Here is a 56,554-nt window from a genome sequence, read left to right as displayed (position 1 = left end):
CAACTGGTTCGTCAGGCACATACTCAAGCCGGGCTGGAACGCCTACGTAGGCGCCGAGATGTGGGGCTTGCAGAACCCCGGGATGAACCCCCTCGCCCCTCTCTTCAATCTGCCAGGAGCCGAAGACAAAGTCGCTGGTTGGGTAGGCGCGGACACTCACTCCAACTGGTACAAAGCGGGCAAACTTGCGCCAGAAATCGCCACCGCGGTGATCGGTGTCGCAGGCATGGCCAGGGCAGCGGTAAGGCTTGGGATCAGTGGCCTGACAAGGGTCCTGGCCGGAAGGGCTGCCGGCGCCGGGGAACGCGCGCTCGCCAAGGAAGTCGTGGAGAAATCGGCGACTTCCGCCGCGCCGAAGGTCGTCAGCCACGTACGGCCCTCGAAGGTTCCGTGGAATACGTGGCAGAGCTATCCCAAGGTAAGTAGGGGCGGCAAGGAATATGCGAAGGTGGGGGGACGTCTCTATTCGCGACATGCCGTAGATCGGATGCAGCCCAGCGGCATGCGGTACTCGCCTCGTCCTGGTCCGCATGAGGAAGGATTTACTGGAGGAAGGCCGCAAATACACCAGGCGGGCGGGGGGTATGACTACGGGCGGAGCGTTTCGCCTGCATACGTCGAAGACGCGATCGCGAGTACGATCGGTATCCGGCAACCGGCCAATGGGAATATCTCCTATATATCTGGAACTCTGCAGGTGATCACCAACGAGCAGGCGGCTGTTGTCACCATCATCACTCGATAAGGCGGCACGATTCCTTCCGCCTGACCTCATGGAAACGAAGGTGCGGGTGTGCGGAGAAGTGGGGTTCCGGTAAAGTAAACGGTTCCCCACGGTTTCAAGGATGACGCAAGAATAATCATATGCCGGAGAACGTCAGGTGGCGGTCGGCCTGGTACTTGACGAAAAGGCGCATGAGGCCTTGCATCTGGTAGCGGCCTGGTTCGGGGGAGTCCAGGAGGCGGATGTCGAGGAGCTTCTCCAGTAGCTTCTCGGCCTGATCGGGGGCTGTGCCGGCGACTCCGGCGGCGAGGGGGAGGGTGATGTGGGGGTGACGGGACGCGGCCAGGATGGAGAGAAGGCGAGTCAGGTCCCGCACACTGGGGTCGTTTTCCAGTTGCTGGAATGTGGCCGCAAGGGTGGATCTAATGGACAAATCATCTACTTTGAGCTCGTCGAGACGGCGCCGTTCGTTCTCCAATCTGTCCGCCAGCCAGCGCAGCGGCCAGCGGGGCCGTGAGGTCAGTCGGGCAGCGGCGATGCGTAAGGCGAGAGGGAGTCCTTCACAGTATCGGGCGATCCGCTGGGCCACGTCCGGCTCGGCGGCGACGCGATCCTCGCCCGCCAGGCTGCCGAGCATGGCCAGGGATTCCTGCTCGGACAGCGCGTTCAGGTGGTGGACCGCATAACCCAGGGTGGTCAGGGAACGCCGGCTGGTCACCAGAACCGAGCACCGCTCGCCTGGGAGCAATGGTCCGACCTGGGCACCGTCCACGGCGTTGTCGAGGAGCACGAGCATGTCACGATCCGTCGTAAGAGAACGGAAACGGGCGGCCGCCTCGGCCGTTTCCGCCGGCACATCCGTCGGCGCGATACCCAGGGCCCGCAACATGCGCCCCAGGGCTTCGGTGGATTGAAGGGGTTCCAGCGCTTCGCGGGATCCTTGCAGGTCGACGTAGAGGAACCCCCCGGGGAAGTGGTCACGCAGGCGATGGGCTAGGTGGATCGCCAAGGCCGATTTGCCCATGCCGCCGCTCCCGGTGATCACGACGGCGCTCGAACCACTGGGGCTGGTCATGAGTCGTTGTAAGGAGGCCAGGTCTTCCTGTCGGCCGCTGAATGCCGGGACGTCCCGGGGCAGCTCCAGGGGCGGCGATGCCGAGGCGGAGCCCTCCTGCGCGGCACTGGGGACGGCCACGAGGCGAGCGGATGTCCCCGGACCAGGCAAGGACCGGCCCTCGAGGATGGCACGGTGCAGCTCTCGCAAGTCAGGGCCGGGTTCGAGGCCGAGTTCCTCCACAAGCACCTGTCGCGCCCGCCGGTAGGAGTCCAGGGCGTCGGCGCGCCGGTCCGCCGCGTACAGCGCGCGCATGAGCTGCCCCCACAGCCCTTCCCGCAGCGGATGCTCACTCGTCAGGTTCTGGAGCTCGTGGATGAGCTCGGGCCCCCGGCCCAGCAGCAGGCCCGCCTCGACGCGGGCCTCGGTGGCGGTGAGCCGGCGCTCGTCCAGTCTGCTCACCTCAGCCGTCACCGCCGTGGTGGGCAGGGCGTCGGAGTACGGCTCCCCGCGCCACAGGGCAAGCGCCTGGGTGAGGAGCAGGTGGGCTTCCTCCGCGTCGCCCTTGGCCAGCGCCGCGCGGCCCCGCGCGGTCAGGGCGTCGAAGCGGGCGACGTCGGTCGCGTCGGCGGCGCAGCGCAACTCGTAGCCGGACGCCCGGGTGAGGACGGTCCCGCCGCCGAGGTCGCCGAGCGCCCGGCGCAGCTGCAGGATGTAGCCCCGGATCAGGGTCGCCGCCGTCGTCGGAGGTTTGGCGGGCCACAGCTCAGTGATCATGTGCGCTGTGGTGACCGGCCTTCCGACGCCCATCATGAGCAGGGCCAGCAGGGTCCGGGGGCGAGAGCCGGGGACCGAAACCCAGTCCGAGCCGGTCCAGAACCGTATCGGCCCGAGGACCTGCAGTCGCATGTACCACCCGCACATTCGTGGACCAGGACGAACGATTCGCCGGTGCCTGGCCAGGGTGCCGCAATGCGTCGGCATGTTCCAGACTTTGCGTCTGAGTGCAAAAGCACAGGTCCCAGGGCTTCTACCGGAAACGAGCTCAGAAGGGGCCGGTGAGCTCGCCCAGCTTGTCGGTCAGTTCCAGGTTCGCCGAGTAGTCGACCGGCACCGCGATCACCGACACCGCGTCGTCCGCCAGTGCCTTCCGCAGCGTCGGCAGCAGCTCGTCCGCGCTGGTGACCCGGTAGCCCCGTGCCCCGAAGCTCTCCGCGTACTTCACGAAGTCCGGGTTGCCGAACGCGACGTTGGAGGCACGCCCCAGCTCCAGGCCCATCTTCCACTCGATCAACCCGTACGCGTCGTCCACCCACACCAGCACCACGAACGGGATCCGCTCCCGCACGGCGGTCTCGAGCTCCTGCGAGTTCATCAGGAAGGCCCCGTCACCCGTCGCCGCCAGCACCTTGCGGTGCGGGAAGGCCAGCTTGGCCGCCAGTGCGCCCGGCACCGAGAAGCCCATCGACGACAGACCGTTGGAGACCAGCATCGTGTTCGGCTCGTACGTCGGGTACATGCGGGCCATCCACATCTTCACCGCCCCCGTGTCCGCCAGCACGATGTCCTCGCGCCCCATCGCCTCGCGGATGTCGGCCACCACCCGGCGTGGCGACAGCGGGAACCCGCTCTCCGAGCGCCCCTGCTCCAGCTCCTCCCGCACCATGCGGCGGATCTTCTCCCCGGTGCCGTTGATCTCGAAGCGCCGGTGCACGGCGTCGCCGAGCGCGTGCAGCGACCGCGAGATGTCCCCCTGGACGCCGACCGCCACCGGATAGTGGTCGTCCACCTCGGCCGGGAACTGGTGAATGTGGATGATCTTCTTGTCCCGCAGCGGGTTGATCTTGACCGGGTCGAACTCCTGCAGCTCGTACCCCACGCTGATCAGCACGTCCGCCTCGTCGAACCCGAAGTTCACGTAGTCGTGCCGCATGAACCCCACCGCGCCCAGCGCGTGCCGGTGGTCGTCGGGGAAGACGCCCTTGCCGTTGAACGTGGTCGCCACCGGCAGCCCGAGCCGCTCCGAGAAGCGCACCAGCGCCTGCGCGGCCCCGGCGCGCGTGGCGCCGTGCCCGGCCAGCACGATCGGGCGGCGCGCGGCGGCCAGCACGTCGGCCGCGCGGGCGATCTGGGCGGGCGAGGGGTCCTGGGGGCGTACCACGTTCAGGGGGAGCGGGCGCAGGCCGGCGGGCACCGGCGCCGACTCGACGTCCTCGGGGATGGCGAGGTAGACGGCACCGGGACGTTCGGTCTGGGCGGTCTTGAACGCCTTGCGGATCATCTCGGGCAGCGCCTGCGGCGACGGCGCGAGCTCCGCCCACTTGGTGATCGGCCGGAACAACGACACCAGGTCCACCACCTGGTGCGACTCCTTGTAGATGCGGTCGAGCCCGACCTGCGCGGTGATCGCCACCACCGGGGTGCTGTTGGTGGTGGCGTCGGCCACGCCCAGCTGGAGGTTGATCGCGCCTGGGCCGAGCGTGGCCGAGGCCACCCCCGCCTTGCCGGTCAGCCTGCCGTAGATCTCGGCCATGAACGCCGCGGCCTGCTCGTGGCGTACGAGCACGTAGCGGATGGAGGAGTCCTGGAGCGCGTCGACGAAGTGGATGTTCTCCTCACCGGGGATGCCGAAGACGTACTTGACGCCTTCCGCCTCCAGTGCCTGCACGATGAGCCGGGCCGCATCGGCCTGCGGGGACATGGGACACGCCTTCTTTCATGTACGACTTCATCCCTGCAAGCACCGGATGACCGCCGTTCATTCCGGCGGCGGCCATTACCGGCTCATGCCGGGCCCGGCAGGTATCGTGAGCACTGGCGCCCCAACCGTACGAGTCTGAGCCCGTACCACGAGGGGACCGGAAGATGGTGGAGAGCAGCCCGCGACCGCTCCGTCTCGCGCTTCTGGGGGGCTTCCGGCTGCTGGCCGGAGGCGAGCAGCTCACCGTCTCCAGCGGGTCCGAACGCCTGCTCGCGTTCCTCGCCATCAGCCGCAGGACGGTTCCCCGGAGCATGATGGCGACCACCCTCTGGCCCGACGCGCCGGAGAAGCGCGCGCAGGCCAACCTGCGTTCCGCGCTGGCCCGCCTCGACGGCGTCGGACGGCGGATGCTGGAGGTCGGAGCGACCGAGATAGGGCTGTGCCCGGAGACCGGCGTGGACTTCGACGAGGCCCGGTCGCTGGCGCGGCGCCTGCTCGACCCGGCCGCCGAGCTCGAGGAGGCCGAGGTCGGCGTGCAGTCCGTCGAGGTGCTGTCCGACGGCCTGCTGCCCGGCTGGTACGAGGAATGGGTCCTCGCCGCCGCGGACGAGTGGCATCAGTTGCGGCTGCACGCGCTGGAGGCGCTGTCGGCGATCTTCGTCCGGCAGGCGCGGTTCGCCGAGGCGGTGACGGCCGCGAGCGTGGCCGCGCACGCCGACCCCCTGCGGGAAAGCGCGTGCGCCGCGCTCATCGAAGCCCATCTCGCGGAGGGTAACCAGGCGGAGGCTCTGCGCCACTTCCAGCTGTACGAGCGAAACCTCCACAGCGAGCTCGAACTACAGCCGACTCCCCGATTGTGCGACCTGGTCGCGGGTCTGCGCTCGGTGCGCGACCGCTGAGCGGGGCCGGTGACGCGCCCGTCACGCCGCCGTCACGGCGTGGTGACACCGCCCCGGCCACGCTGTGTGGTGACAGGAAGGGAGACCAGGATGCCCATCAAGAAGAATCTGATCCTGGCTGTTCCAGCACTTCTCGCCGCTGTCACGCTCGGACCGGTCGCGGCCTCGGCGGCCTCGGCCACCCAGGCCCTCGCGGACACGACCGCGACGATCTCTCAGACGAGCACGCACGTCCAGCCGCCCAAGGAGAGGCAGAGGGAGAGGCAGATGTACAAGCGCGGCAGGACTGCCGGCTTCACCGAAGGGCGCGCTGACTGCAGGAGCAAGATGCCGTACGACCTCCGGTCCAAGAACATGGGCACCGGCGTCTACCAGCACGGTTTCTCGGAGGGTTACAACTCGGGGTGGAAGCACTGCACCCCGACCCGGTGACCTCCGGTCCTAGACGGGACCCCACCCCGCCGCCGCCGGGTGGGGTCCCCCCTTTTCTCATCCCAGGCGGGCCACCCCGTCGAGCAGCCGGTCCACGTCGGAGCGGTCGTTGTAGTGGACCAGGCCCGCGCGCACCGCCCCGCCCGAGTCGCGGATGCCGAGCGCGGCGGTCAGCTCCCAGGCGTAGCTGTGGCCGTTCCAGACGTTCACGCCGAGCCCGGCCAGGTGCTCGGCCACCTGGCGCGGGGTGTGCCCGGCCACGTTGAAGTAGGCCGTGGCGGTCCGCCTGGCCGGCTTGCCGTACACCGTGACGTGCGGCATCGTCTCCAGCCCTTCGAGCAGCACCGCGAACAGCCCCAGCTCGTGCTCCTCCGCCGCGGTCATCGAGGCCAGCAGGCGTTCGCGGCGGGTTCCCGTGCCGGGCACCATGGCGGCCAGGTGGTCCACGGCCGCCGTCACCCCGGCCAGGTCGGCGAAGGCCGCCGTCCCCGTCTCGAACCTGTTCGGCACCGTGTCAGACGATGACGCCAGCTTGTCCGGCCTGATCGTCTCCAGCAGGGCCGGGTCGGCGACGACCGCGCCGATGTGCGGCCCCGACCACTTGTACGCACTCGTGGCGTAGAAGTCGGCGCCGAGCGCGCGCATGTCCACCGGGCCGTGCGGGGTGGCGTGCACGCCGTCCACGTACATCAGCGCGCCCGCCCGGTGCGCCAGCTCGGCGATGGCGCTCACGTCGGGGCGGGTGCCGAGGATGTTGCTGGCCGCCGTCACCGCCACCAGCCTCGTGCGCTCGCCGATCAGCTCCGCGTACTGCTCGACCGGCAGCTCCCCGGTGACCGGGTCCACCTCCGCCCAGCGGACGGTGGCGCCGGTCTGGGTCCACGGGCGGACGTTCGCGTCGTGGTCGAGCCTGGAGACGACCACCTCGTCGCCCGGGCCCGCGATGGCCCTGGCCAGGCGGTAGGTCAGGGTGGTCATGTTCGGGCCGAGTATCACGCCGTCCGGGTGGCCGCCGACCAGGTCGGCCACGGCGGCGCGGCAGCCCGCCACGATGGCGTCGGAGCGGTGGCTGGCGGGGAAGGCGCCGCCGACGTTGCCGATGCCGGTCCGGTAGGCGGCGGAGATGGCGTCGATCACCGGCTGAGGGGTCTGCGTGCCGGCCGCGCCGTCGAGGTAGGCGAAGCCGTCGGCCAAGGCCGGATAGAGGGAACGTACCAATTCGATAGGGAAAGGCATGATAGGTAGATGCTCACCCTCAGGGACCTCAACCGGGCTACTTTGGCTCGCCAGCACCTTCTCGACCGGCACGAGGGCGGCGTGGCGGACATCGTGCACCGTCTGGTCGGACTGCAGGCGCAGGAGCCGCGGCCCCCGTACCTCGGCGTGTGGTCCAGGCTGGAGGGTTTCGCCCGTGACGACCTGCACGGGGCGCTGCACGCCCGCACGCTGGTGCGGGCCACGATGTGGCGAGCCACGCTGCACCTGGTGACGGCCGCCGACTTCGCCGCGTTCCGGCCGGTGCTGGAGCCCGTGCTGGCCGCCGCCGCGCGCCGCTTCGACGGGCTCGACTTCGACGCGGTGGTGGCCGCCGCCGACCGGCTGCTGGCCGCGGGGCCGATGACCTTCAACGAGCTGCGGCCCAGGCTGCTGGAGGAGTTCCCCGGCGAGTACGACCGGGCGCTCGGGTACGCCGTGCGCATGCTCACCCCGCTGATCATGGTGCCGACCGAGGACCGGTGGAGCTTCCCGCGCGAGTCCGCCTTCGGCCTGCCCGGCATCCCCCCTTCACCCGCCGGCGTGGAGACACTGATCGAGCGCTACCTCGCCGCGTTCGGCCCGGCCACGCCCGCCGACGTGCAGACCTGGTCCGGGCTGGGCGGCCTCAAGCGGATCATGTCCGGTATGGACCTGGAAAGGCTTGAGGACTTCGCGGGGAGGGAGCTGTACGACCTGCCGGACGCGCCCAGGCCGGACGGCGAGGTGCCCGCGCCTGTGCGGTTCCTGCCCGACTTCGACACGCTGATCCTGGGCCACGCCGACCGGACCCGCGTGCTCGCCGAGGAGTACAAGGGCCTGGTCGCCACCAAGAACCTCCGGGTCAAGGCGGTCTACCTGGTGGACGGCTTCGCGGCCGGGACATGGCAGATCAAGCGCACGGCCAAGCGGGCCAAGCTGCTCATCAGCCCGTTCACCTCGACCTCGCCGGACCCGCTCGAGGAGGAGGGGCTGCGGCTGCTGGCCTTCGCCGAGCCCGACGCGGCCCCGTCACTCGAAGTCGTGGACTGATCCCGGCTGAACTGTGCAACGCGGAAGGAACCTTGCCGCATTAGTTCGTACGCTCCTCGCATGATCCTCAACCGCCGGGTCCTCGCCCGCACCACGCTCCACCGCCAGCTCCTGCTCCGCCGATCGCCCCTTTCCCCGCTGGAGGCCATCGAGCGCCTGGTCGCGCTGCAGGGGCAGGAGATCGACGCGCCGTACATCGGGCTGTGGTCGCGCCTGGCCTCCTTCACCCAGCCGGACCTGGCTGCCCTGCTGTACGGGAAGCAGGTGGTGCGGGGGTCGTTGCTGCGCGGGACCCAGCATCTGGCGCTGGCCGGCGACTACCTGTGGATCCGGCCGCTGGTGCAGGTGGTGCTCTCGCGTAGCAGGCAGGCGGCGTTCGGGCGGGTGATGCGGGACGTCGATCTCGATGAGCTGGTCGGGCTCGCCCGCAAGCACCTGGCCGGGCGCACGCTCACCCGGCCGCAGCTGCGCGACCTGCTGCACGAGCGGTGGCCCTCGGTGGATCCGGCGGTGCTGGGGTGGTCGGCGCAGGCGCTGGTGCCGGTCGTGCACACCCCGCCGAACGGCATCTGGGGCACCGGAGGGGCCACGCCGTTCACGCTCGCGGAGGAGTGGCTCGGGCGGCCGCTGGAGGCGTCGCCGCCCGTGGAGCGGCTGGTGGTGCGGTATCTGGCGGCATTCGGGCCGGCGAGCGTCATGGATGTGCAGATGTGGTCGGGGTTGACGCGGCTGCGGTCGGTGATGGAAGAGATGCCGTTTTTACGGAAATTTCATGACATCGAGGGCCGCGTCCTTTATGACCTGCCTGATGCCCCGCGCGCCGCCGAGGACGTGCCCGCTCCCGTACGCTTCCTGCCCTGGTTCGACAACCTCATCGTCGCCTTCCACGACCGCACCCGCCTCATGACCCCCTCACAGCGCAAGGAGATCTGCGTGGGAGCGGTCATCTACCCGACCTTCCTCGTCGACGGAACTGTCGGTGGCATGTGGGACCTTAAGAACGGCGCGCTGACCATCGAGCCCTTCCACCCGCTGTCCGACGGCGTGATGGAGGAGCTGGCGGCGGAGGGGGCGCGCCTGATGGCGTTCGCGGGTGTCGAGGAAGGGAGCATCGCATGGCTACCGCCCAGGAGCTCTACGACGACCTGATCATGGAGCACCTCGCCCGGCCCGAGGTGAGCCTGGGACGCATGTTCCACGCCGAGGGCCTCAAGGTCAACGGCAAGGTCTATGCGTTCTTCTCCAAAACCAAGGGCGGGGTTGTGCTCAAGCTCCCGGCCGCGCGGGCGGGGGAGCTGGTGGGGGAGGGGACCGCCGAGGTGATGGTGATGGGGGCGCGCCGGATGCGGGAGTGGGTGGCACTGCGGGTGCCGGACGAGGACGTCTGGCGCCGCCTGCTGACGGAGGCCGCCGCGTACGTGGAGTCGTTACGCCGCTGACGTGCCCGTAGAGGCGTAGCGGGTCAGCGGTTGGCGTAATCGCCGATGGTGGGAATCACGACCCGGTCGAGGCCACGTTGTATGAACAGTTGGGTAGCGTGGTCAGAGACGGTCTCGCACGGTCTCCCGCTTTCTCGTCCCTCCAAACCCAAAGGTGGCGATGGCCAAGGCCCCAAGTTTCAGGTCCGACCCAAGTTCAACGCGTCGTGTGTCCAAAGCGAGCGAGGAGAGTGTTTTGTCCGAAGCAGCAGAGGTTCTCGAACTCGACGACAACGTCGCCGACGGTGGCACGGCCGTCGGCGCCGACTCGGTCAAGGCATACCTCAAGGAGATCGGGCGCGTGCCGCTGCTGACCGCCGAGCAGGAGATCGAGCTGGCCAAGCGCATCGAGGCCGGGCTGTTCGCCAGGGAGCGGCTCGAGACGGAGCCGGGCCTGCCCGCCGAGCTGCGCGCCGATCTGGAGTGGATCGCCGACGACGGCGAGCGGGCCAAGCGCCGCATGCTGGAGGCCAACCTACGCCTGGTCGTCTCCATCGCCAAGCGCTACACCGGCCGCGGCATGCTCTTCCTCGACCTGATCCAGGAGGGCAACCTGGGCCTGATCCGGACGATCGAGAAGTTCGACTACCGGCTCGGCTACAAGTTCTCGACGTACGCGACGTGGTGGATCAAGCAGGCCATCACCAGGGCCATGGCCGATCAGGCCCGCACGATTCGGATCCCCGTGCACATGGTCGAGCTGATCAACAAGGTGGCGCGGGTGGAGCGCCGGCTGCAGAGCGACCTGGGCCGCGAGCCCACGCCGGAGGAGATCGCCGAGGAGACCGAGCTCGAGGTCGATCGGGTCATCGAGGTCCAGGGCTACGGCCGCGAGCCGATCTCCCTGAGCATGCCGCTGGGCGAGGAGGGCGACAGCGAGTTCGGCGACCTCATCGAGGACACCGAGGCCGTCTCCCCGGCTGACGCTGTCTCGTTCACCCTGCTCCAGCAGCAGCTGCACGCCCTGCTCGACCAGCTCTCCGAGCGCGAGGCAGGCGTGATCAGCATGCGGTACGGCCTGGCCGACGGCAAGCCGAGGACGCTCGACGAGATCGGCCGCGTCTACGGCGTCACCCGCGAGCGCATCCGGCAGATCGAAGCCAAGACCATGTCCAAGCTCCGCCACCCCTCTCGCTCCCTGGCGCTGCGCGACTACCTGAGTTGAACCCCTGGCAGAAAGGCTGCGCAAACGGAAACTCAAGACTGTGGCCATGGGCAGGTGGAGGCCATGGTCGGCGTCTAGATTCCCAGACGTGAAACGCTCCCGTTCGAGCCTCGTCCACCAGGTCGGTTACGCGGTCAAGAACCCGGACAAGATCGCGCCCCATCTGCGGCGGCTGGCGCGCGACACGTGGTTCCGGCTGTGTACGCGTGACCACATCGCCTACTACCGGGCCGTCATGAAGTCCGACACCGCGCGCGATCCAAAGGGCGCGGTCGGCTCACACACCCACAAACGGTGGCTGGCGCTGGGCCGCATGCAGTTCGACTACCTGGTCGGGCACGGGCTCAAGCCGGAATGCCGGAATGCTGGAGATCGGGTGCGGCAACCTGCGGGCCGGGCGGCTGTTCATCGACTACCTGCACAGCGGAAACTACTACGGCATCGACATCTCGCCCGACATCCTCATGGCCGCTCAGGACACGATCGCCCAGCATGGGCTGCACGACAAGCTGCCTCATCTCACACCGGTACGGGATCTGCGGTTCGCGTTCCTGCCCGACGAGCACTTCGACGTCGTGCACGCGCACAGCGTCTTCTCCCACTCGCCGCTGCACGTCATCGAGGAGTGCTTCGCCCACGTGGGGCGGATCATGAAGCCGGGCGCGTGGTTCGACTTCACCTTCGACCGGACCGAGGGGAACGAGCACCACGTGCTGCGGGAGGACTTCTACTACCGCACCGAGACGCTGGTGGCCCTGGCCGGGAGGTACGGGCTGGGGGCGACCTTCATGGAGGACTGGGAGCGGGGCCCGCACAAGCAGTCGAAGATCCGCATCACCAAGATCAGCTGACGGAGGCCCAGAAGGCTTCCAGCCGCGCCGCGCCCGCCGCCGGGTCCTGGAGCATCCACCAGTGTCCAAGCCCCGGCAGGGCGGCCACCGCGGCGCCCGCCCTGGCCGCGCTCTCGCGCGCCAGGTCGCGCACCAGGAACGGGTCGTCCGAGGGGGCCAGGACCAGTCCGGGCACGGGGATGTCCGCGAACGCCGGCGACCACTCCTCCCCGACGCGCAGGGCCGACCGGTAGAGGGCCAGGATGCTGTCCGCCATCACCTGGTCCGCGGCGGACGCCATTCGCAGGGCGTGCTCGTGCGGAATGCCGAAGCCCTCGAACACCTTGGCCTGCTCCTCCACGGGCGTGGCCAGCTGCTGCTCGAAGAACGCCTCCCCGGCCCCCGGCGTCTGCCAGAGTTTGGCCAGGTCGTGCCACTCGAAGCCGGGGTGTCCGATGCCGGCGGCGTCGCTCGCCCAGGAACGCACGAGCTCGGGGCGGATGCTGACGAGGCGCACCACCAGGCCGCCGCCCCAGTCGTGGCCGACCAGGTCGATCTCGTCGCCCGCCATCGACTCCAGCTCGCCGGCCAGCCAGGCGACGTACTCCTCCTTCGTGGAGGAGAAACCGTCGGGCCTGGGGCAGCCGAAGCCGGGCAGCGCGAGAGCGCGCACGTCCTGGCGGCTCAGGGCCGCGCGCAGGGGATCCCAGACGGCGGCCGTCTCGGGAACGCCGTGGACCAGCACCAAGGTCATTCCCCAACCATATGCCGCGAATATCCGAATGCATGCGGCAGGGGCCTCCCTTTAATGTGTCGGGAGTGAGAGACGTACGGGCGTTGCCCAAGGCCCACCTGCACGTACACCTGGAGAGCACCGTACGGCCCGAGACCGTGCGCGACCTGGGCGGCACCCCCGAGCGCAGCGAGCTGTTCGCCAGCTTCAGAGAGTTCGGCGACGAGCGGGCGCGGGTACGGGAGTTGCTGCGCACGGCCGAGCACTTCCGGCGGATCGCGGTGGAGTTCTGCGAGGACGAGGCCGCCCAGGGCACCCGGTACGTGGAGGTGACCTTCACCGCCGCCGCCCACGGCGAGCGGGTGGGTGAGCCGGAGATGCCGCTGGAGGCCGTGCTCGACGGGCTGGCCGAGGGCGAGGCACGGTACGGGATCGAGTGCCGGGTGCTGCTCGACCACTCCAGGCGGCGTCCGCTGGAGCGGCTGTGGCGGACGTTCAAGCTGGCCGGCCGCTACGACCGGGTGATCGGCTTGGGGCTGGCCGGTGACGAGGCGTACCCGCTGGCGCCGTTCGCGGAGGTGTTCGAGGCGGCCAGGGACGCCGGGCTGCATCTGGTGCACCACGCGGGCGAGGCGGCCGGCGCCGCCAGCATCCGCGAGGCGCTCGACCTCGGGCACGCCGAGCGGCTCGGCCACGGGATCCGGGTGCTGGAGGACGGCGCGCTGGTAGCCGAGGTGCGTGAGCGCGGGATCCCGCTGGAGGTGTGCCCCACCTCCAACGTCCTGCTCGGGCTCGTCCCTTCGCTACCCGAGCACCCGCTGCCCCGGCTGCGCGAGGCGGGGCTGGCGGTCACGATCAACACGGACGGGGAGACGGAGCTGGCCGGCGAGTACGCCCGGATGCGGGAGGTGTTCGGGTACGGGGATGAGGAGCTGGCGGAGCTGGCCCGGGCCTCGATCGACGCGTCCTTCGCTCCCGAAGGGCTCAAAGCCAGGCTCAGGGCGGACGTGGACGCATGGCTCGACTCCCCGTGACCGGCACCCCGCCCTCGGCCGACGTCGTCGCGGCCTACGGTGTCGCGGGCGAGCCGGTCGACCTCGCTGGTGCGTGGCGGGTCGGCGCGCTGGTGTTCAAGCCCGTGGAGTTCCTGCCCGAGACGTTGTGGCGGGCCGACGTGCTCGACGCGCTGCCCGTCTCGTCCCGCTTCCGGATCGCCCGTCCCGTACGGGCCCAGGATGGCTCGTGGGTGACACAGGGCTGGGAGGCGTGCCGGTTCGTCCTCGGCGAGCCGGACGTCCGGCGGCAGGACGACGTGCTGCGCGCCGGCGCGGCCTTCCACGAGGCCATCAGCGGGCTGGAGCGGCCGGCGTACCTGGACCTGCGTGACGACCCGTGGTCCTACGGCGATCGCGTCGCGTGGGAGGAGCTCCCCGTCCGTGCCGGCCCCGTGGGGCTGGAGCTGCTGGAGCCGCTGGTGCGGGCTCGCCGGCCGGTCGAGCCGCAGTCGCAGGCCGTGCACGGGGATCTGCTGGGGAACGTCTTGTTCGCCGACGACGGCCTGCCACCGGCGGTCATCGACTGGCCCGTCTACTGGCGGCCGCCGTCGTGGGCGGCGGCGGTCGCGGTCGCGGACGCGCTGTGCTGGTACGGCGCGTCGCCCGAGCTGGCCGCCCGCTGGTCGCACCTGCCGGAGTGGGGGCAGATGCTGGTGCGCGCCCTCATCTACCGGATCGTCACCGACGACGCGGCGACTTGGGCTCCCGGCCACGTCGCGGCCTACCGGCGGGCGATCGGGATCGCGCTCCCGTACGCGGAGGACGCCCATGGATGACCGGCTGCCCGCACCCGTCCTGGCCTCTGTTCTGGGGCGTTCGGGCGGGGCGGTGGTGACGTGCCGGAGCGAGCTCATCGGCGGGAGCTCGGGGGCTGCGACCGGGTCCGTGACCAGGTTGTCCGGCGTGGCCCGGTGCGGGGGTGAGGAGGTGCCGTTCACCGTGGTGCGCAAGGAGGTCCACCCCCTGCGGTCCGGACGGCATGCCCCGTACGCCGCGGACCCTCGCCACTGGGCGTACTGGCGGCGCGAGCCCCTGGCGTACGCGAGCGGCCTGCTCCCCATCGGACCTGGGCTGGCCGCGCCGCGCTGTCACGGCGTCGTGGGCGACGTGCTGTACCTGGCCGACGTCGCGGGCTGCGGGCCCGAGCTGCCGGGGCGGGCGGCCCGCAGGCTCGGGGCCTGGCAGGCGGGCGCGACGGTGCCGGACGTGCCCTGGCTGGCCGGGCACCAGCTCGCCCAGCGGCTCGCGGCCGGCGAATGGACCCCCGTGGACGCCGACCCGCGCGTCGCCCGGCTGTGGCAGCGACAGGACGAGCTGCTCGCGGAGCTGGCGCGGCTGCCGGTCGTCCTGACGCACGGCGACTTCTCGGCCGGGAACCTGGTGGCCCAGTCGGGCACTGGGGGCGGAACGACTGTGGCGCTCGACTGGGCCACGCTCGGCGCGGCGCCCGTCGGGGCGGACCTGGCGGCGCTGGCGCTGACCACGTTCGTGGATCCGGTGGAGGACTACCTGGCCGGGGCGGGCGGCCGGTTCGCGAGGGCGGACGTCGAGCTGGGCTACCGCGCGACGCTCGCGCTGACGGGGGCCGGGCGGGTGCACTGGATGTTGTCGCGCGGCATGCGGCTGCCCGACGGATACGAGGACTTCATCCTGTCCCGGGCACCATGACGCCGCCTAGGCCACCCGGCCGTTCCGGGGCCGTACGCGAGGGCGGCCGGAATCGACCAAGCCCGATGTTCACGGTTTGGGTCGCGTGCTGCTGGCCCGGACGACGAGGGTGGTGGCGAGCTCGATGCGCGTCCCCGCCGGGCCCCTCGGGTGGGTCAGCTCTTCCGAGATGAGCCGGACCGCTTCGTTGGCCATGTCGTCGAGCGGCTGGCGGACGGTGGTGAGCGGCGGCGACATCATCTCGCACAACGTCGAGTCGTCGAACCCCACCACCGACAGCTCGTCCGGCACCCGGATCCCGCGCTCGGTCGCGGCCTGGTAGACGCCCGCCGCCTGCAGGTCCGACCCGGCGAAGATGGCGGTCGGCCGGTCCGGGCGGTCGAGCAGCTCGGCCCCGAACTCCTTGCCGCCCGAGACGAGGAAGTCGCCGTAACGGGTCAGCCCGGGATCGGGGTCGATCCCGAACGTACGGTGGGCCGCCAGATAACCCTCGTACCGGTCGAGCGTGCACTGCGTGTCGAGCGGCCCGCCGATGAAGCCGATCCTCGTGTGCCCCAGCTCCAGCAGGTGGGTGGTGGCCATGACGCCGCCCGACCAGTTCGTGGCGCCGACGGTGGAGATGCGCGGATCGCGCTGGCCCACCGGGTCGAGCAGCACCAGAGGGACGTGCAGCAGCTCCTCGATGGCCGCGATCTCCTCCTGGTTGGCCCGCGACAGCACCAGCACGATCCCGTCGGTGCCGCGCTTGCGCACGATCCCGATCCAGCGCCGCAGGTCGAAGTCGGCCCGGAAGGACGAGGTCACCACGAGCGAGAAGCCCCACCGCGACGCCGCCTGCTCCGCCCCCCTGATCAGCACCTGGGCCCACGGCGAGCCGAGCCCGTCTATGAGCAGATCGACGAGGCCGACCCGGGGATTGCTCGGCGGGCGCGGAGCCTCGTAACCGAAGGCTCTGACCGCCTCGAGCACCTTGTCCCTGGTGGCGGCCGAGACGTGCTTCTTCCCGCTCAGGACCTTGGAGACCGTCGGCACGGACACCCCGGCGGCGGCCGCGACGTCGGCCAGCGTGGCTCGACCCACAGGACCTCCCAGACAACTTTCGGAAACTGCCGGAAACCGCAGGTCTCCTGCTGACCTGGGAGCATGCTGCTACCCGATCAGTGCTGTTGACATCTCTGCAGGCCCGAGCCTAGCGTAACCCCTCGGCAATGTCACGGTAATCTTTCGGAAAGTATGCCAGAAACTTTCCGATCCACCAACCGCCGATTGAGGGTGTATGGAACGGGTCGAGGAACTGCTCGCGGACATGTCGCTTGACGAGAAGCTCGCTCAGCTCGTGGGCGTGTGGCTGAACGTCAACCGCGAGGAAGGCGTCGTCGCGCCGTTGCAGGACTCGATGCAGGGCGAGGACGTCGAGTTCGAGGCGTTCGCGCGCCATGGCCTGGGTCAGATCACCCGCCACTACGGCACCAGGCCGGTCGACCCCGAGTGGGCGAGCACGGCGCTGGCCGCGCGGCAGCGCTGGCTCCGCGACCACACCCGGCTCGGCATTCCCGCGCTCGCGCATGAGGAGTGCCTGACCGGCCTGGCGGCCTGGCGGGCCACGACGTACCCGGTGCCGCCCGCGTGGGGCGCTTCGTTCGACCCCGAACTGGTCGAGCTGATGGGTGCCAGGATCGGGGCGAGCATGCGGACGCTCGGCGTGCACCAGGGCCTGGCCCCGGTGCTCGACGTGATCCGTGACCAGCGCTGGGGACGGGTGGAGGAGTGCATCTCCGAGGACCCGTACGAGGTCGCGACCATCGGCGCGGCCTACGTGCGCGGCGTGCAGTCCACGGGCATGATCGCCACGCTGAAGCACTTCGTCGGCTACTCCAACTCCCGCGCCGGCCGCAACCTCGCACCCGTGCACGCCGGCGCCCGCGAGGTGGCCGACACGCTGCTGTTCCCGTTCGAGGTTGCGGTCAAGGACGCGCGGGCGGGCTCGGTCATGAACTCCTACGCCGAGATCGACGGCATCCCGATCGCCGCCGACCCGTACTACCTCACCCGGATCCTCCGGGACGAATGGGGCTTCGAGGGTACGGTCGTCGCCGACTACTTCGCGGTCGCCTTCCTGCACACGCTGCACGCCGTGGCCTCCGGCGCCGAGGACGCGGCCGTGCAGGCGCTCACGGCGGGCATCGACGTCGAGCTGCCCACCGGGGTCGCCTACCTGGAGCCGCTGAAGCAGGCGGTGACCGAAGGCAGGATCGACGAGGCCCTCGTCGACCGGGCGCTGCGGCGCGTGCTGCTGCAGAAGGCCCGGCTCGGCCTGCTGGACGACGGCTACGAGCCCGAGCCGTCCGGGCCGGTGGACCTCGACGACCCCGAGTCCCGCGACCTGGCCAGGCGCCTGGCCGAGGAGTCGATCGTGCTGCTCACGAACGACGGCGTGCTCCCGCTCGGCGACGCCGCGGGCAAGACCGTCGCCGTGATCGGCCCGAACGCCGACAGCGTCACCGCCCTGTTCGGCTGCTACTCGTTCGTCAACCACGTCCTGCCGCACTTCCCGGGGGTCGAGTCCGGCATCGCCGCGCCCACGCTCCTCGACGCGCTGCGCGAGGAGCTGCCCGGCGCGACGATCCAGGTCGCGCGGGGCACGGGCGTGGACGACGGTGACCGTACGGGCATCGCCGCGGCAGCGCGCCTGGCAGAGGAGTCGGATCTCGCGATCCTCGTGCTCGGCGACCGCTCGGGGCTGTTCGGCCGAGGTACGTCCGGCGAGGGCTGCGACGCGGAGAGCCTCGACCTGCCGGGCGCGCAGCAGGAGCTGGCCGACGCCGTCCTCGCCACGGGCACGCCGACCGTGGTGGTGCTGATGACCGGGCGCGCGTACGCCGTGCCTGGCCTGCTCAGGGACGCCGCCGCCGTCGTGCAGGCGTACTTCCCCGGTGAGGAGGGCGCGGGCGCCATCGCCCGCGTGCTGACCGGCGCCGTGAACCCCTCCGGCCGCCTTCCCATGAGCATGCCCCGTTCGACCGCCGGACAGCCTTACAGCTACCTGCACCCCAGGCTCGGCGCGGCCGGCTCGGTCAGCAACATCGACCCGGCTCCCGCGCTCGGCTTCGGGCACGGGCTGAGCTACACGAGCTTCGCCTACGAGGACCTGTCCGTCGCCGCGACGGCCGGCACGGCAGGGTCGATCCGCTGCTCGGTCATGGTGCGCAACACCGGCGAGCGCGCCGGGGTGGAGGTGGTGCAGCTGTACGCCTCCGACAAGGTCGCTTCGGTCACCAGGCCCCTCGCCCAGCTCGTCGGGTACGCCCGGGTCGAGCTGGCCCCCGGCGAGAGCGCGAAGGTCGGCTTCGACGTCCCGGCCAGGCTGCTGGCCTTCACCGGCCGGGACGGGCGGCGCGTCGTCGAGCCCGGCGAGATCGGCCTGTCGGTGCGCCGCTCGGTCGCGGAACCGATCGCTGAGCAGTCCGTGGAGCTGACCGGCCCCCTGTATGAGATCAGCGGCTCCGAGCGGCGCCTGACCGCCGTGTCGGTCGAGCCGGGAAAGGACGACTGATGACCGGCGTACTCTGCCTCACGTCGAGGATCCTTCCATCCCAACAGGAGCTATGAAATGTCGCGCTTGGATGCCTTTAGGAACCGTCTCGGAGGCTTCGCCTTCGGCGGCGACTACAACCCGGAGCAGTGGGACCCCGCCGTGTGGCGGGAGGACGTCCGGCTCATGCGTGAGGCCGGCGTCAACGTCGTCTCCCTCGGTGTGTTCGCGTGGGCGTCGCTGGAGCCGGAACCTGGCAAGTACGAGTTCGCCTGGATGGACGAGATCATGGACCTCCTCCACGAGAACGGCATCAGCGTCAACCTTGCCACCCCCACGGCGGCACCGCCCGTCTGGCTCACGCAGCTACACCCCGAGGTGTTCCCGATCATGGCCGACGGCGAGCGCTTCGGCTTCGGCAACCGGCTGCACTACGACCCGTCGTCGCCGATCTACCGCGAATACGCCGCCAACATCACCACCAAGCTCGCCGAGCGCTACTCGTTCCACCCGGCGCTGGCGATGTGGCACATTTCCAACGAGTACGGGCCCACGGCGCACAACGAGGCCGCCTCGGTCAACTTCCGGCGCTGGCTGCAGCGCCGATACGGCGACCTGGAAACGCTGAACGAGGCGTGGACGACCCGCTTCTGGAGCCAGCGCTACACCGACTGGGACCAGATCGAGGTGCCGCACATCCCGCGCACCTGGATGAACCCGGCACGCCGGCTCGACTTCAAGCGGTTCTCCTCCGACGCCCTCCTTGAGTGCTACATCGCCGAACGCGACATCGTCCGCTCCTTCCGTGACGACATCCCGGTGCTGACCAACTTCATGCGGTTCTTCAAGCACGCCGACTACTGGAAGTGGGCGCCCGAGGAGGACGCGGTCGCGCTCGACATCTACCCCAACCCCGCCGACGCCGACTCGCACGTGTCGGCGGCCTTCCAGTTCGACCTGTTCCGCTCGCTCAAGGGCGGGCAGCCGTGGCTGCTGATGGAGCAGGCCGCCAGCGCGGTCAGCCAGTGGTCGCTCAACATCGTCAAGGAGCCCGGGCGCATGCGCCTCGGCTCGCTTCAGGCGGTGTCGCGGGCGGCGGACTCGGTGATGTACTTCCAGTGGCGGGCCAGCCGCGGCGGGCAGGAGCGCTTCCACTCGGCGATGCTGCCGCACTCCGGGCCTGACTCGCGCACGTTCAGGGAGGTCGTGGACCTGGGGCGGGAGATGAAGCTGCTCGCGCCCGCGGCCGGCACGACCTCGCGTGCCGAGGTCGCGATCCTCTTCGACTGGGACGGCTGGTGGGGGCTGGAGGAGACCGCGGGGCTGCCGCGCCAGGACTTCAGCTATGCCGACACGGTCATGCGGCACTACACGCCGCTGTGGTCGCAGCACTTCCCGGTGGACGTGGTGTCCTCCGGGTCCTCGCTGGAGGGGTACAAGGTGCTGGTGGTGCCGAACGCGTACCTGATCGACGACGAGGGCGTGCGGCGGATCACCGAGTTCGCCCGCGACGGCGGGACGGTGATCATGTCGTTCTTCTCCGGCGTGGTCGACGACTGCAACCGGGTGCGGCCCGACGGCTACCCGGGGGCATTCCGGCAGCTCATCGGGGCCAAGATCGACGAATACTGGCCGGCCAGGCCGCACGAGGTCTTCTCCGTGGAGTTCGCGGACGGGCGGCGGGCGACCTCGACCTGGTGGCGCGACGACATCCACCTGGAGACGGGCACGGCCCTGGCCACCTACGGCGACGGCCTCCTGGCCGGGCGGGCGGCCGTCGTGGAGAACCGCTTCGGCGCGGGCCGCGTCGTGTACTTCGCCACGCTGCTGGAGCAGGCGGCCTTCGACGCCGAACTGGTCGCGGCCGTGGAGGCGGCGGGCGTCCGGACGCCCTTCCCGGGGGTGCCCGCCCACGTGGAGTGCGCAGTGCGGGGGGATGCGGAGCACGAGTACGTGTTCCTGCTCAACCACAGCGGGGAGGAGAGCGCGTCGGTGCCGTTCGAAGGGGAGGGGACCGACCTCCTCACGGGCGAGCGCGTGTCGGGCTCGGTCGGTCTGGAGCCCCTCGGAGCGGTGGTGGTCCAGCGCGCCCGCGCCTAGCGACCTGCCCACCCTCATAAGCTTCGGCTCCGCCCCGGTGGTCGCTCCGCCTTCGGGCGCCTTGGCTCGGAGGGCGGCGTGCCGATGCGGCGGCACGTTGGATGTGCGGCGGCACGGCGCCCGGACGCCGTGCGGGCACGGCGCCCAGCCCGGCGATGCGGTGCCGGCAGGGCGGGCCCGGCTGTGTGTGGTCGGTCAGCCGATGGCAGGGGAGGCGATGACGACGGTGACGTCGGCGGGGGAGTCGCCGGTGCGGTAGAGGTGCGGGGCGTCTCCGGCGAAGGCCAGCAGGTCGCCGGGGCCGAGGAGGCGGGCGTCCGTGACGGGGCCCGCGGTGAGCTCGCCCGAGGCGACCAGGAGGTGCTCCACCGTGCCGGGCGCGTGCGGGACGCCGTCCACCGCGGTGTGCGGGGGCAGCCGTAGCCGCCACAGCTCCAGGCTGTGGCCGCCGCTGATGCGGCGCAGCAGCTCGCGGGTGGGGCCGTCCTCGCTCGCGGCCGTCGCCGGGAGGTGGAACGTGGTGGGGGCGCTCTCGCGCGACAGGAGGTCGGTGAGCGGGATGGCGAGCGCGACCGCGATGGCGTCGAGCGTGTCGATCGTCGGATTGCCCGCGCCCGCCTCCAGCTGCGACAGCGTGGCCTTGCTCAGGCCGGTCCGCCGGGCCAGCTCGGCCTGGCTCATCCCGCGCTGGCGCCGCCGCCGCTGCACCTGAGCGCCGGCCGCGGCAGCGGCGCTACTCGCGGCCCGCCGCTCCCGATCGGGGGCGGCGCGGCGGTCAGCGTCCTGAGCGGCGCGAGGGTCCTGGTCGGGGGCGGCGCGCCGGTCAGCGTCCTGAGCGCCGCGACGGTCCTGGTCGGGGGCGGCGCGGCGGTGCCGGTCAAGGGCGGGGCGGCGGTCTTCGCCGGAGGCGGGGCGGTGGTCCCGGTCGTCGGTGGTCATGGGCGTGGCCTGTGCGCGGCGTCGTACGAGACGCGGATGCGCCCCTTCTTCGTCTTCACCGAGGCGATCGTGACGTGTGCCAGCTCCGCCAGGCTGCGTACGTGGGTGCCACCGCAGGGAGCGGCGTGCGCGTCCCCCAGCCGCACGATGCGCCGCCCCTCGCCGTCGTAGTCCGCGGTGACGGGCAGGTCGTCGGCCACCGCCGCCTCCACGTACTCGGCCAGCCGGGCGGCCGCCTTGTCCCGATCGTCCAGGGCGTCCTGCGGCGTGAACTCGATCCGCGCCTGACCGGGGAAGTGCACGCTGCCGGCCATCGTCCAGCCCTCGACGCGCCCGGCCGCCTCGACGAGGTGACCTGCCGTGTGCAGGGCCGCGTGCAGCAGGCGCAGATCGGCGTCGATCCGGGTGTGGACGGCGTCGCCCACGGCGAGGTCGTCGAAGCCGCCTCGCACCACCACCAGCCCCGTAGCGGGATCGCGGACGGGAGCGGCCTCGCGCTCGCCGACCCAGCCGCGGTCGGCGGGCTGGCCGCCGCCCTGGGGGTGGAAGATGTTGCGCCGAACCGCGACCCACGCCACGCCGTCGTCGTGCCGCCCCGCCGCCGTCACCTCCGTGGCGAGCTCCATGAGGTAGGTGTCCTCGAGGTACGCAGCCCACTGACTGTTGTGTTGAACCATATGTTCATCATATCGAACATCTCAGAGCAGCCCCGCATCGCGGACCTTCATGGCGACGTGCACCCGGTTGTCCGTCCCGAGCTTGGCGAAGATGCGGGTGATGTTGGCCTTCACGGTCGCCACGCTCACGGACAGGCTCTTCGCGATCTCCGCGTTGGAGCTGCCCCTGGCCAGCTCGATCGCGACCTCCCGCTCGCGTTCGGTGAGCCTGGCCAGCTCCCGCCGCGCCTCCGGCACCTCGGCCGCGTACCTGCCGGTGGCGGCCGCGATCACCTGCTGCGCCACGCTCGGCGACAGCACCGGCTCGCCCCTGGCCACGGTGCGGACGGCCTCGATCATCTTCGGCGGCGGCGTGTCCTTGAGCAGGAAGCCCGCGGCGCCGAGCTGGAGGGCGCGCAGCACCATGTCGTCGGCGTCGAACGTGGTGAGCACCAGGATGCGGGGCGGCGCCGGGCGGCCCAGCAGCAGTTCGATGGTGGTGAGGCCGTCCTGCTGGGGCATCCGGAGGTCCATGAGCACGACGTCGGGCCTGAGGTCGCGGATCACGGCCATGGCCTGCCTGCCGTCGCCGGCCTCGCCCACCAGGTCGAGGTCGGGCTCGCCGCCGAGGATGAGGCGCAGACCGGTGCGCACCATGGGGTCGTCGTCCACGATCACGACTTTGATCACGACCTCAAGCCTCCCACGGCAGCCGGGCGTCGAGGATGAAACGGCCGTTCGCGACGGAGTGGGTGATCGTGCCGCCCGCCATCCGGGTACGTTCGGCCAGGCCGACCAGGCCCAGCCGGCCGCCGGGGCCCGCCGCCGCGCCGGACGGGGCCGGGTTGCTCACCCGGATGCGCAGCTCCTCGCCTGGACGCCCGCCCAGCTCGGCCCGGACGTGGCTGCCGGGCGCGTGCTTGCGCGCGTTGGTCAGCGCCTCCTGCACGATCCGGTACGCGTGCCGCCCCGTCTGCGTCGGCAGCAGCTCACGCCCGTCGATGGCGTCGTCCACCTCCACCTGCTGCCCGGCCGCCCGCACCTCCTCGAACAGCGCGTCCAGGTGGGCCAGCGTCGGCTGCGGCGCCTCCATGCCGCCGTCGCGGCGGAGCGTGCCGAGGACGGCGCGCAGCTCGTTCAGCGACTGGTGGGCGTTCTCCTGGATCGCGAGGGCGGTCTCGCGGGTCTGCTCGGGGGACAGGTCCGTACGGTAGGCCAGGCCGCCGGCGAGCATCGCCAGCAGGGAGATCCGGTGCGCGAGGACGTCGTGCATCTCCTGAGCGATCTTGAGCCGTTCCGCCAGCTGGGCCTGCTCGACCCGCTGCCGCTGCGCGGCCTGCTCAGCCTCCCGCTGTATGGCGGCCAGATCGCGGCGCCCGCGCAGGTAGAGGCCCAGGATCGTCAGTCCGCCGAGCACGGCGGCCCCGACCACCCCGTAGGTGACGGTCAGCATGGCGGTGGCGGACCACAGGGTCGAACCGGCCACGCACAGCCAGAACACGACCCCGACCGGTACGCACTGGCGCCACGGCCGGTGCATGGCCAGGGAGACGTAGCAGACGAGGGCGGGGCCCAGGGCCGAGAACGAATAGACGGTCAGCACGGCGGTCGCCAGCGCGATCTGCCACGGCCATCGGCGCCGCCACCACATCAGGACGAGCCCGGCCATGCCGAGCGCCATGTCGGTCACCAGCCCCATGACCGTGTCCTGGGTCATAGGGGCGCGCCCGGCGGCGAGCGAGATCAGCACGGCGAAGTAGAACAGCAGAGGCAGGGCGGCGGCCAGGTAACGCAGCGCGATGCCCATCCTGTCGAGGGGTGGCGGCTCTTGCACGATCTCAGCCTAGAGACCATCCCGGCGCCGCCTTAGCGACCTGGGTCGATCTCCGTACCGCCCTGGGTCTACATCGGAGGCGATGACGATAGCCCGGGCGCGCGCATCGCTCGACCCAGGTCCGATGAGGCCGGGCCGCGTTTCCGGTGGACTGAGGTGGTGATCGAATTTCAGCACGTCAGCAAGACGTACAAAGGGGTGAAAGCGCTCGACGACGTGTCCTTCACCGTGCGGCCGGGCACCATCACCGGGTTTCTCGGGCCCAACGGGGCGGGCAAGTCGACCGCGCTGCGCATCCTGGCCGGGCTGTGCCGCCCGACCTCCGGTACGGCGACCGTGCTCGGGCGGCCGTACACCGAGCTGGACCGTCCGGGGTTCGACGTGGGCACGGTGCTGGACGCGGGGGCGCAGCACCCAGGCCGCACCGGATGGGAGGTCCTCACCCTGGGCGCGATGCTGCTCGGCCTGCCGAAGTCGCGCGTGGGCGAGGTCCTGGAGCTGGTGGGCCTGACCGGCAAGGAGGGCAGGCGGGCCGTGGGCGGCTACTCGCTGGGCATGCGGCAGCGGCTCGGCATCGGCCACGCCCTCCTCGGCCGGCCCCGGGCGCTCATCCTCGACGAGCCCGCCAACGGCCTCGACCCACAGGGGATCCAGTGGATGCGCGGGCTGCTGCGCGACCTTGCCGGGGCGGGATGCGCGGTGCTGCTCAGCTCCCACCTGCTGCACGAGGTGGAGCAGGTGGCGGAGCACATCGTGATGATCGGGCGCGGCCGGGTGCTCGCGCAGGGCACGGCCTCCGAGCTGAGCCAGGGCCGCGGCCTCGAACAGACCTTCCTCGAACTGACCGCGAACGCCGACCGGAGCACCTCATGACCGACACCGCCGCCAGGGCTGCCAACGTGCGTGCCGCCTCGGAAAGCGTTCGCCGCCGTTCCTTCATGACCCTGGTACGGGTGGAGACCCGCAAGCTCTTCGACACCCGCAGCAGCAAGATCCTCACCGCGATCCTGGTGACCGTCGGGGTCGGGTCCGTCGTCGCCCGCGGCCTCGTCTCGGGCCCTCACTTCTTCACTCTGGCCGGAACGGCCGGGATCGGGTTCGGAACCCTGCTTCCCGTCCTCGCCATCCTCACCATGACCGGCGAGTGGAGCCACCGCACCGCGCTGACCACGTTCACGCTCGAACCCAGGCGCGGCCGCGTGCTGGCGGCCAAGTGCGTGCCGCCGCTGGCCGCGGCCGTGGCGGCCTGCCTGCTCGCGATGCTGGTCGCGGCCCCGGTGACCGCCGCCGTCGCCGCCGCGCAGGGCGTGCCCGCCACCTGGCAGGTCGCGCCGCACACCGTCCTGGGGTGGGTCGCCGCGATGGTGATCCTGACCGCAGAGGGACTGGCCATGGGCCTGTTGCTCCTGAACGCGCCCGCCGCGATCGTGATCTACCTTTCGACCCCCATCTTGTGGAGCGCGATTGGCCGGCTCGGCCGCGCGGGAGAGGTCCTGGCCGGCTGGCTCGACCTCAACAGCACCACCAACCCCTTGACGAACGGCGACTTCTCGGGCGGCGACCTCGCCAGGCTGGCCACGTCGGCGCTGGCCTGGATCGGAATCCCCATGGCCGTAGGCGTTCTGCGCGTGTCCAGGAAGGACATTGACTGAGGCACTTTACCCGCGAACGTAGATCTTTGTCCGATTCATGGGGTTTCGTTTGCCTTTGTCCGTTACCTGCCCGTAGCGTAGTGAGCGTTGCCGGCGAGTGACCCGGACCTTACCCACGTGAAAGGTGCCACTCGCCCGGGCTCTGGAATCCGATTCGCTGGATTCCGCAGCGCTCCACGTAGCGACTGTGCGGCTCGATGCCCGGCTACGTGCGTCTACGAGCGTACTTGCCCCCCGTTGTCGAACAAAGGACTAGTTTACCTATGCCCGCTCGCCTGCGCTCCTACGCCATGCTCACCGCCTCCGTGCTGACGGCCCTCGCCGTCGGTGCGCCCGCGGCGCACGCTGACGCCGACGCCGGCAGCACCACCCAGAAGGCCGTGACCACGCAGAAGGCTGTGCTCAAGGGCTCGACCACCGCGTCGTACTTCTGGGACGACTCCTCCGGCCGCGCCGGCGACACCGGCCTGCCCGCCGCAGGCAAGCCCATGCAGAAGGGCCTGGTCGCCAGCCCGAGCTGGCCGCTCATGACCGAGGGCTACGTGATCTACAAGGGCAAGAAGATGCCCTTCTTCGTCGGCGACCGCGGTCCCGGCGAGCCCTCCGGCAGCGGCGTCATGCTCGACCTGGACGCCAAGACGTTCGCCGAGCTGACCGGCGGCAAGTTCAACCCCCACACCCTGGGCGTCGACGGCGTCGACGGCGAGGGCCACATCAAGGTGGACTACGTCGTCACCAAGTGGGGCAACGGCGTCGGCAAGAAGAACTACCCGGTCGCCTTCTCCACCGGCGCCTGGTCCGAGAGCGACGCCAACCCCGTCACTCAGCAGCTGTCGGTGAAGCTCCCCGCCAACTGAGCCCCCTCCGCAAAGGGCGCCCCTGACCAGGGGCGCCTTTTCGCATGCCGGAACGGTCGCGACCGATCTGCCGCACGTGGAATGGGCCGGGCACACGGCACCGGCCTCGGCCTGTCCTCCCCGTACGTGATCGACGCCTGCGTGGCCGCGCCGCCCGGCGGCGAATCTCGGCGTACGAGGGGCCGGACGTGTTCACGCTCGGCGGACGCCACCGGATGATGCGTGCTCGCCTCGGACGATCACGACTCCGGGGAGCCGCGCGGCTGCGCGTCCGGGACGGCGAGCTGACCGGTGACCGCGACGAGCAGGTCACCGGTCCTCTCCGTCGAGGGCCTCTGATTTCACTTTGCCGTCATCCGTATATGTCATGATCCACGGGTTCTCGCGGATCTTGTGACAGGAGAAGGATGACTGCATTGGCGCGTCGCGCGCTGCGTGCCGCTCTCGCGGGCGGCCTGGCCGCCGCCGCGGCGATCTGGCCGGCGGGGGTTCCGGCGGAGGCGGCTGCGGCCGCCGCCGTCTCGGTGGACTTCACCAGGCCGGTTCGTACGCTGTCCGCCGCCGACTACGGCATCGGCATCACCGGGTACGGCGACGGCTCGTACATCACGAACGACTCCAAGCACCGCGAGCGCCTGCGCACCCTGAAGGCGGGCCGGATGCGGATCGAGCTGCACTACCAGGAGCCGGGCAACCACGCCGGCCCGATCGTCTGCGGCGGGTACAAATGCGACACGACCGTCTCGGGCGACGCCTGGATCACCGCCATCCGCGACCTGGGCGCCGAGCCGGTCATCATCCTCCAGGTGGACGGCCGCCAGAGCGCCGAGGTCAACCGCGACGACGCGGTCGCCCTCTACCAGCACTTCGCCGCCTCCGGCACGCCGGTGCGGCGGTTCATCCTCGGCAACGAGCTCAATTGCGCCTGCACCCCGGAAAAGCCGGAAATGTCGGCATCTGAGTACAGTCGGCGATTCAACATGATCGCCGACGCGCTCGACGCGCAGGACCCGGCGGTACGCGTCGGCGGCCCCGCCACGGCCTGGAACGACCTTTCCTACATCAGGACGTTCCTGGAGGGATCGAAGGACCGCGTCGACTTCCTCGACTACCACGACTACGGCAACGGCTCCGACCCCGTCACCGACGAGGACCTGCTGGGATCCGTCATCCGAGGCTACGAGACGGACCTCAAGGAGGTGAGCGCCCTCGCCGAGTCCGTGCTCGGCCGTAAGATCGACATCCAGATCGGTGAGTTCAACTCCGACTTCGACGACCCCGACGGGCACCGTACATTGGCCCACTTCAACACCCTGTGGGGCGCGGCGGCGCTCGGCCAGATCCTGCACGCAGGAGCCGCCGCCTACCAGTACGGCGACAAGAACGGGCAGCTCGGCCTGACCAGCACGAACGGCGAGGGCGGCATCCAGCGCAGCGAGCCACTGCCCATTTACCACGGCATCGGCATGTTCACCGGCGAGGGCCTGTTCAGGCCGTTCGGCACGACCATGGTGCAGGCGACGGCCGACAGCGGCCTCCTGCACGTGTTCGCCTCCGACGCGGCCAAGAACGTCGTCCTCGTCAACGTCGGCACCGAGCCGCTGGACACCACGCTCACGTTCACCGGCCTGACGGCGGGCACGGCCGCGATCTGGCAGAGCACCGCCGACGCGTGGACACCGCACCACGCCGGCACGGTCGCCGTCGCCGGCGGCAAGGGCACGATCACGCTTCCGGCGCGCTCGGCCACGACCCTGGTCGTCGACCAGCAGGGCCTGTCGGCGACCTACTTCGACAACGCCGACCTGACCGCGCCCAAGCTCACCCGGATCGACCCCGGCGTGAACTTCGACTGGGGCGCGAACGCGCCCGACCCGGCCGTGTCCGCCGACACGTTCAGCGTGCGCTGGACCGGAAAGGTGATCGCCGACCGCGCGGAGACGTACACGTTCATCACCACGAGCGACGACGGCGTCCGGCTCTGGGTGGACGGAACGCTCGTCGTGGACAACTGGACGGACCACTCCAAGCGCGACGACAGCGGCCAGATCGCGCTGACCGCCGGAGCGCACGACATCAAGATGGAGTTCTACGACAGCGGCTACGACGCCATCGCCCAGCTCCACTGGTCCAGCCCCACCATCACGCGCCAGACCATCCCGGCGGAGAAGCTGCTCGCGAGCTGACCCCCGTCCGCGGCGGCCGGGAACGTCCTTCCCGGCCGCGCCACGGCGGTGCGGCGGTCAGGCGTAGTGCCGGTAGACGGCCTGGGCGACGCAGGCGGGCTTGGCCGAGCCGTCGATCTCGACGGTGAAGTCGCACAGCATCTGGACGCCGTCGCCGGGAACGGCCTCGACCGAGACGACCTTGGCGGCCAGCCGGATCTTGCCGCCGGCCTTGACCGGGCTGGGGAAGCGGACCTCGTTGAGGCCGTCGTTGATGCTCATCGTCACGCCCTGGATGTCGAGCAGCCCGTTGAACCGCCTCGTCCTGCCAGGGGAAGGACGGGTGGGCCAGGATGATCTTCAAGTGGGGGAGGTCCACGGCCACGTCGTCGACGAGCATCGGGTTGGAGTGCTTCAGGCGGATGCCGCCCCCGCCGGGCACGCCCGCGCCGATGCCGGTCTGGCCGGTGTGGAACAGCGCGACCGCGCCGAGCTCCTCGATCGCCTCGTACAGCGGGTAGGCCATGGGGTCGTTGGGGGCGAAGCCCTGGATGCTGGGGTGGAATTTGAAGCCGCGCACGCCGCGATCGGTGACCAGCCGGCGGGCCTCGCGGACGCCCGCGCGGCCCTTGTGCGGATCGACGCTTAGGCGGCCATCCGATCGATGCTCGGCCGCTCGTGAGAGCCGAAGTACTTCTCCGCGACGCCGAACAGCGCCGGGCTCAGCGAGCCGTGGCCGTCCTTGGAGACCTCCACGTGGGAGGACAGGTCCATGGATTGGCCCCCTGCGTAGTGGACGATAGGCCGAAAGTACTTCCGTGACTGTCGTCAATCTACTGCCTAGTTTGTCCGAGGCGTGGCCCGGCCGTGTGCCGGGTGACCGCCGGCTTTTTCTGGGACACTGGCCCAGCCGCCGTCAACCCGGACTCAGCGGCGCTCCATTTCTTGACCGCTCGCAAGGTGGCTCGCTCTTGCTCCAGGCTGAAGCCGCTGCGATCGCGATTTCCGGGGCGATCTCAGCCCGGTGCCAGTGGCAGGCGCAGGACGAACTTGGCGCCTTGCGGTGAGTCCTCCACGGTCAAGGTTCCTTGATGTGCCTGAGCGACGGCGCGTGAGATGGCAAGGCCGAGACCACTGCCTTGCGGATCACGCCGGCGTCCGTCCGCCAAGCGGACGAAGGGCGCAAAGACCCGCTCGCGGTCCGCCGGATGGATTCCGGCGCCGTCATCAAGCACGCTGACCATCGCCTGTCCGCCTTGGCGCGTCACGCTGACGTCAACACACGTCCGGGCGTGACGCTGGGCGTTGAGAAGAAGGTTCAGCAGCACCTCGGTGAGTTGGACGGGGTTGCCGCGCACCTCCACGCTTTCTTCGGCGTGGATTCGGACCGGCACCTTGGTGTCCCGTCGTGCGACTTCCTCCCGTACCAGAGTGGTGAGATCTACCTGCTCGGGCCTGTGTGGGGAGGTGCGCACGCGGGTCAGCGCCAGCATCTCATCGATGATCGACTGGCAGCGCTCCAGCGTGGACAGCGCATCCTCGACTGCGATTCGCGGGTCCACGTCGGAATACAGCAATGCCTCTTCCAACTGGGTACGCAGCCCCGTCATCGGGGTGCGCAGCTCGTGTGACACCATCGAGGCGAAGTGGCGCTGATGGTCGACCGCTTCCTGCAACCGCGACAGCGTTTCATTGGCGGTGCGGGCCAACCGCGCGATCGCGTCCCGCCCGGGCGGTTCCGGGACGCGCAAGCTCAAGTCGGTCACGGTGACCTGTGCGACCCGCCTCCGTATCGCCTCGACCGGGCGCAGCGCCTGCCGTACGAGTATCCAGGTCGCCCCAGCGAGAAATACGCTCACGACCAGGGCGCCGGTGCCGAGAAGAAGCTCCAGGGTATGCGTGGCCAGGATCGCGGGTTGCCGGCGACCGGCGTAGACGATGTGGGACTCGCCACCCCACAACAGCTGTTCCTCTTGCGGTGAGGGCCGGACGGCGGTGAACATCACGCACTGCGCAGCCGTACATTCCGTGCGGTGCTCAATGCGGTCATCAGATGGGGGCCAGTACTCGCTCATTGCCGGGCGTCCCGCAGCGGCTCTACTGGCGGACACGACCTGTCCGGATGAGTTGACGAGTTGGAGCAGATTGACGTCCGAGGTCGTTACCGGAGGGGGAGGCCGTGCCTGGTTCATCGCTCCGATCCAGTCGACGGCCGCGCGCTCGGTATTTTCGAAGATACGTTGCTCGGCTTCTATGCGAATCGCCAGATCCGCGGCAATTCCGACCGCGCTGAGAGCTATCAGCGACAGTAGTCCCGCTGCCAACGTGAGGATCGCGTGGACAGAAAGCCGGCTGGGAAGCGACACTCTTTACCTTTCTGGTGTCCTGCTTGCCTCGCAAGAGACGCCAGGCGCGTTCAGCTCTCTTTGTTGCCGACTTTCTTGCTGTCGGCGCGCAGATCCGGCATGTGGCACCCGACGGTTACGGAGACGTGCCAGGCTTCGCGCCGCCGGAAGTTGCCCTGCCCACGGGCATGAAGGGCGGCCTTGCGTGCTCACCGATATCAGTTCCCTCGCCGGTCACGAAGGCCGACTCCGCGTACGGTCAAAGTTCTTTCATGTTTTGGCTGGAGAGGTTCGAAGCTGAGGTCATGGGCGGCTTGGTGTCCAGGTGAATCGCCCCGGGTTCGATGGAGACTGCCCCTGCAGGAGGCGCTGTGCTACGGCTGGATCGACGGCCTGGCCCGCTCCCGCGACGAGTCGACCTACTCCCAGCGCTTCAGCCGAGGCCGACAGCCGCTTCCCCACCCCGCCGAGCGGCTGATCGTTCTCTCCGATGTCGAGCCGCGTACGCGCCGGACGTAACCTCTCCCGATGGGACGGCGACCAGGGCCGGACCGCCTTCCTGCTGGATCAGGGCCGCGGTCAGCCCGGAGATGCCTGTGCCGGCGATGACCACACGCATAGGGCGACCTGCTCGTACAGGGTCTGTCCAGGCCAGGTGCTCAGACGTTGCGAAGGACCGAGACCACGATGCCCAGGACCACGGCGCCGTCACCGTCGATGACGTCGTAGGCGGGATTGCGCGGTTCAAGATGGACATGCCCGTTGCGTCGGCGGTACACCTTGACGGTTGCCTTGCCGTCGATCATCGCGGCGACGATCTGGCCCGAGTACGCCTCGGGCTGCTGCCGTACCACGACGATGTCGCCGTCGCAGATCGCCGCGTCGATCATCGAATCGCCTCGCACCCGGAGACCGAACACGTTGCCACGGCCAGTGAGGAGGCGGGGCAGGGGCAGTATGTCGTCCACGTGCTCATCGGCCGGGATGGGGCTGCCCGCGGCGATGTCTCCGACCACGGGCACGCTCACCAAGTCGCCGGCCGGTTCCGGCGCCGAGGCTCGCAGGAACACCCGCACGTCGATCGGCCGGGTCATCGTCGTGCCCCGGCGAAGGAAGCCCTGCTCCTCCAGGCTCTTCAAGTGCTTCGACACCGACGAGGACGACCGCAGCCCGACCGCGTGACCGATCTCGCGTGTGCTCGGCGGATACCCGTATCTGACCACCCAGTCCCGGATCGTGGCCAGGATCCGCTGCTGGCGCTGCGGCAGAGCCGAGAAGTCCAGGTGCTCGAACGTGTCAGGATCGTCGTAGGTGGTCACGTGCGACATGCTAGAGGCCGGCACGAAGACCGGCGAGCACCAGACGTACACGCTGGACGCGGCCGTGCGACTTCGGTCAGGGAGCGACGACCGCTATTCGGTCGACGTAGTCCTCGGTGAGCCAGAGATTGTCGTCGGGGCCATCCGTGATGTCGAACGCCCCCGAGAAACTGGTCGGCAGTGAGTACTCATTGATCGTCCCGGACGTGGTGATGCTGCCGACCTTGTCGCCGATTTGCTCGACGAACCACAGCTTGCCGTCGGGACCGGCCGTGATGCCCCATGGGAAGCCGTTGCTGTCCGCAAGTGCGTATTCGGTGAAGGCGCCCGCGGTGGTGACGGAGCTCACCTTTCCGTTGGCGTCGGTGTACCAGAGGTTGCCGTCCGGACCTGTGGTGATCCCGACGGGGATCGCGCCGGACGACGGGATGGTGAATTCGGTGATCGTTCCGCTGGTGGTGATCCGTCCGATCTTGCCCGTCAGCGACTCCGTGAACCACAGATTCCCGTCCGGTCCCGTGGTGATGCGCATCGGGTAGGTGTCGCTGGCCGGCAGGGCGTATTCGGTGATGGTCCCGCCGGTGGTGATCCGGCCGATCTTGTTGCCCAGTTGCTCGACGAACCACAAGGCGTTGTCCGGTCCTTTGGTGATACCCCACGGGTAGGCGTCGCTGTTCGGCAGGGTGTACTCGGTGATGGTCCCATCGGTGGTGATCCGGCCGATCTTGTTGCCGACCGCCTCGGTGAACCACAGGGCGTCGTCCGGGCCGGCGGCGATGAGACCCGGCTGGGAATCGCTGGTGGGAATGGAGTATTCGGTGAACAGCCCCCCGGTGGTGACGCGTCCGATCTTGTTGGCGGTGTTCTCGGTGAACCACAGCGCATCGTCCGGCCCCCTCCTGATGCCGACGGGACTCGCATGGCTGCTCGGCACCGAAAGTTCGCTGATCGTCGCCCGCTGGGCCTGCGCCGCGAGCCTGGCAGGAGAGACGCGCCGGGGCGGTGCCGGGCGGCGGCAGCGTATATGCCGGTGCTCGGGCATCTGCTTGAGTTCGAGACAGAGTTTCACCCAAGGGCGTTGGGGTGACGGGTTGAGTTCCATGCCGGCGGATGCGGACACGGGCGAGAGCGCGCTTGCCGCCAGAGCCACAGCCAGGGTCACGAGCGGGTATTTCAGACGTCGAGAACGCATGACATCCTTTCCAGAGAAAGAACGAAGGGGCTGCCCGGACCCCGCGAAATGCCGGTCCGCCGCCGGCGCGAGCCCTTGAAGCCCGATCTGGCCGTAGTCGCTCCGGCGCCCCCAATATCACGCACGGTCACCGCCCGGCTCCCGCCATCCGCGTTCGTGGCTGGTCATGGAAATGCCAAGCTCATCGGCGGGCCGCCTGACCCTCGCCGCTTCGAAGGGAGCGCCCGCAGCGCCGCCCCGGGCTCGGCGGGACGCATAGCCGCTTGCCTCGGACACCGTCCAAGCGCGACTCTTACATGAGCGGGGTCATCGCTTCGGGGGAGGTTGCGATGAGCGCGTACGGCACGACCATCACTCCTGTGGCGCGTTCCATGAGCCGGACGCCGACGGTGGGCGTGGAGGAGGAGTTCCTGCTGCTCGACCATGCCGAAGGCCGCCCGGCCCTCACAGCCCCGGCGGTCCTGGCGCTGCTCGACGGCGAACCGCACGTCAAAGCCGAGGCCATGCGCTATCAGCTCGAGACGGTCACCGGCGTGTGCACGGACCTGGCGCAGGTGGCAGAGGAGCTGTCCCGCCACCGGACGCTCGCCTCACGCGCGGCAGAGGAACTGGGCTGCCACCTGGTCGCCTGCGGCATCGCCCCTCGGCACGTGCCCGGCCTGTCCGCCCTCACGGCCGATGCCCGCTACCAGGAACTGGCGGCCCGCCACGGCTCTCTGGTCGCGAGCTCTTGCACCTGCGGCTGCCACGTGCACGTCGGCGTCCCTTCCCGCGAGCTGGGCGTGCAGGTCCTCACCCGGCTCCGGCCCTACCTCGCCACGCTCCTGGCGCTCAGCGCCAACTCTCCCATCGCCGGCGGCGGGGACACGGGCTGGGCCAGTCGCCGCTACCGGCGGTGGAGCCGCTGGCCGACGGCGGCGCCTCCTCGCGCGTGGCGATCGGCGGCCGACTACGACGCCGCCGTGTGCCACCTGATCCGCTGTGGCCATGCCATGGACGAGCGGAGCGTGTACTTCCACGCCCGCCTGTCGCCGCGCTACCCGACGGTGGAACTTCGCGTCATGGACACATGCCTCTCGGTCGAGGACACCCTCCTGATGGCAGCCATGGCGCGGGCACTCGTCGCCCTGGCCATCGCCGACGTGGCACGCGATGTGCCCATCAAGGTGCTGAGCGACAGGCAGATCGTCGCCGAGTTGAACGCCGCCGCCCGCCACGGCCTGGACGCCCTCGCCGTCGATCCGTACACGTCCCAGGTCATGCCGCACCGCGACCTACTGGAGATCCTCCTGCCGCGCCTGCCCGAACCCGAACCGATCGCCCTGCTGATCCACAGGCTCGCCATCCGCGGAACAGGCGCGGCCAGGCAGCGAAAGATGTGGTCCCAGGCCGGCACACTGCCACAGTTCGCCCATCTGGTCGCCGGCGCGACACTCCGCTGAAGCCCATCGGCCGCCCCGGCTTTCATGCTCGACCCGCACACGGCGAAGGTCTTTGGTCCTGCTCATGAGGGTCGTACGCCTCTGCCCCGGCACGGTGACCACTCCCAGGCTGGAAGGAAGTGAAAAAGTCCAGGAAGAGTGGTGGAGGCCGGACATGAAACGGTCGGCAGTAGCGGGTATCGCGGCCGGCGCGATGCTGGCGACCGTGGCGGTGAGCGGGATCTCCGTCGCAGTCAACGACGTGGCCCAGCAGGTGACAGAGATCACGTCCGGGCAGCAGGGTGCCGCACCGGCCGGGTCGGGCATGACGGGGCCCTATGGGTCGATGCGCAGCGTGCACGTGAGCGACGAGGCCGACTATCTAGCCCACATGGTGGCCAATCAACACGAAGCAGTGGCGGCGGCCCGGCACCTGCAACGCTCGGACCGGCCCCAGATGCGCGCGCTGGGCGCCTCGATCGCGGAGACGCAAAGTGCTGAGACCGCCACGATGAAGGCCTGGCTGGGCAAGTGGTATCCGGGGCGTTCCGGGGCGGAGGCCGGCTACCAGCCGATGATGCGCGAGCTGTCCCGGCTGTCGGGCGACGCGCTGGATGAGGCGTTCCTGCGCGACATGATCGGCCAGCACATGGCGGCGGTCATGATGTCGCAGCAGCTGCTGAGCTTCGGGCGGGCCCAGCACGGCGAGGTCGCCGCGTTCGCCGCCAAGATGCGCGATCGCCGGCATGCCGAGATCCTCCAGATGCAGAGGTACCTGGCTGACTGGTTCCGTGGCACGCAGTGCGGGACGTGGGGCAGGCCGCCCGGCTCGTCACCGGCGCCCTCGCCGGGCAGGCAGTCACGCGAGCCGGGCACGACGGGCCGGTGAGCGTCCGCACCGAGGGAAGCCGGGCAGGTTGACCGGGCCGGCCACGCCGGGATCCAGATCACGTCAGTCGTGGCGGTCGTCCCGTAGCCGGGCGGCCAGCGCCGCGGCCTGGGTGCGGCGCTGCATGTTGAGCTTGGCGAGCAGGTTGGACACGTAATTCTTGACCGTCTTCTCGGCCAGGAACATCCGTTCGCCGATCTGCCGGTTGGTCAGTCCTTCGCCGATGAGGTCGAGGATGTGGCGTTCCTGTTCCGACAGCGCGGCGAGGGGGTCCTTCCTGGCGGCCTGGTCGCGCAGGCGCTGCAGCATGGTGGCGGTGGTCTGGGGGTCGAGCAGCGATTGCCCCGAGGCCACCGTGCGGACGGCGCCGACGAGGTCGGAGCCGTGGATCTGTTTGAGCACGTAGCCGGAGGCGCCGGCCATCACCGCGTCGAACAGCGCGTCGTCATCGGCGAACGAGGTCAGCATCAGGCACGCCAGTCCCGGCAGCCGGGAGCGCACCTCCCGGCACACGTCCACGCCGCTGCCGTCCGGCAACCGCACGTCGAGCACTGCCACGTCGGGCTTCAGCGCGGGGATGCGGGCGATGGCCGACTCGGCCGTCCCGGCCTCGCCGATGACCTCGATGTCGTCCTCGGACTCCAGCATCGCCGCGACACCCCGCCGCACGACCTCGTGATCGTCGACGAGGAACACACGAATCACGTTCACCACGCTATCCGACCGCCGGCCCGGCCGGGAAAACGAAGGTCCCCAAGTCGCAAGCCCCGTTTCGCAGGGCCTTTCGAAGTTTGACCGAAGGCTGTCTCCCAGATTTCCTTGAAGGAACCTTGGGTAGCCGGAATGTACGGCTCGCAGGCCCGCTCGATGCCGTCGCATGGCTTTCCCGGCCTTGGATCGCCGAAGGCCTCGGGGAAGCGCGCCCGCCGCCGGAACCGCAGATGAGCGTCGCTGCCGGCCCGGTGCGACACTGATAAATGTGGAGGACGAGCGCCACCCGTTGATGCCGCAGATGCAGCTAGATGAGCTGCTGGCCGAGTTGCAGGTGCGGCTCAACGCCGTGCTGGCCACTCGGGACCGGGTGCACGCGCTGCTCGAGGCGATCGTGTCGGTGGGCAGCGAGCTCGATCTGGACACCGTGCTGCGCCGCATCACGGAGACCGCGACGAAGCTGGTGGATGCCAGCTACGGCGCGTTGGGCGTGGTCGGCCAGGAGAACACGCTCATCCAGTTCATCCCGGTGGGGCTGAGCGAGGAGGAGATCGCCAGGATCGAGCACTGGCCGCACGGCCTGGGCCTGATCGGCCTGCTGATCAAGGATGCGCGGCCGCTCAGGGTAGGCCGCATCTCCGACCATCCGGAGTCGTACGGCTTCCCGCCGGGTCATCCGCCGATGGGCACCTTCCTCGGCGTCCCGATACGGGTCCGCGAGGTAGTTTTCGGAAACCTTTACCTGACCGAGAAGCGCGGCGGCGGCGAGTTCGACGAGGAGGACGAGGCCATCGTCATAGCGCTGGCCGCCGCAGCCGGCGTCGCCGTGGACAACGCCCGTTCGTACGAGGTGTCACGGCGGCGTGAGACCTGGCTGCAGGCGTTGTCGCAGGTGACCACGAGCCTGCTGTCCGGTGCTGACCCGCGCGAGGTGCTGAGCTCGGTGGCGGGGTGCGCCCGCAAGATGACCGATGCGGACCTGGTCGAGGTGCTCCTGCCCGAGCCGTCGAGGCAGTCGCTGATCGTGGAGATCGCGGAGGGCGAGGGTGCGGAGGAGCTGCCGGGCGCCGTCTTCGTGGTGTCGGACACGCTCGCGGGTGATGTGTTCATCCAGGGTGAGTCCATGTCCGACCCCGACATGCAGACCGTCCCGCGCCCTGGCTCGCCGCTCCGGCGGCTGGGTTACGGGCCGGTGCTGATGGTGCCGTTCGGCAACGTGCCGGACGTGCGCGGGGTGCTGGTGCTGGCCAAGCGGAGCGGGCGGTTGCCGTTCAGCGAGGCGGATCAGCAGGTGCTGCAGGCGTTCGCCGGCCAGGCGGCGATCGCGTTGGAGCTGGCCGAGGCGCGCAGGGACGCCGAGCGGCTCGGCCTGCTGGAGGACCGCGATCGCATCGCCAAAGATCTGCATGATGTGGTCATCCAGCGGCTGTTCGCCACGGCGATGACGTTGATGAGCACGATCCGGCTGATAGAGCGGCCGGAGGCGGCCAAGCGGGTGCAGCACGCGATCGACGAGCTGGACGAGACGATCCGGAAGATCCGCTCGTCCATCTTCGCGCTGCAGGGCCCCGGCGAGATGGCCGCGCCGGGACTGCGAGGGCGGATCGTGGAGCTGGTGGAGGGCGCCGCCGGCCATCTGGGTTTCATGCCGGGCCTGCGCATGGAGGGGCAGATCGACACGGTGGTGCCCGACCCGGTCGCCGAGCACCTGGTGGCCGTGTTGTGCGAGGCTCTGTCCAACGTGGTTCGCCACTCCCACGCCACCCGCGCTGACGTTCTCGTCGAGGCCGCGGGTGCCGAACTCGTCCTCTTGGTCACGGACAACGGCGTCGGCCTGGGAGAGACGGGACGCCGTAGCGGCCTGCGCAACATCGAGGACCGGGCCGCCCGGCTCGGCGGCACCGCGGAGCTCATGGCCCCCGAAGAGGGAGGCACAACGCTGCGCTGGCAGGTCCCGCTGTGAGCCATCACCGCCGCGGCCGACGCCGGTTCAGTCGGTGAGGCGGCGGCCGGACACCTGCTCGGCCTCGACCACGATGTAGTGGTCCCGCCCGAAGGGCGCCCAGGCCGTCAACGGCAGCGCCGCAACCCGGTCGAGCTCGGCCGGGTCGGTCACGGCCCGCGAGTGTCCCACCGCGGTGACAGACCAGCCGGTACGCAGTTCGGCATCGAACTCATCGGCCTCGAAGGCCACCACGGCACGCCGGGTGGCGGCGGCCAGCTTGGACCCGATCGAGGTCCGGATCACGATGGAGCGGCCGTCGAGATGGAAGTTGACCGGCTGCACGGCCGGCAGGGCATGGTCGGTGAACACGATTCGCCCGATCGCTGTCGTGGACAGCAGACCCAGGCACTCCTCGAGGGAGAGCACCTGAAGTCCGGACGAATCCAGCTGCATACCTTCAACATCCCTACTCGGGGCCCGGCTGCGTTAGAGGCGAAAGTCCCATCCTTCCTGCCGATCAGTCCGAGGGCTGAAGCAGGCCGCGAGCCACGGCGGCCCCACGGGCGTGGGGCCGCCGCGAGCCGGCTCAGGGGGTGGTGACGGTCGTGCGCGCGGCCGAGGAGGCCCAGTACAGGGCCCGGGCCACCTGCGGGAACAGGCCCTTGGGGTGGTTGCGGAAGAGCGGCTCCGTGCCGAACAGCACCACGGCCGCGCCCCGCTCGTCGCGGCCGCTGACCACGGCCGCCTGGCCCCGGGCCGCGTCCTGGCCGCCGGTCCCGTCTGCGTCGGGCCGCCAGTGACCGGACACCAGGGGCCCGTCGGCGGCGTACGACTGCTCGACCGTGACCTCCGGCCCGAGGCCGGTGAACCAGCGCGGCGAGTACACGAACGAGTGGCCGGGCGATCCGGCGCCGACCTGGCGGCCGGTGGAGACCGTGCGTACCACGCCGTTGGCGTCGTCGCGGCCGGCGACGGAGGTCGCCGTGAGCAGCCCGGCGGCGGCGTTGAAGGCCGCGCCGGTCCCGCCACGGGTGATCACGCCGCCGGTGGCCAGGAACGCGTCGAGAGCCGCCCTGGCCGCCGGGTTGAGCGCGGCGTAGCTCAGCCCGCTGGAGACGTACAGCACGTCGGTCCCGCTCCAGTCGAAGCCCGCGTTGAGCGCCGCGGTGGAGACGGGGGTGACGGCGAAGCCCAGCTCGCGCAGCGTGAACAGCTCGTCCGCCGAAGCGGCGGCGGCGATCCGCACCGGCGACAGCGGCACGCCGGACCCCGAGGCCACGCGGGTGAAGGCCACGCCGTAGCGGTCGGACACCGTCCGCGCGGCCGGCCGGGCGGACGCGGGGACGATCGCCGTGCCGTCCGCCCACGTCACCGCCACGCCCTGCGCCAGCAGGTCGTTGACGGCCAGGACCTCCTTGGCGTCGGTCACCGCCAGCGCGAGCGGCCCGGGCGTGCGCGGCACGGACCCGGTCGGAGCGGCGGCCTTGACCGGGGAGGCCTCCACGCGCAGGGACGTGACCGGGTCCACCGTGGCCCCCCAGAGCAGGGCGTGGCTCCAGCCGGAGATGTCGTACATGGCGTCCACTCTGGGCGAGATGTCCGCGCCCGGCTCCAGCATGACGTTGGCCAGCCCGCGCTTGGGCTGGCGCATGTCCACGACGTACGACCCGGCCGGGTACGTCCTGCCGTCCGCCCTGAACGGCCGGTCGGCCCGGCCGACCCGCACGTCATTGGCGATCAGGTGGTCGACCAGGCGCGCGGCGGCCGTGGCCGAGCGCCGCCCGCTGATGACGTACGCCCGGGGGAAGGTGGTGTTGTAGACGTCCTCCGGCCCGAACCCGGGCACGATGCCGACCGGCACGACCCTGGACGGCTCCCCGGCCGCGCCCCGCCGGAACACCTCGATCTGGTCCGCGATCAGCCGGTCGTGCTTCGCCTGCACGAACGCGTACGTGGCCCGGATGGCCGCCGCGGCCACGTCGGTGTTGATGGCGGAGCGGCGGCGCAGCTCCTCGACCGGCTGCTGCGTGTAGTCGGAGCCGTTGACCCGCAGCGGGATCTCGACCGTGTGCGCGGCGACCGTCCCGTGGAACGGCGCGTACTGCGGGGTGAAGATCGGCGGCCAGTCGTCCCAGCCCTCCGCGGAGTCGCGGAACGGGATCTGCGGCGGGTACACACCGTCCTTCTCGAACGTGTACCCGAGCGCGTTGATCGCGGCCTCCATGCCGAGGCCGTTGGCGTAGGCGTTCTGGATGAACAGGTCGTACTCGTAGTTCGCGCCGTGCGGCGGCGTGGTCGGCTCGATGAGCGTGCCGTTGACGTACCCGTGCAGGTCGATCATGGTGACCGGCTGGGCGTCGATCATCACCTGGCGCATCGCCCGCACCTCGGACTGGGAGGCGGTGATGAAGTCGCGGTTCAGGTCGAAGCCCGCGCCGTTCTGGCGCACACCGTTGACGCGGCCGTCGGGGTTGGCGGTGACGTTGAAGTACAGCCTGGTACGCGCCAGCAGGTCGGCGATCTTCGGATCCGTGCTGGTGGCGAGCTCTTCGATGACGCGCAGGGCGGCGTCGGTGCCCTCCCACTCGTTGCCGTGGATGTTGGCGTTGACGAAGAGCGGCGCCTTGTACCGTGCGGCAAGGGTGCGGTCGCGGGCGGCGGCGGCCGGGTCGTTCTCGATGCGTTCGCGGATGCGCGCCTGCTCGCGGGCCTCGGCGGCGCTCTCGGGCGCGGTGACGGTGACCAGGTAGAGGTCGCGGCCACTGTAGGAGCGGCCGATGACCTCCGCGCTCACCCGGTCGCTGCGCTGCAGGTCGTTCAGCCGCGGCGCGATGCCGTGGTACGGCACCAGCCCGAGCTTGATCGAGGCGTCGGCCGGGTTCTCCGCGGGCACGGGCAGGCGTGTGTGCCTGGGGTAGCCCACCTCGCGCGAGATCTCGGGCTGGGCGCGGAGCGTCTGGGCCTGCTCGGGGATGTCGGCGGCCACCTCGTTCCGCTCCGGGCCGTTGCCGAAGTCGCGTACAGCAGGGGCAGGCGGCTCGGCGGGACCGGCGGCGGCCGCTCGCGGGCCGGCCAGGGATAAGGAGGGGACGACGAGGAGCGCGGCGAGCAGGACGGGGGACAGTCGCAAGAGGTTCCTCCAGCTGGATCAGGGTTCCCGGAAGTCGGCGGCGACCCCGGCCAGCGAGATCAGCCCGGCCGCGAACTCCATGGCCTCGGCGTGCCCCTCCGCGAACGGCGGCTGGAAGCCCACGCCCTCCCACGCCCGCGTCGCGGGGTTCCACAGGTCGGCGCCCACCTCGAAGTCCCACCCGTAGACGCCGTAGTCGTACCAGAGCTCGTCGGCGGAGTTCCCGGCGGCGGAGTAGAGCACGTCCGTGACGGGCCCCGTCTGCTGGGGCCAGGTGACGGTGCCGCGCTCGGCGGCGATGGCCTCCTCGATCGTGCGGGCCGAGCGCAGGAAGTACGCCTCCTGCTGGGACGTGGGCCTGGGCAGGGTGACGCGGCCGGCGAGCTTGTAGGCGCCGGGCGGCCACATGAAGTAGCCGCCGTAGCTGTGCACGTTCATGGCGAACCTGATGTTGCGGTACTTCTGCGCCAGCCACATGACGTTGCGGCTCTCGGGCTCGGAGTGCTCGGCGGGTCCCGCGTACGTGCCGCTCTGGCAGTTGGCCGAGGCGCCGAAGTATCCGTCGGACAGCGAGCCGGTCGCGTAGTTGCGGTTGACGTCCACGCCCCAGGCGTTGCGCAGCGCCGGGTCGGACTGCTGCGGCGGGCAGTGGTTCGTCATGTTCTTCCGCTGGGCGTTGAAGTCGTAGAAGCTGTAGTTCGCGCCGTCCGGGTTGACCGTCGGCACGATGAAGACGTCGGTACGCTCCAGCAGCCGGCGGGTGGCCGCGTCGAGCGCGTAGTTACGCAGCAGCCGCTCTGCCGCCTCGACGACGACCAGGGGCGCCACCCACTCGCGGGCGTGTTCCTGGGCGTAGGCCAGCACGCCGGTGCGCGTGCCGTCGCGGTGCGCCCCGATGCGCAGGGCCAGCACTCGCGCGGGCGCCCTGGGGACGCTGGCGGGCGCGTGGAGGAAGTCGCTGAGCTGGGTGCGCGGCGCGGGCGCCATGACGCCGGAGCCCGGGTCCGTGCGGTAGGTCGTGGCCTTGACTCCGGTGCCCGCGGTGGCGTTGATCGCGGCGGCCACCTGGGCGGCGGTGCTGATCGGCGCGCCCGAGCCGTCGGTGGCCAGGCTGACGGTGATGAGCTTGCCGTTCACGGTGACCTGCAGCGCCTTGCCGGGCGCGCCCGGGCCGACCAGCTCGACGGCCAGGTCGTTGCCGCCTTCCGAGCCGTAGGCGTCGGAGGTGACGACGACGGCGGCGGCGGGCGGCGTGCCGATCAGGGCCTGGGCGTGCCGCCGGTAGCCGTTGGTCGGGTACGGCAGCGTGATCAGCTCCGTGAGCTTGGGGAAGCGCTGGTGCAGCGCCTTGATCCGCTCGTTGAGCTGCGCGGGCGGCATGTACTGGGTGATGAAGTCCTTCTGGTAGCCGGGGACGGCCTTGCCCGGCCCCTCGCCGTCGGGCCACGCCTTGACCTTCGCCTCGGCCGCGCCGCCGGCCGCCGAGGTGACGGTGACCCACTCCGGCCGGCTCGCGGCCGGCACCGGGGTGCTGAACTGGTGGCCCAGGTACGCGCCCGCGTCCACGTACGCGACCATCGGCGCCTGGCCGGTCGAGCCGCCCTTGCCCTTCCACGTCACGGTGAGCGTGGCGGCCTCTCCGGCGCTGCTGGACGCCTCGACGGACAGGAAGTACCCGTCGCGGGACTTGAACCAGACCGCCCGCTCGATGACCAGCTGGTCCTTGCCCGTGGCGGACTTCGCCACGGGCGGGGGCGGCGTCTCCGGGGCCAGGCTCACGCCGAACGACTGGTAGGCCGCGAGCTGGCTGGGCGTGACCACCGCGTCCACCTGAATGCTGCCGTCCGGTTGCGGCCGTACCCGCTCGGTGAGGTCGGCGCCCGCGGCCGTCAGCCGGTCCATCGCCGCCCGGTCCGGCAAGGAGAGCGTGACCAGCGAGGCCGGCTCCGGATCGGACGGCGCGGCGACGGACGGGGCCGAGGGATTCGCGGCCGCGAACGTCGTGAGAACGATCATCAGTACGACAGCGGACGCCCGCAGGCCACGCATCGGCTCCTCCTGGATCACCCGTATGAGGATCATTGAAAGCCGACTTGATCGAACCGGCAAGGACCCCGGCCTATCCGGCGGACAGGAAATCGATGATCTCGCGCAGGAACCGGTCGCGCCCGTTACGCGTCACGAGGCCGTGACGTGGGGCACGGCCTCGTACATCGCCCAGTCGGCGCTGATCGCGCCGGCCGTCTTCAGCAGCAACGGGAGGTGCTCCTCGGTCAGCTTCTCCATGGAGGTCTCGGCGGCGTGGGCGTTGACGTTGACGGCCGCGATGACGTTGCCGAGCCCGTCCCTGAGCGGCGCGGCCACCGACCGGATGCCCAGGGCGAGCTGCTCGTCCGTCGCGGCCCAGCCCTTCGCGCGGACCCCGCGCAGCACCGCCTCGCGCTCCTTGGCGTCGGGGCGCCACCTGGGCTCGATGCCGGAGCGGCTCGGCTCGGCCAGCACCCGCTCCACCTCGGCCGGCGGCAGCGCGGCCAGCAGCACCTTGCCCAGGGACGTCTGCAGCGCGGGGAAACGGGTGCCGATCTGCACCTGGAGCGCGACGATCTTCGGCACCGCCACCCTGGCGACGTACACGATGTCGGAGCCGTCGAGCTGGGCGATCGAGGACGACTCACTTGTCTGCCTGACCAGCTGCTCCAGGTGCGGCCTGGCCACCTCCCACAGCCCCATCGAACGGACGTAGGTGACGCCCAGCTCCAGCACCCGCGGCGTGAGCGCGAACCCTCCCTGCTCCGCCCTGGCGTACCCCAGCTCCTGGAGGGTCAGCAGGATGCGGCGGGCCGTCGGCCGGGCCAGGCCGGCGGCCGTCGCCACCTCGGTCAGGGACATGACCGGGCGCCCCGGCTGGAAGGCCCTGATGACATCGAGGCCGCGGGCCAGCGCCTCGATGAAGTCAGGTCCGGTGTCACCACGTGCCATGTACGCCCTCGCCTCGCTCGGAATCGGTCCCATCCGACTTTAGACGGCCGGCCGTCCGCCTGGCGGCGGGTCATAGGCGGTGGGTGGCGTCACTCCGGTAGTCGGTGTACGTGTACGGGTTGTCGAGGATCTTCGTCGCGGGGATGTCCGGGTTCATGCCCTGTTCCCACGCCTCGTCGCCCATCTCGGAGCGCAGGTGCTCCACCGTGCGCTCGACCTGGAGGCGGGCCGTGGCGAGGTCGATGCCGAGCAGGCGGTGCTCGTGCTTGACCACGCGCCCGTCGACGAGGACGGTGTGCACGTCGCCGCGCTGCGCCTGGAAGGCGACGTGGCCGAACGGGTTGAGGATCGGGAACGACACGGGCGACAGGTCGTTCTTGATGAGCACGAGGTCGGCCTTCCTGCCGGCCTCGATCACGCCCAGGTCGTCGCGGCCGAGCGCGCGGGCGCCGCCGCGGGTCGCCCACTCCACGACCTGGTCGGCGCGCAGGCCGCAGTGCGTGACGGTCTCGCCCTTGGCGTGCGCCTCCAGGTGCTCGCGCGAGCGGTCGGCGCCGAGCGTGGCGCGCATGGCGGAGAACAGGTCGCCGCTCCACCACACGCTGGTGTCCATCGACAGCGACACCGGGATGCCGTGGGCGCGGATCGCCCAGGTGGGCGGGTAGCCCTGGCCCGCGCTCTGCTCGCTCTCCGTCGAGACCGAGACGGAGCCGCCGGTGGCCGCGATGCGGTGGTAGGAGTCGGCCGAGAGCGAGGCGGCGTGCACGTAGATCGTCCCGGGGGTCATGAAGCCGTGCTCGTGCATCAGGCGGATGCCGTCGTCGCTGGTGGCGCCCCACACGCCGGCGTGCGTGGTGACGGGGACGCCGAGCTCGCGGGCCACCTCGAACGCGGGCTTCTCCGGGAACGCCGGGTCGCCCAGCACGTCGAAGGCGATCTGGAAGCCGAGCATGTCGTCGCCGGTGACACGCCTGCGGACGAAGTCGCGGAACTCGGGCGCGGTCGTCCACTCGGCGGGCGGCTGCTGGATGTTGCCGTACGCGAGCACGTACCGGCCCGGCACGGACTCCAGCGCGTCGGCGGCGGCGTCGGCGTGGTCGGGGGTCCCCAGGCCGTGCGACCAGTCCACGACCGTGGTGACCCCGGCGTCGAGCGCCTCGATGGCGGCCAGCGTGTTGCCCGCGTGGATGTCCTCGGGCCTGAACAGCTTGCCGTGCTCCAGGTAGAACCAGACGAAGTACTGGGTGAGGGTCCAGTCGGCGCCGTATCCGCGCATCGCGGTCTGCCACATGTGCCGATGGGTGTCGATCATGCCGGGCATGACCAGGCCGCCGGACGCGTCGATCGCGATCGCGTCCTCCGGCGCCTCCAGTTCGGGACCGACGGCGGCGATCCTGTCCCCGACGACGAGGACGTCCGTACGGGGTAAGACCCGCCTGCCGTCCATCGGCAGCACGGTGCCGCCACGCAGCACCACGGGCCGTCCGGCCTCGAACTCGTTCATGGCACGCTCCTCGCGAACGATTGTCCGCCATACGGTCACCGTCACTGTGATGAGCGCAGGCGCCGATGTCAAGACGGTTGACGGCCGGGCCTGCTGGTGGTGGTATCGCTTGAGCGGACAATCGTCCGTTGGGCGGACGCAGGAGGGGAGCTCATCGTGGCTGAAGGCCCGCTGTCGGGCGTGCTGGTGGCCGACTTCTCCAGGGTCCTGGCGGGGCCGTACGCCACGATGCTGCTGGCGGACCTCGGGGCCGACGTCGTCAAGGTCGAGTCGCCGGGCGGGGACGACACCCGGTCGTGGACGCCGCCCGCCAGAGGAGAGGTGTCCACGTACTATCTCGGCGTCAACCGGGGCAAGCGGTCCGTCGCGCTCGACCTGCGGGACCCGGGCGACGCGGAGGCGGCCAGGGAGCTGGCCCGGCGCGCGGACGTGCTGGTGGAGAACTTCCGCCCGGGCGGGCTGGCCAAGTACGGCCTCGACTACGCCGCGGTCAGGTCCGGCAACCCCGGCGTCGTGTACGCCTCCATCAGCGGGTTCGGGTCAGGGGCCGGGGCACGGGTGCCCGGGTACGACCTGATGGTGCAGGCCATGTCCGGGCTGATGAGCCTGACCGGCGATCCGGACGGGCCGCCGTACCGGGCCGGGATCTCGGTGTTCGACGTGATGGCGGGCAACCACGCCGTCATCGGCATACTCGCCGCGCTGCGCCACCGGGAGGTGACCGGGCGGGGACAGCACGTCGAGGTGAACCTGCTGTCGTCGGCGCTGACGGGGCTGGTCAACCAGAGCTCGGCGTACGTGGCCGGGGGCGTGGTGCCGTACCGGATGGGCAACGCGCATCCGAGCGTGTTCCCCTACGAGCCGCTGCCGACGGCGGACCACGAGCTGATCGTCGCGGCCGCCAACGACGGGCAGTTCCGCAAGCTGTGCGAGGTGCTCGGCATCCCCGAGGTGGCCGACGACCCGCGCTTCGCCCGCAACGCCGACCGGACCGCGCGGCGCGAGGAGCTGCGGCCGATCCTCGTGGAGCGGCTCGTCACCCGGCCGGCGGACGAGTGGTTCGACCTGCTGGTGGAGGCGGGGGTGCCGAGCGGGCCGATCAACACGATCGACGGCGGGTTCGCGGTGGCCGAGCGGTTCGGGCTCGAGCCCGTCGTCGTGGTGGGGGAGGGGGAGCGGGCGGTGCCGACGACGCGGCACCCGATCCGGTTCTCGGAGACACCCGCCGGGTACGCGCTGCCGCCGCCGGACCTCGACGAGCACGGCACGGAGCTCCGCAAGTGGCTCACCGAGGGCGCGGACGGGGGCGGTCATGAATGAACCGAGGGAGTACCCGACCGCGCTCGGGGCGTCCTCGCTGAAGTCGATCACCCTGCTCGGGCACGACTTGGCCGAGGACGTCATGGGCGAGGTGGGCTTCGGGGAGCTGGCGTTCTGGCTGGCGACCCAGCGCCGGCCCTCGCGCGGAGAGGTACGGGTGTTCGAGGCCGTGCTGGCCGCGCTGGCCGACCACGGGTTCACGCCCACCGCCATCGTGACGCGGCTGACGTACCTGTCGGCTCCGGACTCCGTCCAGGGGGCGCTGGCCGCCGGGCTGCTCGGCGGCGGCTCCCGCTTCCTCGGCGTCACCGAGGACTGCGGCCGTTTCCTGGACGACGTGCTGCGCACCCGAGACCCCCTGCCAGACGACGACGCCGCGTGGGACGCCCTCGCGCTCGAGACGGTGCGGGCCCGGCGCGAGGCGGGCAAGCTCATCCCCGGCCTCGGCCACCACGTGCACAAGGACGGCGACCCGCGTACGGCGCGGCTGTTCCGGATCGCCGCCGAGGAGGGCGTCCTCGGGCCGCACCTGTCGCTCTTCGCCGCCGTCGGCCGCGTGCACCCCCAGGTCCTGGGCCGGACGCTGCCGCTGAACGGGGCCGGGGCCTGCGGCGCGGCGCTGGCCGACCTGGGGCTGCCGCTGGAGCTGTTGCGCGGCTTCGCGCTGCTGGCCAGGACGGCCGGGCTGATCGGGCAGCTCGCCGAGGAGCTGCGCCGTCCCGTGGCCAACGACATCTTCCTCTCGGTGGACCTCAACAACCGTTCCGTCCCGCCCGAGCCGTATGCCGCCAACGGAGGTACGCATGGCTGAACTCGTCGCGGTCATCGCATCCACCCACCATCCCTTCTACCACCGGGCCAGCACCTCCACCGGCGAGGACCGCCCGCCGTTCGCCGACGAATGGGTGCGCAAGGTGGAGGCGTTCAGGCAGACGCTCACCAGGGCGCGGCCCGACGTGCTGGTGATGGTCGGCTCCGACCACTTCCACCAGCTGTGGCTGGACAACATGCCGCAGTTCCTGGTCGGCAAGGCGCCCTTCTACGACGCGAACTTCTACAACGAGGAGCGCGAGTTCGGCTTACCGCGGATGCTGCTCAAGGGGCAGGAGGACCTGTCGGCGTACATCCTGCGCGAAGGGCTGGACGCGGGCTTCGACCTGGCCTTCTCCAACGAGCTGCGGATCGACCACTCCATCACCTGCCCGATCATCACCCTGCGCCCGCAGAACGACCTGCCGATCGTGCCCGTCTACACCAACATCTTCGCCCCTCCGCTGCCGCGTCCCCAGCGGTTCGTGCAGCTGGGGCGGACGATCCGGCAGCTCGTGGAGTCCTGGCCGTCGGACCGTCGGGTGGCGGTCATCGGCACCGGGCACCTGTCGCTGGAGCTCGGGGGACCGCGCCAGTTCGGGCCGCACGGCCCCGACCCGGAGTTCGACCGCAAGGCCGTCGAGTGGATCTCCGCGGGGGACATCGAGGGCTGCCTGTCGGAGGTCACCCTGGACAGCCTGCACCTGCCGGGCAACGCCACCCACGGGTTCATGGACTTCATGCTGATGATGGGGGTGGCGGGCGAGGGCCGGAAGGCCGACTACGTGGACACGTACGACCTGTTCCACACCATGGAGGCGTACTTCACCTGGTACCCGAGCGGAGGCGCTTCGTGAGCAAGTACTTGCTGAACAAGTTCCTCTTCACCGTCGACCGCGATCCCGAGCTGGTCGAGCGGTACCGCGAGGAGCCGCGGGCCACCGTCGAATGGTGGGAGTCCGAGTACGCCAACCGCATCCTCGGCTGCCACGCCGGCGAGTCGTCCACGTGGCTGCGCTTCGACGACACCGAGCGGGAGGCGCTGGCCGGGCACGACTTCCCGAAGCTGTTCGAGCTGGGGGCGCACCCGTTCCTGACGCTGACGCTGTTCATCGCGATGTTCGAGCGCGACCACCCGCCACTGGGCTTCCAGACGGAGTACGCGCGGCGGCTGGCGCACGTGCGGATGCCGTACCCGGACATCGCGACCTGATGCGGGCAGTCCGGATCGAGACGTGCGGGCGGCCACCGGTGGCCGGGGACGTTCCCGCGCCCGTGCCCGGCCCAGGAGAGGCCCTGGTGCGCGTGCGCGCCGCCCCGATCACCCCGCTGGACCTGCTGTGCGCGGGCGGCGCCTCCTACTTCGGGGCGCCCGCCGTCCCCTACGTGCCCGGCGTCCAGGGCGTCGGCACCGCCGGCGGGACGCCCGTGTGGTTCCCGGCCTCGGCCGGGATGGCGCCGGGCGACGGGAGCATGGCCGAGCTGGCCGTGGTGCGCGCGGAGGACCTCGTGGAGCTGCCCTCCGGCGCCGACCCGTTCGCCGTCGCCGCGCTCGGCCTGTCGGCCGTGGCCGCCCACATGGCGCTGACCTGGCGCGGCGAGCTCGCGGCAGGCGAGCAGGTGGTGGTGCTCGGCGGCGGGGGCGTGGTGGGGCAGGCGGCCATCCAGCTCGCCCGTCTCGCGGGCGCGCGCAGGGTCGTCGCGGGCGCCCGCTCGCCCGAGGGCCGGGAACGGGCGGAGCTGGCGGGGGCGGACGCGGTGGTCACACTCGACACCGAGGACGTGGCCGACCTCGCCGCCCGGTTCTCGGCCGCGTGCGACGGCCCGGTGGACCTGGTGCTCGACCCGCTGTTCGGCGCCCCGGCCGCCGCGGCGGCCCGCACCCTCCGCGCCGGTGGCAGGCTGGTCAATCTCGGCGGCTCGGCCTCCGAGACGTGCCCGCTCGACTCGTCCACGCTGCGCAGCCGGTCGCTACGAGTGCTCGGGTACACGAACAACGAGCTGACGAGGGAGCAACGCGCCGCGGCCATCGCCCTGATCGCGGAGCAGGCGGCGCTCGGGCGGCTGGCGGTGGCTCACGAGGTCATGACGCTGGAGGAGGCGGGTGCCGCCTGGGAACGCCAGACGGCGGGCACGGCCGGCGGCCGGATCGTGCTGCGGGTCGCTTGAACCGCGGGCACGGTGGCAGCATCGCGATCTTCATCGTGCGCTCCACGGGCGGGCGTGGGCGTCGACGATCGAGGCCAGGTGCTGGAGGCGGGGCACGGAACGGGTCCGCAGCCCGGCGGCCACCTCGCCGGAGCCGACCACGTCACTCCAGATGGCCCGCCCGGCGAGCATCCCGGAAGCGCCCGCACGGCAGGCGGCGCGCACGGCGGCGGGGAAGTCGTCCCGCTCGACGCCCTGGGAGAGCACCACCCACGGCACCGGGATCACCTCGTCGAGCCGCGCGCACTCCTCGACCAGCCGCTCCTCGGGCACGGCGCCTCCGAGCGGCACCTGCGCCTTGTAAAGGCCGGGCCGCAGCCCGGCCAGTTCCCGGGCCGCCTCGCGAATCGCGGCGGGCCCGTCGAAAGCGCCGGTGTCGTCGGCCGGCGGCCTGGCGACGCCTTCGAGCACGGAGAGCAGGCCCGCCTCGGCGCAGCGCCGTACGAACTCGGCGGCGATCTCCAGCCGTCGCCGGCGGTGCTCGTCGTCACGCCAGATCAGCAGCAGCTTGGCGGCCACGGCGCCGGCCCGGCGGGCGGCGGCCAGATCGACCCGCTCATCGATGGAGGTGTCCTCGACGGGACCGCCGGGGTCCTGCCGGAGGCTGTCCACGGCGACGATCAAGCCGCCCGGGACCAGGCCCTCCGCGGCCACCTGGCCGAACCCGTAGTCCTGGTCGATCAGGAAACCCGAGGCGTGCGGCCCGACCTCGCGCGCCACCGCCAGCTTGAACCCGGTCAGCGTCTCATCGCCCACACGCTCGCCCGTCGCCGCCGCGAACATCTGCCTCAGGCTCTCGCGCTGGTCCATCGCCACCATGGCGAACCCGCCGGAGGGGCGGGCCAGCAAGTCGAGTGTCGGTGCCGGGGTGGTGGTCTGCGAACTGGTCATGAATGCTCCGATCTGGTCGAGGCGGCTGCAGGGGTTTCCGTCATCCGGGCTCGCGGGCCGAGGCCAGAAAGCGCTCGTACAGGGGGAGGTAGGCGGCGGCGAGGCCGAGGTCGTGCGGCCGGCCTTCGCGGGGGAGCAGGGGCACGTCGTCGAGTGAGCCGCCGGCCTGCCCGGCGATCAGAGCCGCACCGGCGCACACCGCGTCGCCGGCCGGCACCACCTCGACGGGAACGGGCGACACCGCCGCCTTCACGCGCATCCACAGCGGGATCCTGACCTGCCCGCCGAGGACCACGAGGCGCTCGGGGGCGGTGCCGGTCACGGCGGTGAGCTCGTCGAGCATCCAGCGGGCATGCATGCAGGTGCCCTCGATGGCGGCCGCCAGCAGGTCCCCGGGTGTGTGCTCCGGCCCGAGCCCCGACACCGTCACGCGGCGGTCGCGGTCGGGCGCGGGGGCGACCCGTCCCCGCAGGTACGGCTCCACGACGATCCCCGTCGGCAGCCGTACCCCGCCCAGCAGCCCCGGCAAGGCGTCATACTTCTCCTGGGCATCGGGCGGACGGGCGTGCGCCCCCTCCCGCGAGCCGCCCTCGGGAGCCAGCAGGCCGAGCAGCCAGTCGACCATGGCGCCGCTCGTGGGGAGCCCGCCGACCACCACGGTGCGGGCGCCGTCCAGCGAGGGGTCGGTCGTGATGCCGAGGGCGAGCCCGGTGCGCGGGTCCGGACGCGACTCCGACAGCACCATCACCGCCTCCGCCGTGCCGAGGGAGTCGGCCACGTCTCCAGGGCGTCGCACCCCCGCCGCCCACGACCCCACCGCGTGGTCGTGCCCGGCGATCACCACGGGGACGCCGGCCGCCACCCCGCTCACCTGGGCCGTCAGCGGTCCGACCGGCTCGACCGCCCAAGCCGTGGGAGGCAGCTGCTCGGCACGCAGCCCGGCCAGCGCCAGCAGGTCAGGGTCGTAGGCCCCGGCCCCGGCGTCATAGGCCAAGGTGCGGGCGGCCAGGGTCTCGTGCGTCCGCAGCCGGCCCGTCAGCGCGTACGCGACGGCGTCGGGCACGTGCGCCCACCACCGCATCGACTCCAGCACGTCCGGTGAGTGGGCCCGCATCCACAGCCACTTGGCCAGCGGCGCCTTGGGGTCGGCCCGGCGGCCGGTCAGCGCGTACAGCGCCTCGGCGTCCCGGCCGAGCATGGCGGCCTCCCGCGTGGCCCGGGGGTCGTTCCACCACAGCAGCGGGGTGAGCGGCCGGCCGGAGCGGTCCAGTGGCACGCCGGTCTCGGCCATGCCCGCGATCCCGATCGCGTCCGGCCCGTGCCCGGCCCGGGCGGCGCACTCGGCGAGCGCCCCCGACACGGCGGCGACGAGGCCGGGCAGCTCACGCGGGGTCGCCTGGCGCACGGACGCGACGCAGGAGCCTCGCTCGTCGAAGAAGCCGACCTTGACGTGGGTGGTGCCCACGTCGATCCCCGCCAGCAGTGCTTGCCGTGCCATGTTGTCACTATAAATCCATAAATTGGCAGAAAACCTCCAACTTATGGAGCATTATGGTCATATGGAGGTGAGTCTGCGTTACTCGTCGGCACCGCACCGCCGCGCGGCGATCCTGCGCAGGATCGAGCTCGACGGGTACGTCGCCGCGGCCGACCTGGTCGCCGAGCTCGGCGTATCCGCCAACACCGTCCGGCGCGACCTGCGCAGGCTGGCCGGCGACGGCCTGGTCAGGGCGGTGCACGGCGGGGCCGCGGCGGCCGAGGAGGCGGCCACGCCGTTCACCGACCGCTCCACCCAGGCGTCCGGCGCCAAGCTGGCCATCGCCGCCGCGGCCGTGCGCCACGTCGAGCCGGGCACGGCCGTGGCCCTCGACTCGGGCACCACCACGCTGGAGATCGCCAAGCTGCTGCCCGCGGACGCGGGCCTCACGGTGATCACCCACTCGCTCCCCGCCATCGCCGTCCTCGCCCCCAGGCCGGACATCACGCTCATCGGCATCGGCGGCCAGTACGGCAGGGACACCCGCTCCTTCGGCGGCCCCGAGACGCTCGCGGCCCTGGAGCACCTGAGCGTGCGCACCCTGTTCCTTGCCGCCACCGCGCTCGACGGCTCCGGCGTCTACGGCGCGACGCCGTACGAGGCCGAGACCAAGCGCAGGCTCATCGCCGTCGCCCGCCGGACGATCGTGGCCGGAGACGCGCGCAAGTTCGCGCTGAGCGCTCCGATCCGGGTGTGCGGCTGGGACGCGGTCGAGCGCCTGGTGACCGACGCCGTGCCGGACGGATTCACGGGAGTTCGAGTGGAGATCACCTAACCTGCTATGATCTCCGGACTGCTTCAGCCTCTTGGCCTTCCGGCCGGGAGGCTTTTTTTATGCCCTCATATCACCCCGTGAAGGAGCGCCATGCTCGATCTCTCCCCCTGGAGGAGTGCCATGCCTGACCTTTGCGTACGGCTCGCGACCGGCGCCGACCACGCCACCGTGGAACGCCTCTGGCTGATGTTCCGCCACGACATGTCGGAGTTCCAGGGAGGACTGCCCAATCCCGACGGCACGTTCAGGAGCGAACGACTCCACTCGGCCTTCCACGACGCCGGCTGGGCGCCATACCTGATCACCAGCGGCGGTCACCCCGCCGGGCTGGCGTTCGTCCGCGGCCTGGACGGTCCGGTACGGGTGCTGAACAGCTTCTTCGTGGTACGCGGCGCACGCAGGGGCGGGATCGGGCTGCGAGCCATCAAGGAGATCGTCGCCCGCCACCCGGGAAGCTGGGAGATCGCCTTCCAGGACGCCAACGCGGGCGCCGTGGCCTTCTGGCGGCGGGTGGCCACGGAGATCGCCGGAGACGACTGGACCGAGGAGCGCAGGCCCGTGCCGAACCTGCCCGACGACCCGCCGGACGTGTGGATCTCCTTCAAGACGCTCGCCTGAGCGGAACGGCCCCGCCCGCGCAGGCGAGCGGGGCCATCCTCTACCGTGCCGGGGCGTAACCGGCCGGCCTCGTGGTGAACGTGCCGCGGCCCTGGGTACGGCTACGCAACCGGGTGGCGTACCCGAACACCTCGGCCAGCGGGACCACCGCGGTGATCACTACCGAGCCGGCCCGCGCAGCCGAGCCCGAGATCCGTCCGCGCCGGGCCGCCAGGTCGCCCAGCACGCCGCCCGCCGCGTCGCCGGGCACGGTGACCGTGACCTCTGCCACCGGCTCGAGCAGCTCCATCGCGCAGGCCCGCAGCGCCTCGCGCAGCGCGAGCCGCCCGGCCGTGCGGAACGCCAGGTCCGACGAGTCCTTCGGATGGGTGGCCCCGTCGGTCAGCGTGACCCGCAGGCCGGTCACCGGGTGGCCGCCGAGCGGTCCGTCGCCCAGGGCGTCCCGGCAGCCGGCCTCGACCGCTCGTACGTACTCGCGCGGCACCCGGCCGCCGACCACGGCCGAGCGGAACTCGAAACCCCCACTGTCCGGCTCGACGTCCAGCACGACGTGGGCGAACTGCCCCGCGCCGCCGTCCTGCTTGACGTGCCGGTACAGCAGCCCGGACACCCCGCGCACCACCGTCTCCCGGAGCGCCACCTGCGGGCGGCCCACGGCGACGTCCAGCCCGTGGTCGCGCCGGAGCTTCTCCGCCGCGATCTCCAGGTGCAACTCGCCCATCCCGGACAGCAGCGTCTGCCCGGTCTCGGCGTCCATGCGCACCGACAGCGACGGATCCTCCTCGGCCAGCCGCGCCAGCGCCGAGGCCAGCCGGTCGCTGTCGATGCTCCGGCGAACCTCGATCGCCACGGACACCACCGGGTCCGCCGCGCCCGGCGGTTCGAGCACCAGCGGCGCCTCGGGCGCGCACAGGGTGCTCCCGGTGCGGGCCGACTTCAGCCCGACCAACGCGACGATGTCACCGGCCACCGCCCGGTCCACCTCGGTGTGCCGGTCGGCCTGCACGCGCAGGATGCGGCTGACGCGTTCGGTCCGGCCCGTGCCGGTGTCCAGCACCGTGTCCCCCTTCCGCATCGTTCCCGAGTACACCCGCAGGTACGTCAGCCGCCCGGTGGCGGTCGAGCTCACCTTGAACGCCAGCGCGGCCAGCGGCGCACGCGGGTCGGCGGCCCGTTCCGCGCCGTCCTCGCCGCGCACCGCGGGCACGTCCAGCGGCGACGGCAGGTACGCCACCACGGCGTCGAGCAGCGGCTCGATCCCGCGGTTGCGGTAGGCGGACCCGCACAGCACCACCAGGCCCGCACCGCTCCGCGTCAGGTCCCGCAGCGCGGCGGCCAGCGTACGGTCGGAGATCGACGGCTGCGAGCAGAACTCCTCCAGCGCCTCCGCGTGCAGCTCGGACACCGCCTCCTCGAGCAGCGTGCGCCGCCGCCGCGCCTCGTCCAGCAGGTCCTCAGGCACAGGGCCCTCCTGGCAGACGTCGCCCGCCCAGACCAGGGCGCGCATCCGGACCAGATCGACGACTCCGGCGAACCGGCCCTCCTGCCCGATCGGCAGCTGGACCACCAGCGGGGCCTTGTGCAGCCGCCGGCGGATCGACTCGACCGCCGCGTCCAGGTCGGCGCCGGCCCGGTCCAGCTTGTTGACGAACGCGATGCGCGGCACGCCGTACCGGTCGGCCCGCCGCCACACGGACTCGCTCTGCGGCTCGACGCCCGCGACGGCGTCGAACACCGCGATCGCCCCGTCGAGCACCCGCAGCGAGCGCTCCACCTCGTCGGAGAAGTCGACGTGGCCGGGGGTGTCGATCAGGTTGACGCGGTGCCCGTCCCAGCCGCAGCTCACCGCGGCGGCGAAGATCGTGATGCCGCGGTCGCGCTCCTGGGAGTCGAAGTCGGTGACGGTCGTGCCGTCGTGCACCTCGCCGCGCTTGTACGTGGCGCCGGCGAGGTACAGCATCCGCTCGGTGACGGTGGTCTTGCCGGCGTCGACGTGGGCGAGGATGCCGAGGTTGCGTACGACGGCCAGCGGGTTGGATTGTTTCGAGAGGTGAGCACGCACAGCCCATGACCCTTTCGGGACGTTCCGGAAGAGGGGACAGCGCGATTTCCCAGACGAGACGGCCCGGGACGGCGGGTCAGGTGTTCGTCAGGGCATCGTCCAGTGGCGGCCGCGCAGCCGGCACCGGGGCGACGGAGA

48 protein-coding genes and 3 pseudogenes (1 of these 51 only partly in view) are annotated in these 56,554 nt (G+C 70.9%); 27 read left to right on the top strand and 24 right to left on the bottom strand.

Going from position 1 to position 56,554, the window contains the following annotated elements; translation table 11 throughout:
• On the top strand, window positions 1–745 hold the 3' portion of the coding sequence (locus tag ACQPWU_RS34145) for an RHS repeat domain-containing protein (protein WP_433429177.1). The gene continues 5,834 nt to the left of window position 1, outside the view; only the last 745 of its 6,579 coding nucleotides appear in the window; the start codon falls outside the window, past its left edge; it ends in the stop codon at window positions 743–745.
• A 115-nt stretch (window positions 746–860) separates the two neighbouring features.
• Here ACQPWU_RS34145 and ACQPWU_RS34140 read toward each other — a convergent pair whose 3' ends face one another.
• A complete protein-coding gene (locus tag ACQPWU_RS34140; RefSeq protein ID WP_433429174.1) occupies window positions 861–2,555 on the bottom strand; it encodes a BTAD domain-containing putative transcriptional regulator in 1,695 nt (564 codons plus the stop codon).
• Window positions 2,556–2,823: 268 nt separating this feature from the next.
• Window positions 2,824–4,479, bottom strand: coding sequence for an acetolactate synthase large subunit (locus tag ACQPWU_RS34135; protein WP_433429172.1), 1,656 nt, complete (start codon window positions 4,477–4,479; stop codon window positions 2,824–2,826).
• Window positions 4,480–4,643: 164 nt separating this feature from the next.
• Here ACQPWU_RS34135 and ACQPWU_RS34130 point away from each other — a divergent pair, with 164 nt between their 5' ends.
• Together ACQPWU_RS34130 and ACQPWU_RS34125 are read left to right on the top strand one after the other, a co-directional pair.
• The gene (locus ACQPWU_RS34130) at window positions 4,644–5,378 is read left to right on the top strand and encodes an AfsR/SARP family transcriptional regulator (protein WP_433429169.1); all 735 of its coding nucleotides are present in this window, start codon (window positions 4,644–4,646) and stop codon (window positions 5,376–5,378) included.
• A gap of 90 nt (window positions 5,379–5,468) precedes the next feature.
• Window positions 5,469–5,810: a hypothetical protein gene (locus ACQPWU_RS34125; protein WP_433429167.1), complete on the top strand. Its 342-nt coding sequence runs from the start codon at window positions 5,469–5,471 to the stop codon at window positions 5,808–5,810.
• 57 nt (window positions 5,811–5,867) lie between these two features.
• Here the strand turns inward: ACQPWU_RS34125 and ACQPWU_RS34120 are convergent, their stop codons facing one another.
• Window positions 5,868–7,046 carry a cysteine desulfurase-like protein gene (locus tag ACQPWU_RS34120; RefSeq protein ID WP_433429164.1) on the bottom strand — a complete coding sequence of 393 codons (1,179 nt, stop codon included), beginning with the start codon at window positions 7,044–7,046 and terminating at the stop codon, window positions 5,868–5,870.
• 9 nt (window positions 7,047–7,055) lie between these two features.
• Here ACQPWU_RS34120 and ACQPWU_RS34115 point away from each other — a divergent pair, with 9 nt between their 5' ends.
• From ACQPWU_RS34115 to ACQPWU_RS34095, 5 genes and pseudogenes are all read left to right on the top strand, one after another.
• A complete protein-coding gene (locus tag ACQPWU_RS34115) occupies window positions 7,056–8,096 on the top strand; it encodes a winged helix DNA-binding domain-containing protein (RefSeq protein WP_433429161.1) in 1,041 nt (346 codons plus the stop codon).
• Between the two features lie 60 nt (window positions 8,097–8,156).
• Window positions 8,157–9,245 (top strand): winged helix DNA-binding domain-containing protein, encoded by a 1,089-nt coding sequence (locus tag ACQPWU_RS34110; protein WP_433429159.1) that lies wholly within the window; start codon window positions 8,157–8,159, stop codon window positions 9,243–9,245.
• Window positions 9,212–9,535 carry a hypothetical protein gene (locus ACQPWU_RS34105; protein ID WP_433429156.1) on the top strand — a complete coding sequence of 108 codons (324 nt, stop codon included), beginning with the start codon at window positions 9,212–9,214 and terminating at the stop codon, window positions 9,533–9,535. Before ACQPWU_RS34110 ends, ACQPWU_RS34105 begins: the two co-directional genes overlap by 34 nt.
• A 208-nt stretch (window positions 9,536–9,743) precedes the next feature.
• A pseudogene (locus tag ACQPWU_RS34100) lies at window positions 9,744–10,739 on the top strand (RNA polymerase sigma factor); the annotation flags it as partial.
• A 46-nt stretch (window positions 10,740–10,785) separates the two neighbouring features.
• Window positions 10,786–11,590, top strand: a pseudogene (locus ACQPWU_RS34095) (class I SAM-dependent methyltransferase).
• Here the strand turns inward: ACQPWU_RS34095 and ACQPWU_RS34090 are convergent.
• Entirely contained in the window at window positions 11,583–12,323 is a 741-nt protein-coding gene (locus ACQPWU_RS34090; RefSeq protein WP_433429154.1) for an alpha/beta fold hydrolase, read from the bottom strand. The pseudogene ACQPWU_RS34095 and the gene ACQPWU_RS34090 overlap by 8 nt on opposite strands.
• A 65-nt stretch (window positions 12,324–12,388) precedes the next feature.
• Between ACQPWU_RS34090 and add the strand changes: the two genes are divergently transcribed.
• Genes add through ACQPWU_RS34075 form a run of 3 tightly spaced genes read left to right on the top strand, consistent with a single transcriptional unit; the run spans window position 12,389 to window position 15,025 of the window.
• Window positions 12,389–13,336: an adenosine deaminase gene (add, locus tag ACQPWU_RS34085; RefSeq protein ID WP_433429151.1), complete on the top strand. Its 948-nt coding sequence runs from the start codon at window positions 12,389–12,391 to the stop codon at window positions 13,334–13,336.
• Window positions 13,318–14,133: a TIGR02569 family protein gene (locus tag ACQPWU_RS34080; RefSeq protein ID WP_433429149.1), complete on the top strand. Its 816-nt coding sequence runs from the start codon at window positions 13,318–13,320 to the stop codon at window positions 14,131–14,133. Before add ends, ACQPWU_RS34080 begins: the two co-directional genes overlap by 19 nt.
• Window positions 14,126–15,025 (top strand): phosphotransferase, encoded by a 900-nt coding sequence (locus ACQPWU_RS34075; RefSeq protein ID WP_433429146.1) that lies wholly within the window; start codon window positions 14,126–14,128, stop codon window positions 15,023–15,025. Before ACQPWU_RS34080 ends, ACQPWU_RS34075 begins: the two co-directional genes overlap by 8 nt.
• Before the next feature lie 69 nt (window positions 15,026–15,094).
• Here the strand turns inward: ACQPWU_RS34075 and ACQPWU_RS34070 are convergent, their stop codons facing one another.
• On the bottom strand, window positions 15,095–16,105 hold the full coding sequence (locus ACQPWU_RS34070) for a LacI family DNA-binding transcriptional regulator (RefSeq protein WP_433429144.1): 1,011 nt from the start codon (window positions 16,103–16,105) through the stop codon (window positions 15,095–15,097).
• Between the two features lie 196 nt (window positions 16,106–16,301).
• Here ACQPWU_RS34070 and ACQPWU_RS34065 point away from each other — a divergent pair, with 196 nt between their 5' ends.
• A complete protein-coding gene (locus tag ACQPWU_RS34065; protein WP_433429142.1) occupies window positions 16,302–18,578 on the top strand; it encodes a beta-glucosidase family protein in 2,277 nt (758 codons plus the stop codon).
• Window positions 18,579–18,635: 57 nt separating this feature from the next.
• Complete coding sequence (locus ACQPWU_RS34060; RefSeq protein ID WP_433429139.1) at window positions 18,636–20,657, top strand: beta-galactosidase; 2,022 nt, start codon at window positions 18,636–18,638, stop codon at window positions 20,655–20,657.
• A gap of 195 nt (window positions 20,658–20,852) precedes the next feature.
• On the opposite strand, the gene ACQPWU_RS34055 is transcribed toward ACQPWU_RS34060, so the two are convergent.
• The 4 genes from ACQPWU_RS34055 to ACQPWU_RS34040 are packed head-to-tail and all read right to left on the bottom strand — an operon-like array spanning window position 20,853 to window position 24,086.
• Window positions 20,853–21,596: a helix-turn-helix domain-containing protein gene (locus ACQPWU_RS34055; protein WP_433429136.1), complete on the bottom strand. Its 744-nt coding sequence runs from the start codon at window positions 21,594–21,596 to the stop codon at window positions 20,853–20,855.
• Window positions 21,593–22,273: a hypothetical protein gene (locus ACQPWU_RS34050; RefSeq protein ID WP_433429134.1), complete on the bottom strand. Its 681-nt coding sequence runs from the start codon at window positions 22,271–22,273 to the stop codon at window positions 21,593–21,595. The genes ACQPWU_RS34055 and ACQPWU_RS34050 overlap by 4 nt, the downstream gene beginning before the upstream one ends.
• Before the next feature lie 21 nt (window positions 22,274–22,294).
• Window positions 22,295–22,942 (bottom strand): response regulator, encoded by a 648-nt coding sequence (locus tag ACQPWU_RS34045; RefSeq protein WP_433429132.1) that lies wholly within the window; start codon window positions 22,940–22,942, stop codon window positions 22,295–22,297.
• A gap of 4 nt (window positions 22,943–22,946) precedes the next feature.
• Entirely contained in the window at window positions 22,947–24,086 is a 1,140-nt protein-coding gene (locus ACQPWU_RS34040) for a sensor histidine kinase (protein ID WP_433429130.1), read from the bottom strand.
• A 159-nt stretch (window positions 24,087–24,245) separates the two neighbouring features.
• On the opposite strand from ACQPWU_RS34040, the gene ACQPWU_RS34035 reads away from it, so the two are divergent.
• The 4 genes from ACQPWU_RS34035 (at window position 24,246) to ACQPWU_RS34020 (ending at window position 28,781) form a co-directional block, all read left to right on the top strand.
• The gene (locus ACQPWU_RS34035) at window positions 24,246–24,959 is read left to right on the top strand and encodes an ABC transporter ATP-binding protein (RefSeq protein WP_433429127.1); all 714 of its coding nucleotides are present in this window, start codon (window positions 24,246–24,248) and stop codon (window positions 24,957–24,959) included.
• Window positions 24,956–25,738 (top strand): hypothetical protein, encoded by a 783-nt coding sequence (locus tag ACQPWU_RS34030; protein ID WP_433429125.1) that lies wholly within the window; start codon window positions 24,956–24,958, stop codon window positions 25,736–25,738. The genes ACQPWU_RS34035 and ACQPWU_RS34030 overlap by 4 nt, the downstream gene beginning before the upstream one ends.
• A 263-nt stretch (window positions 25,739–26,001) precedes the next feature.
• Window positions 26,002–26,595 carry a hypothetical protein gene (locus ACQPWU_RS34025; protein WP_433429123.1) on the top strand — a complete coding sequence of 198 codons (594 nt, stop codon included), beginning with the start codon at window positions 26,002–26,004 and terminating at the stop codon, window positions 26,593–26,595.
• 407 nt (window positions 26,596–27,002) lie between these two features.
• On the top strand, window positions 27,003–28,781 hold the full coding sequence (locus ACQPWU_RS34020; protein WP_433429121.1) for a PA14 domain-containing protein: 1,779 nt from the start codon (window positions 27,003–27,005) through the stop codon (window positions 28,779–28,781).
• A 57-nt stretch (window positions 28,782–28,838) separates the two neighbouring features.
• Here the strand turns inward: ACQPWU_RS34020 and ACQPWU_RS34015 are convergent, their stop codons facing one another.
• The 6 genes and pseudogenes from ACQPWU_RS34015 to ACQPWU_RS33990 all read right to left on the bottom strand — a co-directional run bounded on the left by ACQPWU_RS34015 (window position 28,839) and on the right by ACQPWU_RS33990 (window position 33,493).
• Window positions 28,839–29,042 (bottom strand): hypothetical protein, encoded by a 204-nt coding sequence (locus tag ACQPWU_RS34015; protein ID WP_433445588.1) that lies wholly within the window; start codon window positions 29,040–29,042, stop codon window positions 28,839–28,841.
• Between the two features lie 70 nt (window positions 29,043–29,112).
• Window positions 29,113–29,358 (bottom strand): annotated as a pseudogene (locus ACQPWU_RS34010) (amidohydrolase family protein); the annotation flags it as partial.
• 47 nt (window positions 29,359–29,405) lie between these two features.
• Complete coding sequence (locus tag ACQPWU_RS34005) at window positions 29,406–29,534, bottom strand: hypothetical protein (protein ID WP_433445587.1); 129 nt, start codon at window positions 29,532–29,534, stop codon at window positions 29,406–29,408.
• 242 nt (window positions 29,535–29,776) lie between these two features.
• Window positions 29,777–31,126, bottom strand: a complete 1,350-nt coding sequence (locus ACQPWU_RS34000) for an ATP-binding protein (RefSeq protein WP_433429118.1) — start codon at window positions 31,124–31,126, stop codon at window positions 29,777–29,779.
• 638 nt (window positions 31,127–31,764) lie between these two features.
• Window positions 31,765–32,433, bottom strand: a complete 669-nt coding sequence (gene lexA, locus ACQPWU_RS33995; protein ID WP_433429115.1) for a transcriptional repressor LexA — start codon at window positions 32,431–32,433, stop codon at window positions 31,765–31,767.
• Window positions 32,434–32,500: 67 nt separating this feature from the next.
• Complete coding sequence (locus ACQPWU_RS33990) at window positions 32,501–33,493, bottom strand: Vgb family protein (RefSeq protein WP_433429112.1); 993 nt, start codon at window positions 33,491–33,493, stop codon at window positions 32,501–32,503.
• Between the two features lie 452 nt (window positions 33,494–33,945).
• Between ACQPWU_RS33990 and ACQPWU_RS33985 the strand changes: the two genes are divergently transcribed.
• Entirely contained in the window at window positions 33,946–35,058 is a 1,113-nt protein-coding gene (locus tag ACQPWU_RS33985; protein WP_433429110.1) for a carboxylate-amine ligase, read from the top strand.
• A gap of 154 nt (window positions 35,059–35,212) precedes the next feature.
• Window positions 35,213–35,926: a DUF305 domain-containing protein gene (locus ACQPWU_RS33980; RefSeq protein ID WP_433429108.1), complete on the top strand. Its 714-nt coding sequence runs from the start codon at window positions 35,213–35,215 to the stop codon at window positions 35,924–35,926.
• A gap of 63 nt (window positions 35,927–35,989) precedes the next feature.
• On the opposite strand, the gene ACQPWU_RS33975 is transcribed toward ACQPWU_RS33980, so the two are convergent.
• A complete protein-coding gene (locus ACQPWU_RS33975; RefSeq protein ID WP_433429106.1) occupies window positions 35,990–36,631 on the bottom strand; it encodes a response regulator transcription factor in 642 nt (213 codons plus the stop codon).
• A gap of 274 nt (window positions 36,632–36,905) precedes the next feature.
• Between ACQPWU_RS33975 and ACQPWU_RS33970 the strand changes: the two genes are divergently transcribed.
• On the top strand, window positions 36,906–38,600 hold the full coding sequence (locus ACQPWU_RS33970; RefSeq protein ID WP_433429104.1) for a GAF domain-containing protein: 1,695 nt from the start codon (window positions 36,906–36,908) through the stop codon (window positions 38,598–38,600).
• Window positions 38,601–38,627: 27 nt separating this feature from the next.
• On the opposite strand, the gene ACQPWU_RS33965 is transcribed toward ACQPWU_RS33970, so the two are convergent.
• From ACQPWU_RS33965 to ACQPWU_RS33945, 5 genes are all read right to left on the bottom strand, one after another.
• The gene (locus ACQPWU_RS33965) at window positions 38,628–39,035 is read right to left on the bottom strand and encodes a pyridoxamine 5'-phosphate oxidase family protein (protein WP_433429102.1); all 408 of its coding nucleotides are present in this window, start codon (window positions 39,033–39,035) and stop codon (window positions 38,628–38,630) included.
• Between the two features lie 133 nt (window positions 39,036–39,168).
• A complete protein-coding gene (locus ACQPWU_RS33960; protein ID WP_433429099.1) occupies window positions 39,169–41,712 on the bottom strand; it encodes a M14 family zinc carboxypeptidase in 2,544 nt (847 codons plus the stop codon).
• An 18-nt stretch (window positions 41,713–41,730) separates the two neighbouring features.
• Window positions 41,731–43,779, bottom strand: coding sequence for a M14 family metallopeptidase (locus tag ACQPWU_RS33955; RefSeq protein WP_433429097.1), 2,049 nt, complete (start codon window positions 43,777–43,779; stop codon window positions 41,731–41,733).
• 111 nt (window positions 43,780–43,890) lie between these two features.
• A complete protein-coding gene (locus tag ACQPWU_RS33950; RefSeq protein ID WP_433429094.1) occupies window positions 43,891–44,691 on the bottom strand; it encodes an IclR family transcriptional regulator domain-containing protein in 801 nt (266 codons plus the stop codon).
• Window positions 44,692–44,761: 70 nt separating this feature from the next.
• Window positions 44,762–46,195 (bottom strand): amidohydrolase family protein, encoded by a 1,434-nt coding sequence (locus ACQPWU_RS33945; RefSeq protein WP_433429092.1) that lies wholly within the window; start codon window positions 46,193–46,195, stop codon window positions 44,762–44,764.
• A gap of 156 nt (window positions 46,196–46,351) precedes the next feature.
• On the opposite strand from ACQPWU_RS33945, the gene ACQPWU_RS33940 reads away from it, so the two are divergent.
• The 5 genes from ACQPWU_RS33940 to ACQPWU_RS33920 are packed head-to-tail and all read left to right on the top strand — an operon-like array spanning window position 46,352 to window position 50,494.
• Entirely contained in the window at window positions 46,352–47,515 is a 1,164-nt protein-coding gene (locus tag ACQPWU_RS33940) for a CaiB/BaiF CoA transferase family protein (RefSeq protein ID WP_433429089.1), read from the top strand.
• A complete protein-coding gene (locus tag ACQPWU_RS33935) occupies window positions 47,508–48,326 on the top strand; it encodes a citryl-CoA lyase (protein WP_433429087.1) in 819 nt (272 codons plus the stop codon). The genes ACQPWU_RS33940 and ACQPWU_RS33935 overlap by 8 nt, the downstream gene beginning before the upstream one ends.
• Window positions 48,319–49,182: an extradiol ring-cleavage dioxygenase gene (locus ACQPWU_RS33930; RefSeq protein WP_433429084.1), complete on the top strand. Its 864-nt coding sequence runs from the start codon at window positions 48,319–48,321 to the stop codon at window positions 49,180–49,182. Before ACQPWU_RS33935 ends, ACQPWU_RS33930 begins: the two co-directional genes overlap by 8 nt.
• Entirely contained in the window at window positions 49,179–49,538 is a 360-nt protein-coding gene (locus tag ACQPWU_RS33925; RefSeq protein WP_433429081.1) for a hypothetical protein, read from the top strand. The genes ACQPWU_RS33930 and ACQPWU_RS33925 overlap by 4 nt, the downstream gene beginning before the upstream one ends.
• The gene (locus ACQPWU_RS33920; protein WP_433429078.1) at window positions 49,538–50,494 is read left to right on the top strand and encodes a quinone oxidoreductase family protein; all 957 of its coding nucleotides are present in this window, start codon (window positions 49,538–49,540) and stop codon (window positions 50,492–50,494) included. Before ACQPWU_RS33925 ends, ACQPWU_RS33920 begins: the two co-directional genes overlap by 1 nt.
• A 30-nt stretch (window positions 50,495–50,524) precedes the next feature.
• Here the strand turns inward: ACQPWU_RS33920 and ACQPWU_RS33915 are convergent, their stop codons facing one another.
• Both ACQPWU_RS33915 and ACQPWU_RS33910 read right to left on the bottom strand, forming a co-directional pair.
• Complete coding sequence (locus tag ACQPWU_RS33915) at window positions 50,525–51,424, bottom strand: hypothetical protein (RefSeq protein ID WP_433429076.1); 900 nt, start codon at window positions 51,422–51,424, stop codon at window positions 50,525–50,527.
• Between the two features lie 40 nt (window positions 51,425–51,464).
• Window positions 51,465–52,922 (bottom strand): FGGY-family carbohydrate kinase, encoded by a 1,458-nt coding sequence (locus ACQPWU_RS33910; protein ID WP_433429073.1) that lies wholly within the window; start codon window positions 52,920–52,922, stop codon window positions 51,465–51,467.
• Between the two features lie 61 nt (window positions 52,923–52,983).
• Here ACQPWU_RS33910 and ACQPWU_RS33905 point away from each other — a divergent pair, with 61 nt between their 5' ends.
• Window positions 52,984–53,736: a DeoR/GlpR family DNA-binding transcription regulator gene (locus ACQPWU_RS33905; RefSeq protein ID WP_433429070.1), complete on the top strand. Its 753-nt coding sequence runs from the start codon at window positions 52,984–52,986 to the stop codon at window positions 53,734–53,736.
• Between the two features lie 120 nt (window positions 53,737–53,856).
• Complete coding sequence (locus ACQPWU_RS33900) at window positions 53,857–54,354, top strand: GNAT family N-acetyltransferase (RefSeq protein ID WP_433429067.1); 498 nt, start codon at window positions 53,857–53,859, stop codon at window positions 54,352–54,354.
• A gap of 40 nt (window positions 54,355–54,394) precedes the next feature.
• On the opposite strand, the gene fusA is transcribed toward ACQPWU_RS33900, so the two are convergent.
• Window positions 54,395–56,416 (bottom strand): elongation factor G, encoded by a 2,022-nt coding sequence (gene fusA / locus ACQPWU_RS33895; RefSeq protein WP_433429064.1) that lies wholly within the window; start codon window positions 56,414–56,416, stop codon window positions 54,395–54,397.
• Between the last annotated feature and the right edge of the window lie 138 nt (window positions 56,417–56,554).

The organism is Nonomuraea sp. CA-141351, from assembly GCF_050944675.1.
GTDB lineage: Bacteria > Actinomycetota > Actinomycetes > Streptosporangiales > Streptosporangiaceae > Nonomuraea.
Note: the sequence above shows the minus strand (reverse complement) of the source record. Positions and strands in the feature narration are given on the sequence as shown.

What these genes read in the sequence shown, in the direction of transcription:
- ACQPWU_RS34140 (WP_433429174.1), bottom strand. Translation starts at nt 2,555, where the DNA reads ATGATCACTGAGCTGTGGCCCGCCAAACCTCCGACGACGGCGGCGACC.
- ACQPWU_RS34135 (WP_433429172.1), bottom strand. Translation starts at nt 4,479, where the DNA reads ATGTCCCCGCAGGCCGATGCGGCCCGGCTCATCGTGCAGGCACTGGAG.
- ACQPWU_RS34130 (WP_433429169.1), top strand. Translation starts at nt 4,644, where the DNA reads ATGGTGGAGAGCAGCCCGCGACCGCTCCGTCTCGCGCTTCTGGGGGGC.
- ACQPWU_RS34125 (WP_433429167.1), top strand. Translation starts at nt 5,469, where the DNA reads ATGCCCATCAAGAAGAATCTGATCCTGGCTGTTCCAGCACTTCTCGCC.
- ACQPWU_RS34120 (WP_433429164.1), bottom strand. Translation starts at nt 7,046, where the DNA reads ATGCCTTTCCCTATCGAATTGGTACGTTCCCTCTATCCGGCCTTGGCC.
- ACQPWU_RS34115 (WP_433429161.1), top strand. Translation starts at nt 7,056, where the DNA reads ATGCTCACCCTCAGGGACCTCAACCGGGCTACTTTGGCTCGCCAGCAC.
- ACQPWU_RS34110 (WP_433429159.1), top strand. Translation starts at nt 8,157, where the DNA reads ATGATCCTCAACCGCCGGGTCCTCGCCCGCACCACGCTCCACCGCCAG.
- ACQPWU_RS34105 (WP_433429156.1), top strand. Translation starts at nt 9,212, where the DNA reads ATGGCTACCGCCCAGGAGCTCTACGACGACCTGATCATGGAGCACCTC.
- ACQPWU_RS34090 (WP_433429154.1), bottom strand. Translation starts at nt 12,323, where the DNA reads ATGACCTTGGTGCTGGTCCACGGCGTTCCCGAGACGGCCGCCGTCTGG.
- ACQPWU_RS34080 (WP_433429149.1), top strand. Translation starts at nt 13,318, where the DNA reads ATGGCTCGACTCCCCGTGACCGGCACCCCGCCCTCGGCCGACGTCGTC.
- ACQPWU_RS34075 (WP_433429146.1), top strand. Translation starts at nt 14,126, where the DNA reads ATGGATGACCGGCTGCCCGCACCCGTCCTGGCCTCTGTTCTGGGGCGT.
- ACQPWU_RS34065 (WP_433429142.1), top strand. Translation starts at nt 16,302, where the DNA reads ATGGAACGGGTCGAGGAACTGCTCGCGGACATGTCGCTTGACGAGAAG.
- ACQPWU_RS34060 (WP_433429139.1), top strand. Translation starts at nt 18,636, where the DNA reads ATGTCGCGCTTGGATGCCTTTAGGAACCGTCTCGGAGGCTTCGCCTTC.
- ACQPWU_RS34055 (WP_433429136.1), bottom strand. Translation starts at nt 21,596, where the DNA reads ATGACCACCGACGACCGGGACCACCGCCCCGCCTCCGGCGAAGACCGC.
- ACQPWU_RS34050 (WP_433429134.1), bottom strand. Translation starts at nt 22,273, where the DNA reads ATGGTTCAACACAACAGTCAGTGGGCTGCGTACCTCGAGGACACCTAC.
- ACQPWU_RS34030 (WP_433429125.1), top strand. Translation starts at nt 24,956, where the DNA reads ATGACCGACACCGCCGCCAGGGCTGCCAACGTGCGTGCCGCCTCGGAA.
- ACQPWU_RS34025 (WP_433429123.1), top strand. Translation starts at nt 26,002, where the DNA reads ATGCCCGCTCGCCTGCGCTCCTACGCCATGCTCACCGCCTCCGTGCTG.
- ACQPWU_RS34020 (WP_433429121.1), top strand. Translation starts at nt 27,003, where the DNA reads ATGACTGCATTGGCGCGTCGCGCGCTGCGTGCCGCTCTCGCGGGCGGC.
- ACQPWU_RS34015 (WP_433445588.1), bottom strand. Translation starts at nt 29,042, where the DNA reads ATGAGCATCAACGACGGCCTCAACGAGGTCCGCTTCCCCAGCCCGGTC.
- ACQPWU_RS34005 (WP_433445587.1), bottom strand. Translation starts at nt 29,534, where the DNA reads ATGGACCTGTCCTCCCACGTGGAGGTCTCCAAGGACGGCCACGGCTCG.
- lexA (WP_433429115.1), bottom strand. Translation starts at nt 32,433, where the DNA reads ATGTCGCACGTGACCACCTACGACGATCCTGACACGTTCGAGCACCTG.
- ACQPWU_RS33985 (WP_433429110.1), top strand. Translation starts at nt 33,946, where the DNA reads ATGAGCGCGTACGGCACGACCATCACTCCTGTGGCGCGTTCCATGAGC.
- ACQPWU_RS33980 (WP_433429108.1), top strand. Translation starts at nt 35,213, where the DNA reads ATGAAACGGTCGGCAGTAGCGGGTATCGCGGCCGGCGCGATGCTGGCG.
- ACQPWU_RS33965 (WP_433429102.1), bottom strand. Translation starts at nt 39,035, where the DNA reads ATGCAGCTGGATTCGTCCGGACTTCAGGTGCTCTCCCTCGAGGAGTGC.
- ACQPWU_RS33950 (WP_433429094.1), bottom strand. Translation starts at nt 44,691, where the DNA reads ATGGCACGTGGTGACACCGGACCTGACTTCATCGAGGCGCTGGCCCGC.
- ACQPWU_RS33945 (WP_433429092.1), bottom strand. Translation starts at nt 46,195, where the DNA reads ATGAACGAGTTCGAGGCCGGACGGCCCGTGGTGCTGCGTGGCGGCACC.
- ACQPWU_RS33935 (WP_433429087.1), top strand. Translation starts at nt 47,508, where the DNA reads ATGAATGAACCGAGGGAGTACCCGACCGCGCTCGGGGCGTCCTCGCTG.
- ACQPWU_RS33930 (WP_433429084.1), top strand. Translation starts at nt 48,319, where the DNA reads ATGGCTGAACTCGTCGCGGTCATCGCATCCACCCACCATCCCTTCTAC.
- ACQPWU_RS33920 (WP_433429078.1), top strand. Translation starts at nt 49,538, where the DNA reads ATGCGGGCAGTCCGGATCGAGACGTGCGGGCGGCCACCGGTGGCCGGG.
- ACQPWU_RS33915 (WP_433429076.1), bottom strand. Translation starts at nt 51,424, where the DNA reads ATGACCAGTTCGCAGACCACCACCCCGGCACCGACACTCGACTTGCTG.
- ACQPWU_RS33910 (WP_433429073.1), bottom strand. Translation starts at nt 52,922, where the DNA reads ATGGCACGGCAAGCACTGCTGGCGGGGATCGACGTGGGCACCACCCAC.
- ACQPWU_RS33905 (WP_433429070.1), top strand. Translation starts at nt 52,984, where the DNA reads ATGGAGGTGAGTCTGCGTTACTCGTCGGCACCGCACCGCCGCGCGGCG.
- ACQPWU_RS33900 (WP_433429067.1), top strand. Translation starts at nt 53,857, where the DNA reads ATGCCTGACCTTTGCGTACGGCTCGCGACCGGCGCCGACCACGCCACC.